This is a genomic window from Bacteroidota bacterium, from assembly GCA_019637975.1.
Taxonomy (GTDB): domain Bacteria; phylum Bacteroidota; class Ignavibacteria; order UBA10030; family UBA6906; genus CAADGV01.
In genome coordinates this window covers 1-46,979 of record JAHBUR010000034.1, presented here as the reverse complement: position 1 = coordinate 46,979, position 46,979 = coordinate 1, and the positions used below count along the sequence as shown (strand labels likewise).

The window sequence follows — 46,979 nt, the reverse complement described above, 5'->3', positions numbered from 1 at the left end:
TTGAAAAGAGTATTGATTCACTCGAGATGCATCTCAAGCCGTTGCGCTCGTTTATCCTTCCGGGAGGATCGCCGGTCGCGTCGCGGCTTCACTTTGCCAGAACCGTATGCCGCCGCGCTGAACGGACGGTTGTTCGCCTCTCCCGCAACGAGGATATCGGCGACGGTATTACGGTTTTTCTCAACCGCCTTTCGGATTTGCTGTTTGTGATGGCACGATATGCAAATCACATTGCCAATGTTCCTGAAACAAAGTGGAAACCGTAACTTGCTCACAACACTCACCTTTCTTCTCCCGCTTCTTCTTCTCTTCTCGTCCGGTTCCTTTTCGCAACAGAAAGAATTCTCCGAAGAGAATGCCGTCTCCATCCTAAGAACTCTCGTGCTGGAGATCGGCCCCCGTCCGATGGGTTCGCCCGCCGAACAGCGTGCCCTGAATTTCGCTGCCGAAAAGTTCAAGGAATACGGCTGCGACACAAGCTACGTTCTGCCCATGACGGTTGCCGCGGGAGTCAACACGAAAAGCGGCGTGGCTGTCGGCGTGAAGAAGGGGAAGTCCAACCGCATCATTGTTATCGGCGGGCATATTGATTCCTCCGGACCGGAAATACCGGGCGCAAACGACGACGGCTCCGGAACAGCCTGTGTAATTGAACTGGCGCGTGTGATCTGCAGTCGTGAAACTGAATCTACTGTGTACTTCTGCTGTTGGGGCGGGGAGGAACAGGGCCTGCGCGGTTCGACGTTCTTCGTCAACAACTTCGAACATCTCGACAGCGTTGTGCTGATGTTACAACTCGACATGGCCGACGGTTCGAGTTATCTTCTTGCTGATCCGGACGGCAGCAATGCAAGTGCCCCGTCGTGGCTGGTGAAATCAGCGTTCGATATTTTCTATCATGACTTGAAGAAATCGGATCTGGTGTATCAAACCGCCTCATCAACGCTGAATCTTGCCGCGGGCGGCGCGTTCGGTTCGGATCATATTCCGTTCATCGACAAGGGAATTCCTGCAATCGACTTCACGAGCGATGTGACGTTCCCTATTCACACACCGCAAGATAATTGGGAGAACTTCACACCATCGGGACTGAAGCGATCCGGTGATCTTGTTCTGAAGCTATTTGAGAAGTATGACGGCGGTGTTCCTTCTCGAACGACGGAACAATATCAATTGATTCAATTCGGATCTCAGGTGTTCTTCCTCTCCTATCCGGTCATTTGGGCGTTTATCGGAATTTCTCTCGCGGTTTCAGTTGCTGTATTTGTCCGTGCCCGCAAGAACCGGCTCGTTCCCGACACGGCAAGGAAAATCAAATGGTCACGATTCAAGCTCATTGGTGTCGCTTTCGTTCTTCAATTCTTTCTCTGGAGTTCAGAAACAGTTGTCGGACTTATTGGAGGATATCGATTCCCGTGGGTGAACAATGAATCAGGTTTTCTCATTCTTGGCGCGCTGTGCGGCCTTGTGGGGCTGTGGTTTGTTTTGCAGGCTGTAAGACGATACAGGTTAACTGAAGATGCGTCTGTATTCGTCCGTCCTGCATTGGTTTCCCTTTTTGTCATGACCCTGCTTTCCGCGTATCTTACGCCCGAACTCGGAATGTATCTTGCTGCTTCGCTGTTGTGCATGTCGCTGGCAACCCGTGTCAAGAAACCCGCGCTGAAACTTATCCTCTTCACTATGGCATTTCTCGTGTTGTACAAGCTTGTCTTCTTTGATGGATTGGGATTATTCCAGCGCGGCATTGCGCAGAATCAAATGTCCGCTTTCTGGCAGAAGGCCCTTTTGCATCTTGGGTACGTTGTCGTCTTCACAGGACTGTCGCTTCCGTTTGTGTACGGCTTTGCCGCCATTTACCGTGGGTCGGGAGTTGATGTGATGTGGTTAAGAAGATTTAGAAAAGGAAACGGGCTTCTTGTGACATCACTCGCCGCTGTCAGCGTTGCCACATATCTTCTCGCCCAACCGGTGTACGACAATCTGTGGTTCAACAACGTCCGGGTCAGTCATCACTATGAACTCGGTGCTGATACAAGTTCATTCACCATCAGAAGCTCGGAATACTTTGAGGGATTGACCGGCACACTCAATGGACGCGATACCACATTGACCGGAAGGCAGAATTATGCCGCCGTGCAGGAGGCTCGGGGGCTTTCGGTGAATTGGGTCGGTGTGTCGCAATCAGTTGAAGAACCGGCGAGAATCTCCGATTCCACCTGGCGAGTCGAGCGTGTGCTTGAAGTTCATACGCAATTCAAGCCGTTGCTGGTAAACCTGGTGTACGAAAGCGATCAACCATTTGAAGTACGATCACAATGGGCGCACGGTCCGCAAGCCCGGGATCGCAGATTGCGGGAAACAGAAATGCGGAAAGTGTTCCGGTGGTATTCATTTCCGGATACGTTGTTGAGAATTCCGGTGACCTTCACGTTGCGCGATACGCAACACGTAACCGAACGTGTTGAAGTCGTGTTTGATTCCGTCGCGTTTCCAATCAGGTTGCAGCGTGAGTTTACAAATGTCGAATACCGGACAACCATCGCCGCCATGGATTCATTTGCAATCGCGAAGCAATGAAGGGGAAGAAGAAGCACAATCGTACGGCAACGGCAACAAGCGCGTTTGGAACAGCGGGTCGCATCGGCCACGATGCCTCAAAATTCTACGCAAGCAAACTGTACGACGGGTTGCGGTCGGAAGAAAACGGTGCGCAAGACGAAAACCCGGTGCCGGCCGCGTTGCGTGATACCATTATTTGTGGAAGCAGCGAGAGGATGGATGATCTTCCCGATAATTGCATCCATGTGATGATCACATCTCCTCCATACAACGTGACGAAAGAATACGATAACGATCTTACGCTTGATGAGTATCGTCAGCTGCTGAAGAGAGTCTTTGCGGAAACCTACCGGGTATTGGTAGATGGAGGGAGAGCCTGCATCAATGTCGCGAATCTCGGGCGTAAACCGTACATCCCGCTGCACGCCTACATTATTCATGATATGCAGGAAATTGGATACAAGATGAGGGGAGAGATCATCTGGGACAAAGCATCGAGCGCAAGTCCATCCACGGCGTGGGGAAGCTGGCAATCCGCCAGCAATCCGACGTTGCGCGACATTCATGAATACATTCTCATCTTCTCCAAAGGGAACTACTCACGGACAAAGGGAGAGAAGCAGAATACAATCAAGAAAGGTGAGTTCCTTGAATTCACCAAAAGTGTCTGGCAATTCCCTGCAGAACGGGCGAAACGTGTCGGGCATCCAGCGCCGTTTCCCGTTGAGCTGCCGCGACGCCTGATCGAGTTGTACACGTTTGCAGGCGATGTTGTGCTAGACCCGTTCTGCGGCAGCGGCACAACATGTCTGGCGGCGAAGCAATGCGGCCGTTCATACGTGGGGTACGAAGTGAGCGAGAAGTATGTCACGCTTTCACAGCGTCGCCTTGATTTGGATAATCCGTTGAAACTGAAGTAACTTGATGGAACCTGTTCTCAAAGTGCAAAATCTCTCCAAACGCTACAACGGTCTTCTCGCCGTTGACGGCGTCAGCTTTGATGTCTTCCCGCAGGAAATCTTCGGTATTCTCGGCCCGAATGGCGCGGGCAAAACCAGCACGCTCGAAATGATTGAAACACTCAGGCCAATCGACGGCGGTGAAATCACGCTCAACGGCCTCGACGTCAAGGCCCGGCCGCAACACGTGAAACGCATCATCGGTGTACAACTGCAATCGTCTTCGTTTTTCGACAAGCTGAATCTGAAGGAAATCCTGGAGTTGTTTGGCGAGATGTACGGGCGCCGCGTTGACCCGGTGCGGCTGCTCGCAGAAGTGGAACTCGAGGATAAAGCGAAGGCTCAAGTTGTCCATCTCTCGGGCGGACAGAGGCAACGGTTCTCGATTGCAGCGGCACTCGTGAACGACCCGGTTGTGCTCTTTCTTGATGAACCAACAACAGGCCTCGACCCGCAATCACGACGACATCTCTGGGGTGTTATCAAACGCATCCGCTCGGAGGGAAAAACAATTGTCATCACGACACATTACATGGAAGAAGCGGAAGAACTCTGCGACCGTGTTGCTATCATGGATAAAGGAAAGATCATCGCATTCGACAAGCCGCAAGCCCTGATCAGCAAACTCGTCTCCGGCGGATTCAAGAAGGAACGGGTTGAGCGGCTCGCAAATCTTGAGGATGTATTCCTGAGTTTGACAGGGCATTTGTTGAGGGAGGAGTAGAACACTGATGCGTCTCAAATGGAAATTGTTCATCGCATCAATGAAGATGCTTCTGCGCCAGAAGGAGGCGATTCTCTGGTCGCTTGTGCTGCCATTGTTCATGATACTCCTCTTCAGTTTTGTTCGTTTCGACGGTATCGGGCGTGTGGAACTTGGCATTGTCAATGAAGCCGGCGTGCAAGCGTCAAGGTTGCTGACCGCCTTGAGCGAGGTCAAAACGCTGAAGATGTACGAGGGCGAGAGAGAGACGGAACTTCAATTACTGAAAAAGGGGGAACGGGCCATCGTGCTTGTCGTGCCGTCGGCGTATCAACCCAGTGCCGCGCTCGAGATAACAGCCTTCACGAGTGAAGCGAAGCCTCAGGAATCGCAATTGGGCTTACTGATTCTGCAGAGAGTGCTTGATGAAATCACGTTTGCCGAACGCGGTGAAGCCGGACGTGCCAGGCTTGCTGTACACGCTGTGGAAAGCCGCAATCTCACATATTTCGATTTCGTCGCCCCCGGCATTCTCTCGATGTCGATCATGCAACTCGGTATTTTCGGCGTTGCGTTCGGCTTCGTTTCGATGAAAAAACGGGGTATCCTCCGCCGCTTGTTTGTCACGCCCATCAACCCGAACGATTTCATCATTTCATCTGTTGCCATGCGTCTTGTACTTGTCATGATGCAAATTGTGATTATGACGCTTGTTCCCTACTTCTTTCTCGATCTGCATTTCATCGGCAGTTTCTGGAGGATGTTCGTTGTCGGCATGGTCGGCGCCATCGTCTTTCTTGCCCTTGGCTTCGCCATAGCGGGTACGAGCAAGAGCGAAGATCAGGTTGCTCCGCTTGCCAATATTATTGCGATGCCCATGATGCTGCTGTCGGGTATTTTCTTCAGCCGCGACTCGCTGCCCGGGTTTGTCCGTTCGGTTGTGGATCTTCTCCCGCTTTCATATCTGGCCGATGCGATGCGTTCCATCGCAATCGATGATGCAACTCTTGTCCAGATTCTGCCGCAACTTGGCGGGTTGGGTGCATGGTCTGTCATTTCTATTATTATCGCGGTGAAGATGTTTCGTTGGGAGTGAGCGTTGAACGAAAGAGGAGAGTGGCAACGAAACTTTTCTTGACTCTTCTCCACCTTCTTTGTATAATTATTCGGGTTAACATTCTCTCCGTTCATATGTCGTTTGTACTTGGTCGACGACACACAACACGCATCACCTGATTCTCAGGAGACACCTACTTCATGCTCACCGAATTTGGACGGGTATTTCTGTTTTTCCTCGTAGGGTTGGTATTTGTTGCAGGCGGTTTGATTTTTGCATGGTTGCTGCGCCCCAACAGACCCTATCCGAGCAAACTCACCACATACGAATGTGGCGAGTCGCCCATTGGTGACACCCGGGTCCGCTTCAACATTCGTTTCTATGTTATTGCCCTCATCTTCATCATCTTCGATGTGGAAGTCGTATTCCTGTTTCCCTGGGCCACCGTTTTCAAAGAGTTGGGCTGGTTTGCTTTTATTGAGATGGTCGTGTTTCTTACGATTCTGTTTGTCGGGTACGCGTATGTATGGCGCAACGGCGACCTTGATTGGGACAAGCCGGCGCCGAAGATTCCAAAGTATGAGAAGGGTGTCGGCGTGAGAGAAACGCATTTGACGGAAGAAGAAGTTGTTGCATGACCTTCATTGACTGAAGAGGGATTATGGGTCTTTTAGACCAAAAATTTGAGAACAGCAACGTCATCATCACCTCGATGGATAATCTCCTGAACTGGGCACGATTGTCGTCGATGTGGGGCATGCAATTCGGACTCGCGTGTTGTGCAATTGAAATGATGGCAACAGGCGCTTCGCATTACGATACCGACCGTTTCGGCATTTTCTTCCGAGGGACCCCGCGCCAATCCGATGTGATGATTGTTGCGGGAACTGTAACACTCAAAATGGCATCACGCATCAAAACGCTGTACGATCAGATGTCCGAGCCGCGCTACGTGCTTTCGATGGGCAGTTGTGCAAACTGCGGGGGCCCGTATTGGGAACACGGATATCACGTGCTTAAAGGAGTTGACCGGGTGATTCCTGTCGATGTGTACGTTCCGGGCTGCCCCCCTCGACCTGAAGCGCTGATCGAGGGGCTGATGAAGCTGCAAGAAAAAATCCGCAACGAAAGCCTCGCAAAACGAAAGTCAGCCTGATGCTCGTCCCTCCATCACCAACAAGAAACTACCGATTCGCATGATCTCTCAGGAAATCCACGACACCATCAAGACGCGGTTTGGTGACGCAGTCGTCGAAGCGAAGATTGACGGCGTGATTGATCCGTGGGTGAAGATTGCGCCGGCGAAAATCAAAGAAGTGTCGCTGTTTCTGCGTGACAATGCATCTCTCGCGTTCGACTCACTCATGTGTTTGAGCGGAATCGACTACACCGGCGGGAAAATGGGCGTCGTCTATCATCTCCATTCAATCAAGTGGAATCACAAAATTACACTCAAGGTTGATGTTACTGTCGAGAATCCGCACTGCATGTCGGTTGAATCTGTTTGGAAAACCGCCAACTGGCATGAACGCGAAGCGTTTGATATGTACGGGATTATGTTTGATGAACACCCCGACCTGCGCCGGATTCTGATGCCGTATGATTGGGAGGGACACCCCTTGCGCAAAGATTATCAAGTGCCTGAGTTTTATAATGGCATGAAGGTGCCGTATTGATGGAAACACTCGTCGAAAAAATTGATGCACGTCCGATGACGATTCCCGGTTTCGGGAGGGCATTGCGCTCCGAGGAAATGGTCGTCAATATGGGGCCGCAACATCCGTCAACACATGGTGTTTTGCGCTTGGAGTTGATTGTTGACGGTGAGATTGTTGTTGATGCAATTCCGCATTTCGGCTATCTGCACCGGTGCTTCGAGAAGCATGCCGAACACATGACGAATTACCAACAGGTGATTCCGTACTGTGACCGCATGGATTATGTGGCCGCCATGAATGCGGAGTTCGGCTATGTTGTTGCGTGCGAGAAATTGCTCAACATCAAAGTACCCGAGCGTGTTGAATACATCCGTGTTATCATGGCGGAGTTTCAACGGATTGCAAGCCACCTGATTGCCATCGGAACGTACGGCATGGATATCGGAGCGTTCACGCCGTTCCTGTTCTGTATGCGGGATCGTGAGGCAATTCTCGACATTTTCGAACAAACGTGCGGCGCACGTCTTCTCTACAACTACATGTGGATCGGCGGATTGTCGCACGATGTGCCGGCGGATTTTGCGGAGAAGGTGAAACGATTCTGCAAGATGTTTCGCGGTACCATCAAGGAGCTCAACAATCTTCTCTCGTACAACAAGATTTTTGTCGAGCGTACCGCAAACGTCGGCGTGTTGCCTGCCGATGTTGCCGTCAACTATGGCGCGAGCGGCCCCGTGTTGCGCGGTTCGGGTGTGAAGTTCGATTTGCGCAAGAACGACCCCTACTCGGTGTACGACAAGCTCGAATTCGAAATTCCCACCGGAAAGGGATTGAAAGGAACAGTAGGAGACTGCTGGGATCGGTACATGGTTCGTGTTGATGAGATGGAGCAGAGTGTCAACATCATCGAACAGGCTGTTGACAAGCTGCCTCCGGGCGACGTGCAATCCGCAATCCCCAAGCGGATTCGCCCGGATGCCGGCGAAGTGTACGTACGGACGGAAACTCCGAAAGGTGAAATCGGGTATTACGTTGTTGCCGACGGCACGTCAAGTCCGTTCAGGGTGAAAGTCCGCCCCCCCTGTTTCGTCAACCTCTCGGTATTGCCTGCGATGAGTCGCGGGGCCATGATTTCGGACGTGATTGCGATCCTCGGCAGTGTTGATATTGTGCTGGGCGAGGTGGACAGGTAATCATTACGGATGACGATGTATTGAAACGACTATGAAAGAATTCCTCATCGACATACTTCAAAACGAAATCCTGGTGTACGTTCTACTGGCTGCAGTACCCTTGGTGTGGATTATTCCGTTCGCGTTGTTTGCCGTGTGGTGGGAGCGGAAGATTTCAGCCCACATGCAGGATCGTCTCGGCCCAATGCGTACCGGGGGCTGGCATGGCTGGGCCCAGACGATTGCTGATATTCTGAAGCTTATACAGAAGGAAGATATCATCCCCGCGGCTGCGGACAGGAAGCTTTTTAATCTCGCCCCGTACGTTGTGTTTGTCGGTTCCTTTGCGGCCTATGCGGCAATTCCATTCAGCGCCGCGTATGTCGGCAGCGAGATCAATATCGGGTTGTTCTACATTCTTGCAGTCTCGTCGTTTGTCGTGATCGGATTGTTGATGGCCGGATGGGCATCCAACAACAAATGGTCGCTGTTTGGAGCCATGCGAGCTGCGGCGCAGATTGTCAGCTACGAAATTCCCGTTGCACTTTCGCTGCTTGCGGTTATCATGATTGTCGGCACGTTCGATTTGCAGGAAATCAACCGCGCACAATCCGGATATTTTTGGAACTGGTTCGTCTTTCAGAAATTTCCTCTCCTGTTCGTCGCTGCAACCATCTACTTTGTTGCATCGCTTGCGGAAGTCAACAGAACGCCGTTCGATATTCCCGAAGCGGAATCCGAGCTTGTCGCCGGCTACCACACGGAATACGGCGGAATGAAATTTGCGCTTCTGTTTCTCGCGGAATATGCCAACATGTTCGCGGTGTCGGCAATTGCCGCAACGGTCTTCTTCGGCGGCTGGAACTCACCCTTCGGCGATTTCATGTCCGGGCCGGTTTGGGGACTCTTCTGGTTCATCAGCAAGGGCATGGCGTTCATTTTCGTGCATATGTGGCTTCGCTGGACGTTGCCGCGCCTGCGTGTCGATCAGTTGATGTATGTGGGATGGAAGGTGTTGATTCCGTTTTCGTTTGTGATTGTGCTCGGAGTCGGGTTCTGGGTGATGCTCGCCCGTTGAGTTGAGACAAAAAGGAATGTTCATGGGTACATACTTCAAGAATATCTGGGAAGGGATCTGGACGGTTCTCGTCGGGATGAAGATCACCTGGTCGCATTTGTTCACGCCGGCGGTGACCATTCAGTACCCCGACGTGAAGCTGAAGCTTCCCGAACGCGCCCGCAACCGGCTGTATGTCAACATGGATGATTGCATCGGGTGCGACCAATGTGCAATGGCATGTCCGGTTGATTGCATCACGATCGAAACACTCAAGTCAACTCCCGATGTTGATCTTGGCCTGACCTCTGTCGGAACGAAGAAGCGGCTGTATGTTCCCCGTTTCGATATTGATATTGCCAAATGCTGTTATTGCGGCTTATGCGTTCCTCCGTGTCCGACCGAGTGTATTAAGATGACGGACGTATACGAATTCTCGGAATACGAACGCAACAATCTGATTTACCGGTACGCAACTATGACACCGGCGGAGATCGACGCGGCAAAAACGAAACTGGCCGCTTACGAAAAGGAACAAGCCGCAAAGAAAGCCGCTGCCCCGCCGAAACCCGCAACCCCGGCGCCCGCCCGGGTTCCGGTTGGTGCGAAGCCGGCCGGCGTGCCCGTTGCAAAACCTGCTTCATCACCGGCGCCGACACCCGTTGATCCGCCGGAGAATCCTGAAAATAAATCGTAGCGTTATGGAATTATTTGATATAGTGTTCTTCGTTTTTGCCTTCATCACAGTCGTTTCGGCGTTCATCGTCGTCTTCTCGAAAAGTGTTATCTACTCTGCTTTTTCGCTGCTGTTCACATTCTTCGGCGTTGCCGCACTCTACGTTTTGCTTCACGCCGATTTCATCGCGGTAACGCAAGTGCTGATTTATGTCGGCGGGATTCTTGTCTTGATGCTGTTTGGCGTGATGCTCACAAATAAAATCGTGAATGTTGAACTGAAAACCGGAACGCTGCATACCATTCCGGCGCTCCTTCTTGTTGCTGTAGTTGCAGGAACGCTCGGCGGTTTGTTCTATTCAACATGGAAGGGTGATGTTGCACCGCCGCTTCCGGCGTTCGAGACAACAACCAAAACCCTTGGCGAAATGCTCATGACGAGCTATCTCTTGCCGTTTGAAATAGCATCGGTTCTCCTGCTGGTTGCCCTGATGGGAGCGGCGATGTTTGCCCGAAGACGAACGAAAACGTAAGACAACGAACTATGGAAACCTCTGTTGCTGAAATTATCCGCTGGCTGCCGAAGGTCGGGCTGTCGCACTTTCTGATCGTCAGCGCGATTCTGTTTGCCCTCGGTATCTACGGTATTGCGACGCGCCGCAACGCGATCATGGTGCTGATGGGCGTTGAACTCGTACTGAACGCGGCAAACATCAACTTTGTCGCATTCTCTCGCTACGGCGGCGTGAATTTTGACGGACAGGTGGCCGCTATCTTCGTTATCATCCTCGCTGCTGCCGAAGCGGCGGTTGCCCTGGCAATCGTTCTCAATATTTACCAACGCTTCCAAACCGTGAACGTGGACGAAATCAGCACGATGAAGGAATAATGGAATGTGGATCCGGAAGATTGTTCAATTTGAATTGATTGTGTGATGTCTCAAGAACTGTTGATGTATCTCTCTGTAGCGATCCTTCTGTTGCCGCTCATCGGCTTCATGAAAGTGATCTTCTTCGGGAAGAGATTGCCCCGTCAGGGTGATTGGCTGGAAACATTCGCCATTTCGGTCGCCCTTCTGCTTTCCCTCGTTGTCCTCTACCAGAAGCTGATGCTGTATCATGTGGAAACGCTTTCGCTCAACTTCACGTGGATAGATTTTCACGATGTGCCGGGCATCGGGCCCCTCAAGATTGTCCTGGGTTTCTCGGTTGATAATCTTGCCGCCATTATGCTTGTGGTCGTCACGCTGATCAGCACGCTCGTGCATTTCTTCTCCATCGGATATATGCACGGCGACGTCCGTTACTCGCGCTACTTCGCATATCTCGGCATCTTCTCATTCTCAATGTTGATGATCGTTCTTGCGAACAATCTGTTTCTGCTCTATGTCGGCTGGGAGTTGGTCGGTTTGAGCTCGTACCTTCTCATCGGACACTGGTATGAAAAGAAAAGTGCGTCGGATGCAGGCATGAAGGCGTTTATCACCAACCGCATAGGCGATGTGGGTTTCTTTGTCGGTATCATGGTTCTTTTCGGAACATTCCACACGTTCGGCCTGACCGAAATTTTCGAGCATGTGAAAGCCGGCAATCTTCCCTTTGGCAGTGAATGGTGGTTGACAGCCGCTGGCGTACTGATTTTTTGCGGGGCGATCGGCAAATCTGCACAATTCCCGTTGCACGTCTGGCTGCCCGATGCGATGGAAGGCCCGACGCCTGTCAGTGCATTGATCCATGCCGCGACAATGGTCGCCGCAGGCGTGTATTTGGTTGCACGAACGTTTCCGCTGATGACGGCTGATGCGTTGATGGTCATTGCCTACATTGGAGCAACCACCGCGTTCATTTCGGCAACGATTGCAGTTGCACAGAATGATATCAAGAAGGTTCTTGCATATTCCACAATTAGCCAGCTGGGGTACATGGTGATGGGTCTCGGTGTCGGGGCGTACACCGCCGGTTTCTTCCATCTTGTCACACATGCCATGTTCAAAGCAGGTCTCTTCCTTGGCTCCGGGTCGGTGATTCACGCGATGCATCATGCTCTCCACCATCAGCATGACCATCACACCGACCCGCAGGATATTCGCAACATGGGCGGATTGAAGGCGAAGATGCCGGTGACGTTCTGGACATTTCTGATTTTCACGCTTGCGATTTCGGGCGTTCCCCTTACATCCGGATTTTTGAGCAAGGATTCGATTCTTGCGGGCACGCTTGCGTTCAGCAATTTGACGGGACACGTGCTTATTCCCATTGTGGGATTCTTCGTTGCCGGGCTGACTGCCTTCTATATGTTCCGAATTGTCATCCTTACATTCTTTGGCGAACACAAGAATCCTGAGCGCATCAGTCTCATTCACGAATCACCGAAGGTGATGACGGTGCCGCTGATGATACTTGCCGCGTTATCATTGTTCTTTTTCTACAGTATGAATCCGTTGGATGGAGCAGACGGGTGGATTTCCCAGGCAACACAAAGGCCGGAAACGGTTGTACCCGCTTCGGTTGCAGCAGCATCAACGGAGGTGTTTGCAGAAGCGCATCATCACGCGCATTATACGGCAATGTTCCTGTCGCTGGCAGTGGCGGGACTCGGAATCCTCATTGCTTTCGCCACGTATCAGTGGAAGAAAATCAGCGCCGACAAGGTTGCAGAGAACTTCAGCGGACTTCACAAGTTTCTGTTGAACAAATGGTATTTCGATGAACTGTATGGTGTTATTGCCATTGGTGCATCGCTTCGATTGACGGAAATCCTGAAATGGTTTGACAATACAATCGTCGACGGTATTGTGAACGGGTCCGGCTGGGTTACGAAGGTGGCCTCTGCAATCAGCGGATGGTTTGACAACTGGGTTATTGACGGCGCAGTGAACGCTGTTGCCTATGTTTCCGGATTCTTTGGAATAGCGTTGAAGAAAACCCAAACAGGTAAAGTGCAAACCTACGTCGCGCTTGCCGTGTTTGGCGTTATGGTGTTTTATTTTGCGATGCGGTTACTGTAATTCGATTCTGATTTTTCTCACAGAGGTATGGAAATATGGAATTCTCAATTCTCGGTGTAGGCGCCCTCACGTGGGTGACGTTTCTGCCGGTCGTCGGTATGATCATCGTTCTGATGATTCCCAAGGAACAGCGCAATGCCATCAAGTGGTCGTCGTTGGCGTTTGTGGGACTCCAGTTGATCGTTGCCTTCGCGCTGGTAATGAAATTCGACAAAGGGCTGGCAGGCATCAACACGCAGGAGGGTATGCAGTTTGTCGAAAAGGCGACATGGATTGATATCAAAAGCGTTGCGTGGTTCGGCAGAATTCACATTGAATATTTGCTCGGCGTTGACGGATTGAGTATTACGATGGTGTTGTTGACGGCCCTGATCAGTTTTGTTGCTGTCATTTCATCTTGGACGATAGACAAATCCATCAAGGGCTACTTTGCTCTGCTTCTCTTGCTCGACACCGGAATGATGGGCGTATTTGTGTCGCTCGATTTCTTCCTCTTCTATGTGTTCTGGGAAGTAATGCTGCTGCCGATGTATTTTCTGATTGGCGTTTGGGGAGGCCCGCGGCGTGAGTACGCTGCAATCAAGTTCTTCCTCTATACCCTTTTCGGATCGGTTCTGATGCTGCTGGTGATGATCGCCCTCTACTTCAGCGTTAACGTATACATCGATGCAAACGGTATAATCTATTCTGTCACTGAGGCGATGCAGAGGGGTACAGAGGGTCTCGAAAAGATCTATACCTTCAACATGCTGCAGATGATGAATCCCGGGAATTTTGTACCCGATTCATTGCTTGCCGGTCTCGATACATCATGGCGCTATCTGGCGTTCGTCGGGTTGTTTATCGGGTTTGCGATCAAGATACCGAGTTTTCCGTTCCACACGTGGTTGCCGGATGCGCACGTGGAGGCGCCCACGCCTATCAGCGTTATTCTGGCAGGCGTTCTCCTGAAGCTTGGCACATACGGAATTATGCGTATCAGCATTCCGATTTTCCCCGATGCGATGATTCATTATTCATGGTGGATTGCGTTGCTCGGCGTCATCAGTATGGTGTACGGGGCGTTGGTGGCAATGGCGCAGACGGATTTCAAGAAGTTAATTGCCTATTCGAGCATCAGCCACATGGGTGTTGTCACGCTCGGTATGGCGTCGATGAACACGCAAGGCATGACGGGTGCCGTATTCCAAATGTTCAACCACGGAACCATCACGGCAATGCTCTTCTTGATAGTGGGCGTGATTTATGACCGTGCCCACACACGCGGGTTGAATGAGTTCGGCGGACTCATGAACAAAATGCCGAAATATGCCGCAATTATGTCCATTGCATTCTTCGCGGCGCTTGGCTTGCCGGGACTGAGCGGATTTATCAGCGAGGCGTTTTCGCTGCTCGGTGCATTCCAGACATTCCGAACTCTCACGATCATCGGGGCGATTACGATTGTTTTCACAGCGGGATATATGTTGTGGACGTTGCAACGTGTGTTTCTTGGCACGTTGCCTGAGAAGTGGAAGGACCTGACCGACATGGATGGCCGTGAAATGGTGATGCTTGTGCCGCTTGCAGTGATTGTGATCTTCCTCGGCATTTATCCTTCGCCTGTTCTGGATTTGATGAATACTTCGCTGAATCATCTCGCAGAACTACTGCATACTGCTCAAGGTGCTGTAATGATGGGCGCACGGTAACGCCCTTGTACAATTCGCTAACTCTGATCTGAATATGACGGAACAAATTCTTCACGACTTACGCTTGTTTTACCCCGAGGCGGCGCTTGTGCTTGCTTTTCTCGCCGCAATCATCGCTGACCTGATTTTCCGGCGATCAGTCAAGGTCGTTCCCTTCGTTGCTCTGGCGGGGCTCGCGGTGACGGGCGTTCTTGTTCTTGGTCAATCGACGATGCATGCGTCAATCTTCAGTAATATGATTGCCGTCGATTCGTTCGCGTTCTTCTTCAAACTTCTCATTGTGTTTTCGGCGGTTCTGATTGTTGTGTTCTCCCTGAGTTCTGTCGAACTGAATTCAGCCGGAAGGCGGCTCGGGGAATACTACTCGCTGCTCCTTGCGCTGACATTGGGGATGATGTTGATGGCCGGGGCGAGCAATCTGCTGATGATGTATCTCGCGCTCGAGCTATCTTCCATCACCTCCTATATTCTCTCCGGCTATACTCGCGAGGCGCAGGATTCCAGTGAGGCATCGCTCAAATACGTCATCTACGGCTCGCTCTCGTCCGGATTGATGCTGTACGGCATTTCAATTATTTACGGAATGACAGGTTCTCTTGATCTCTACACCATCAACCAGGTGCTTGCAGGCGGAGAGGTGAACAGTTTTGCGTTGCTTATCGCAGGAGTTCTTGTGATTGCAGGCTTCGGCTACAAGATTTCGGCCGTGCCGTTCCACTTCTGGACGCCCGATGTGTACGAGGGCGCCCCGATTACCATCACGGCGTTTCTTTCCGTCGCCTCGAAGGCCGGCGGCTTCGCGATGATGATTCGCTTCTTCAAGGTCACGTTTTTCGATTCAAGCATTTTGACCTTGCCCGATGGAGCATGGGAAAGTGTTCAAGGATTTGACTGGGTCACGGTGATCGTTGCCCTGTCCGTGCTAACGATGACGTTCGGGAATCTTGTCGCAATCTGGCAGAACAATCTCAAGCGCATGCTGGCGTACTCCAGCATTGCACACGCAGGCTACATGATGATGGGTATCGTGGTGTTGAACAACGAGGGTTTGGCAGCAATCATGCTTTACTTTGTTGTGTATTTGTTCATGAACCTCGGTGCATTCTATATCGTCATGCTGGTTGCGAACAAGATCGGCAGCGAGGATATCGACGACTACAGGGGTATCGGACCGAAAGCGCCTCTGGCGATGGTGGCACTCTCCATCTTTCTCGTATCGCTAACGGGTTTGCCTCCGACTGCAGGATTCATCGGAAAACTCTATTTGTTTGCAGCATTGCTGAATAGCGGATGGGTTTGGTTGGCAGTAGTCGGGGCGCTGAATAGCGTTATTTCGTTGTACTACTACGTGCGGGTGTTCAGGAATATGTATCTTCGGTCGGATGAACGCCACTCAAACGTCTCCCTTGATTTCAGTTTTGCCCAGAAGCTCGTCATCATGCTTCTTCTTGTTCCGACGTTGTTGTTCGGTCTCTACTTCACCCCGCTTGTGCAACTTGCCCAGGCATCGGTGAAGATATTCGGAACACCCTGAATTGTTCTCACATCACCACCACCCGAAAAGCAAACAAGCCCCACATGGGGCTTTTGCTTTCAGGGGAGCCTTTGTCTCACCCGTTCATGAATCAGTCTGATTCCCTCGAGCACGAGTGCCGGCTCGCAGGCGTCGACGATAGGTGTATACTTGCTGATCAGTGTTGAGAGGCCACCTGTTACCACGACTTTCGCATCGGTTCCCAATTCCTTTTTGAAGCGTTGTATCATACCTTCTACTGCATCGATCATGCTGAACATGACCCCCGCCTGAATTGCCGAGCGCGTGTCGGTACAGATTGCTGACGCCGGCGGATGAAGTTCGATTAAAGGAAGTTGCGCGGTTCTCTTTGAAAGGGCGTCGGCCGTTGATTTTATGCCCAGGGAGATTGCCCCGCCAAGGAAGTCCCCATTCTCCGCCACCACGCCGTACGTTGTGGCAGTGCCGAAATCAACGATAATAAGCGGCCCGCCGAACTTCCTGTATCCGGCAATGGCGCTGCAAATCCTGTCTGAGCCGAGGGAGGAAGGATCTGCATAGCGGATAGCAATGCCAAGGTCCAAGGTACCACTGACGACTACCGGCTCAACATTGAGCCGGTCTTGTGCCAAAGTGCTGAAAAGAGAAGTAAGAAATGGAACGACAGAAGAGATCCCGAAACCCGTTATCATGTCCGGGGCGGCTTTGTGTTCCGACAGGAAGGCCCGAATCACATCCCATGTTTCGTCTGCATTGCGCTGAACAGTGCTGGAAACGCTGAGAGCCCCTGCCTGCTTTTCGCCATCGAAGAGGGCGCAGCTTATCGTGGAGTTTCCGATGTCGAGCGCAAGAAGCATCAGGGAGTGGTGGCTGCAAAATTTGCAGCCGGCTCATTCTTGAGAGCCGCAAGTTGCTCGGCTGTATCTCCCAGAATAGTCACATCACCTGCAAACAGTGTCTTTTCCGATCCGTTTGTCTGCAGTACAATCCCCCCATCTCTGCTCAGGCCTTTCACTACTCCATTGATGATGTTGCCCTGCTGGGATACGACGATGGGTTTGTTGAGCATTGTTGAGCGAGTAAGCCATGTGGGAATCGTTGACTCGAAGCTGTTGCGGAGAGATGTTGTGTAGGTCGATTCAAACGATGTGAGAATCTGTCTGAACAATTGAACTCTATCGATTTCCTGACCCGACTCCAGCTTGAGCGAAGTCGCCTTCTGCAACAAATCCGAAGGGAAATTGGTTTGATTCACATTAATGCCTAATCCCACCACAACATATTCCAGAACACCCTGTTGAATCGAGCCTTCGATGAGAATTCCGGCCACCTTTCTCTTGCCGATGAGCAAGTCGTTGGGCCACTTGCATTCTACTTTGAGAGAAGTTGTGCGCTCGATTGCCTGTGCAACAGCAATGGCAACATAGAGTGGCAAAAGGTTGACGGCCTCGGGAGAGATTTTCGGGCGAAGAACAACGGAGAATGTGAGATTCTCTTCAGGATTGGCCTGCCAACTTCTTCCGAGGCGCCCCTTCCCGGCCGTTTGTTCCTCGGCAATAACTACAACGCCTTCTGCAGCGCCGATATTTGCAACTGCTTTGGCACAGTTGTTCGTCGAATCAATGGACTGGAATGTAAAAATCTTGCTGCCGAACGTCTTCGTTTTCAAGCCCTTGCGAAGTACACGCTCTGAAAACATGTATCACCTTGGCGAAAATTCTTGTTCTTGACTGATTGAGCGAAGGAATTATGTGAACCAACCCGGGACGAGGCAGAGAAGCGACACGAGGCTCAGGTTCTTCAATCTGCACCATTCAGAATAGTACAAACAGAATGGAAAGTCAAGTTAATAATTTGAGCAGCAATTCTGTCACGAAATTGGCTACCGGCTGACACAATGCGTCTTTCGTTCTGTCAGCATGGCAACTGCAAAGCACATTGACCGGACATTTACAATTGACAGAGATTTCCGTAACTGGTTGTTACATAAACGATTACAGAGAATTCTTTGCGCCAATATGTTCTGGCACAACGTTGGGTAGTGTAGGAACAGATAAGTGTATCAACTTCAGGTTACATTCAAACGAAGGAGTTTTCTATGGGAAAAATCATTGGCATTGACCTCGGAACGACCAACTCTGTCGTTGCCGTTATGGAAGGCAGCGACCCGGTTGTTATTGCAAACTCGGAAGGAGGGCGAACCACCCCCTCGGTGGTTGCCTTTGCGAAGAATGGCGAGCGCCTCGTTGGCCAGGCTGCGAAACGTCAGGCAGTGACGAACTCGCAGAATACGGTATTCTCCATCAAGCGCTTCATGGGGCGTTTCCACAATGAAGTGAATGAAGAAATGACGCTTGTGCCCTACAAAGTGGTGAAGGGCGAGAACAACACCGCACGGGTTGAGGTGGGAGATCGCATATACTCACCGCCGGAAATCAGCGCGATGATTCTTCAGAAGATGAAGCAAACCGCTGAAGATTATCTCGGGCAGAAAGTGACCGAGGCTGTGATAACTGTTCCGGCGTACTTCAACGATGCACAGCGTCAGGCCACCAAAGAAGCAGGCGAAATTGCGGGTCTGAACGTTCGACGCATCATCAACGAGCCAACGGCCGCGGCACTCGCGTATGGGCTCGATAAGCGGAACAAGGATGTCAAAGTCGCAATCTACGATCTCGGTGGTGGAACGTTCGATATTTCAATCCTCGAGCTGGGCGAAGGCGTGTTCGAAGTGAAGTCCACGAACGGCGATACACACCTTGGCGGCGACAACTTCGACCAGCGCGTGGTCGACTTTATGGCAGATGAATTCAAAAAGCAGGAAGGCATCGATCTCCGCAAAGACCCGATGGCGCTGCAGCGCTTGCGCGAAGCAGCCGAGAAAGCCAAAATGGAGCTTTCGCAGTTGATGCAGACGGAAGTGAACCTGCCGTTCATTACGGCAACTGCTGACGGGCCAAAACACTTGAACATGAACATCACCCGCGCAAAGTTCGAACAATTGGTTGATGACTTGATTCAGCGTACCTTCGGACCGACAGAGCAGGCGTTGAAGGACGCGGGTCTTCGCCCCACGGACATCGACGAAGTGATTCTCGTCGGCGGCATGACACGTGTACCAAAAGTGCAGGCTCTCGTGAAGGAGATATTCGGACGTGAGCCGCACAGGGGCGTCAACCCCGACGAGGTAGTTGCAGTCGGCGCGGCAATTCAGGGTGGCGTTCTCGCGGGTGACGTAACTGATGTGTTGTTGCTCGATGTGACTCCGCTTTCTCTCGGAATTGAAACACTCGGCGGTGTTATGACGAAGCTGATCGATGCGAATACAACGATTCCGACAAAGCGAAGCGAGATCTTCTCGACAGCGTCGGACAATCAACCGTCGGTCGAAATCCACGTGTTGCAGGGTGAGCGTCCGATGGCTGTGGATAACCGCACGCTCGGCAAATTCCATCTTGATGGAATACCGCCTGCACCGCGCGGCGTACCGCAGATTGAGGTGACGTTCGATATCGACGCAAACGGAATTCTTCATGTTGCTGCAAAGGACAAGGGAACCAGCAAGGAACAGTCGATTCGCATCACTTCTTCCAGCGGGTTGAGCAAGGAAGAAGTCGAGAAGATGAAAGCGGATGCGCAATCGCATGCGGCCGAAGACCGGAAACGCAAGGAAGAAATTGATATCAAGAATCAGGCGGATAACCTTGTGTTCCAGACGGAGAAGCAGCTGAAGGAATTCGGCGACAAAGTCAGCACATCCGGCAAGGCAAAAGTCGAGAACGCCAACAATGCACTCAAAGAGGCAATCAAAGGCGGCAACATTGGTGCAATCAAGGCTGCGATTGAGGAACTCAACGCTGCATGGAACGAAGCCTCAGCCCAGATGTACCAGCAGGCTACCGGTGGACAAGCTGGTCCGCAACCGGGTCAGGGTGGGCCTTCCGCCGGTCCGGAGCAGCCAAAGACTGAGGAAAAGAAGGTCGAGGATGCACAGTACGAAGTAGTTGACGAGGAAAAGAAGAAGTAGCTGCATCCATCGATATGTTGTCGGCACGAAGGCGGGGAATTCCTCGCCTTTTGTGCAAGGAGGAAGCGCAATGCCGATTGCATCCGAAATACCTGCCGAAGTTGTAATCTGGCTGCTTATCCTTGCCGGGGCATTCATGCTCTTGCTGGCAATTATCAATCGTCGGTTCTCCAGCAAGGGTCCGGCGGCTACTGTACTGACGGCGATGCACGATTTGCAGCCGAGAGACAAACAGCAGGCTACGCAAGTGGTCTTTGAAGTGAAAGCGGGAAAGAAGCAGTTTGAACAAACCAACGAAGAAGGTGACAGTACATCGTTGAAGAAAGAACAACAGGGTGAAAATGAACTTCAATAAGTTTACGATAAAATCGCAAGAGGCGGTACAGAACGCACAGGAAATTGCTTCGAGCTACGGCAATCAATTGATTGAGCCTGAGCATGTGTTGGCGGCCCTTGTGCAGGATTCGGGTGGAACGGTGGTTCCGATCCTACAGAAGATCGGCGCAAACATCAGCTTTATCAAAATCAAAGTAAATGAAGCGCTTGAACGGCTGCCTAAAGTGAGCGGGGCAGGCGTGTCAAATCAATCCATCTCGCAAAATCTCGGTCGCCTGTTCGAACGGGCGGGCAAGCAAGCCGAAAACTTGAAAGATGAGTTCGTCAGCACGGAGCATCTCCTGCTCGGCATGGTTGAAACGAAAGACACGAACGCCGGCAAGTTGTTACTCGAACAGGGAGTTACCGTTGATGCGATTCTGAAGGTTCTGAAGGAGATTCGCGGCACTCAACGCGTGACCGATCAATCTCCCGAAGACAAATATCAGGCCCTTCAGCGCTACGGTCGCGACCTGAATGAACTTGTGCGCAAAGGGAAAATGGATCCGGTTATCGGGCGTGATGAGGAAATTCGTCGTGTGTTGCAGGTTCTCTCGCGAAGGACGAAGAACAACCCCGTTCTCATCGGCGAGCCGGGTGTCGGCAAAACGGCAATTGCGGAAGGAATAGCGTACAGAATCGTGCAGGGCGACGTTCCCGAAATGCTGAAGACAAAGCGCATTGTTGCGCTGGATATGGGGTCGCTGGTTGCGGGGACAAGTTTTCGCGGGCAGTTTGAGGAACGATTGAAAGCTCTCCTGAAAGAAGTCGAAGAATCCCAAGGGGAAATCATTCTCTTCATCGACGAGTTGCACACGCTCGTCGGTGCGGGCGCGGCGCAGGGGTCGGTAGATGCCGCCAACATGCTGAAACCCGCCCTTGCAAAGGGCGAACTGCGTGCAATCGGGGCAACGACTATAGATGAATATCGCAAATATGTCGAGAAAGATCCGGCCCTTGAGCGACGCTTCCAACCCGTGATGGTGAATGAGCCGAGCGTCGAGGATACGATTTCAATTCTCCGGGGATTGAAGGAACGTTACGAGTTGCATCACGGCGTTCGTATCACCGACGGGGCAATCGTTGCCGCGGCACAGTTGAGTCATCGGTATATCTCCGACCGGTTCCTTCCGGACAAAGCAATTGATCTCGTCGATGAAGCGGCATCGAAGCTGCGAATCGAGATCGACTCGATGCCTGAAGAACTTGATGCCGTCGAACGGCGGATCAAGCAACTGGAGATTGAACGCGAAGCAATCCGCCGCGAAAAAGATGAAGCTTCGCAAGACCGGCTTGCAGAAGTGGAGAGGGAGATCGCCGAACAGGGTCAACTCAGAACCGAACTGAAAGCCCATTGGCAGGTCGAAAAGGAGCTCATTCAATCCATCCGCAAAATGAAGGAGGAGATCGAGAGCGCCCGTCTTGAAGCAGAACAGAAAGAGCGGGAGGGCGATCTTGGTCGGGTGGCGGAGTTGCGGTATGGTGTTATTGCCGAGCGGGAAAAAATGATTCATGAGGCGTCTGCCAAACTGCAGGGTTTCCAGCGTGACCGGAAAATGTTGAAAGAAGAAGTGGACGCGGAAGATATTGCGGAAATTGTGGCACGTTGGACCGGGATTCCGGTAACGAGAATGCTCGAAAGCGACCGGCAGAAGTTGCTTCATCTTGAAGAACGACTGCAAGAGCGTGTTGTGGCACAGGAAGAGGCCGTCAAGGCTGTCAGCGACGCCATCCGCCGTTCACGGGCCGGATTGCAGGATGAAAAGCGGCCGATCGGTTCGTTCATCTTTCTGGGAAGTACGGGAGTCGGAAAAACCGAACTTGCGCGGGCGCTCGCGGAATTTCTCTTCAACGATGAAAGCGCCATGGTTCGCATCGACATGAGTGAGTATATGGAGAAGTTTTCCGTTTCCCGCCTCATCGGCGCGCCCCCGGGATATGTCGGGTACGATGAGGGCGGGCAGTTGACGGAGGCCGTTCGTCGCAAGCCCTATGCAGTGGTTTTGCTTGATGAGATCGAGAAAGCCCATCCCGAAGTGTTCAATGTTCTCCTGCAGGTGTTGGATGAGGGGAGACTGACGGACAGCAAAGGCCGTACAGTTGATTTCAAGAACACAATCATCATCATGACATCGAATCTCGGTTCGCATCTGATTAGTGAACGGGTTGGGGCCGGATTTGAGAAGCACAGCGAATGGGATGACGAATTCAGTAATCTGAGAGCGGAACTGCTTTCTCTGTTGCGGAAGAATATTCGTCCGGAGTTTCTTAACCGGATCGATGAGGTGATCGTCTTCAAACCACTTGCTCAGGCGGATATCCGGGCAATTGTAACATTGCAACTGAAGCATGTCGAGCGATTGTTGAGTGAGAAAGGTATCACACTTGACGTAACCGATGATGCGAAAGATTGGCTCGCAAAGCTGGGCTATGACCCGATGTACGGTGCACGTCCCCTCAAACGGGTTATCCAGAAGCACATTGTAAACGCAATGTCCGAAAAGATACTCAAGGAGGATTTTCATGATGGTGACATCGTCGAAGTCGGGCTCGATACTCAGGGACTTATCGAATTGGTGAAGAAGGTACGTGCCGAGGTAAACGGCTGAGAACGAACATCGGTTTGCGTGTATGTGATTCCCGTGAAATGCGACAATCGGGTTAGCGTCTGTCACAGCAGTATTTTCGTCGTTGCTTTCAGCCCCGGCGTGTAGTACATTGCTAACACCCCGAATTCGCTTTTCGTACTCTCCATCAAGGATCCTCATGATAGCCATTGTAGTCCACGGCGGCGCTTGGGATATTCCCGACGACATGGCCGATGCACACCGGCACGGCGTCCAGAAAGCCCTCATGGTAGGTAGTGCAGTGCTGAGCGATGGCGGCAGCGCCGTCGATGCGGTGGAAGCCGCTATTACAATTCTCGAAGATGATGAAACATTTGATGCCGGTACCGGCTCGTTCCTCAACTTGGCCGGCGAGGTTGAGCTTGACGCGAGCATAATGGACGGCAAAAGCCTCAAGGCAGGAGCCGTTGCATCCGTTCAGAACATCAAAAATCCAATCTCCCTGGCCAGAAAGATCATGGAAGAAAGCGACCATATTCTCCTGACGGGAAAGGGTGCCCTCCGGTTTGCGAAAGAACACGGCATGAAGTCATGCAGACAGGACGACTTGATTACCGAGCGGGAGATTCTCCGCTGGCGCGAATGGCAGAAGAAGAAAGATATAACCGTTCAAGAAGCATTCCGGAAGAAGAAGGTCCCGTTGGATACGGTCGGAGCGGTAGCACTCGACAAGGCTGGCAACATTGCATCCGGCACATCAACCGGTGGCACGCCCAACAAATTTCCCGGCCGCGTCGGCGACTCTCCCATTATTGGCGCAGGAACGTATGCCGAAAATTCCGTCGGCGGCGTTTCCTCAACCGGCTGGGGAGAGGCACTGATCAAAGTTGTTATGGCAAAGTCGGTGCTGGATTTCATGGAACGCAACGGAGGCAATCCATTGAAGGCTGCACTCGAAGGCGTGAACATGCTTGAGCGTAAGGTGCAGGGATATGGCGGGGTGATCGCCATGAATATGGAGGGGGAGATTGGGATGGCGTACAATACGCCCCGCATGGCACGGGGGTACATCACTTCCGAGATGAACCAACCGTGGGTGGCAGTCTAAGCCGAAACAGAAAACTCGTACGAATCTACGCCCCCCCCGATCTCCTTAACAACGAAATGAAAAAATCCTCCCTCATCGGCCACGTTTGCGAGCTACTCGATCTTATCCGTCCGCTCAAACACCCGGCAGATAGTATGGTCAAGGACTTTTTCCGTACGCGGCACTATCTCGGCTCGAAAGATCGTCGCTTCATTTCTGAAACCCTCTACGATATTCTGCGAAACTACCGGCTTGTCCGCTTCCATGCCGAAGACGGCATAAAGCGAGCCGGAATCATTGCCCCGCATGTCCCGTCACTTCTCATCTACATCTCCTACACTCTAAAAATCGGGAAAGAAGAACCTGCTGTAATTCTTCCCGACATTCAAGGTATGTGGCGGATTTCTTTTCCGAAAGTGGAATGTGAAGTCGTGTTGAAGGCGATTGGATCTTCTTCTTTTCCGATCGAAATTGAGAACGCCTCATTTCGCAAGCTCGGCCTTCTCTACTCGATTCCCGATTTCATAGTAGAAGAGTGGGTTGGGAGATTCGGCGAAGCGAAAGCGGTGCAGATATGCGAATCCATGAACAGGCCTGCACCAATCACCATTCGCGTGAACACGCTGAAAGCAACGGTTGAGGCGTGTCAGGAAAGACTGGCGCGGGAGGGCATCGCGTCCAAACGAACACAGCTTTCACCGTTCGGGTTGGTTCTTGAGAAGCGGATAAACTCACAAGCGCTTCAGTCATTCAAGGACGGATGGTTCGAAATGCAGGATGAAGGAAGTCAGCTGCTTTCAATGCTGCTTGAACCCAAACAGGGTAGTCTCGTTGTCGATGCGTGCACAGGCGGAGGAGGAAAGACATTGCATCTTGCAGCGTTGATGAATAATGAAGGGGAGATTCATTCCATCGATATTGATGAAAGAAGACTGTTTAATATTCGAGTCCGGCTGCAACGGGCAGGAATCACAATTGCAGAGCTTCACCATCAGAAGAAGGGCGACAGCAGTATCGTTGCACTGAAGAACTCCGCCGACAGCGTTTTGATTGACGCTCCATGTTCGGGAGTCGGCACGTTCCGGCGCAATCCGGCAGCAAAGTTGAATGTCAGCGAAGGGTATGTTCGTCGGGTGGCGGTTACGCAGCAGTCGATTCTCGCCGCGTATTCAGACTTGGTGAAACCCGGCGGACGACTGGTCTATACAACCTGCACGCTTCTGCGATTGGAGAATGAAGATGTTGTGGAGAAGTTCCTTTCGTTGCATCCGGAATTCGAGCTTGTATCTGCCACGGACATCTTGAGAAATCAGAATGTTCCTTTGGAATCAGACTCACCGTTTCTCACGTTGCTTCCCCATATCGCGGGAACTGATGGCTTCTTCGCTGCAGTGATGCGCAGAAAGACCTGATTGCTGAACATCCCGCTCTGCGTTGCTTCTCGCTCTCTATTTCTCTAATTTCATAAGGCAACAGATCATATCAACAGGAGACGTGAGGCATGAAATTCGGTATTTCCATCCTACTGCTTTCGATCATACTTCTTGCGAGTTGCGGTAAACCTGCTCCCGAAGAGTATGTCGGTAAGGCCACCGTGGCAATCAATGAAAAGAACTTTGCTCTCGCCATTGAAGAATTCGAGAAACTCATCAAGGATCTTCCGGATTCTCCGCAGGCTGAAGAGGCGATGTTCACCATAGCGAAAATCCAGAGTGACGAGTTAAAGGACTTTCCGAAAGCTATTGCCGCATATAAGCGGTACTTGGAAAAATACCCGAACGGCTCCCAGGCCCCGCTCGCTGTGTTCATGACCGGCTATATTTTTCATAATGAACTTCATGATCTCGACAATGCGAGATCGACATTCGAGTCGTACCTGTCAAAATATCCCGACCACGAAATGGTGCCGTCAGCCCGATTCGAGTTGGAGAATCTTGGAAGGCCGCCCGAGGAGATTCTTCCCAACCTTCAGGAAAAGACGCCTGTGACCGCAGCACAGGCTTCATCCAAACCACCCACAAAGAAGAACTGAGTGCCTGAAGATTACCGCCAATACTTGCAGCCTCAAGTCGTTTCGAAGCTGGCAAACATGGAGCTTCGTGCACGACTTGTGGTGGAAGGATTTATTACCGGCTTGCACAAAAGTCCGTATCACGGATTCAGCGTCGAGTTTGCCGAGCATCGACAGTATATGCCCGGTGATGAAATCAAGCATATTGACTGGAAGATCTACGGGAAGACTGACCGGTACTACATCAAGCAGTACGAGGAGGAGACGAATCTCAAATCGTACATCGTGCTTGATGCGAGCCGTTCAATGGATTATGCCTCTCCCGGAAACATCAAGAAGCTGGAGTACGCAGCCTACCTCGCCGCATCACTTTCGTATATGATGATCAAGCAGCAGGATGCGGTGGGGCTCGCGGTGTTTGACGAACAGGTATCTTCCTATCTTCCTCCTCATGCCACGAAGGGTTACCTCAGGCAGATTCTCATCGAGTTGCAGAAGGTGAAGGCCGGCAACCGAACCGGTGCCGGCAAATCGTTGCACAACGTTGCCGATCGCATCAGGCGCCGAGGGCTTGTTATCATCATCAGTGATTTATTCGACAATCCCGATGAAGTGATTGCGGCTCTGAAACATTTCCGGCACAAGAAGAATGAAGTGATCGTCATGCATGTACTCGACCCGTTGGAGCGGAGCTTCGCCTTCGGCAGCGATGCGATGTTCAAAGACATGGAAACGTCGGAACAACTGATGACGCAACCCTGGCAAATTCAGAAAGCGTACCAACGCGAAATGCATGCCTTCCTCGAAGGGTACAAGAAAGAATGCCGTGAGAATTATGTTGACTACGTGCTCATGGATACTGCAACGCCGTTTGATGTGGCTTTGACCGAATATTTGAGCAAGAGAGAACGGATGGGTTGAAAAGCGGCGATTAACGCGGTTGCGATGTTTTTCTCCAATTGAATTCCTCCCCCAATTCCTTTATCATAGTGGACAAACTGTCGCTCAATTTTGTTCATTATGCCCAAACGTACTGCTGCGCAACCGACTCTTGATTTCACGCCCAACGGACAAGAGCATATTGTCATCCGTGGCGCCCGGGTTCACAATCTCAAGAACATCGATGTCGATATTCCCCGCGACAAGCTCGTTGTCATAACCGGCCTTTCGGGTTCCGGCAAATCGAGTCTCGCATTCGATACTATTTATGCCGAGGGTCAGCGTCGCTACGTTGAAAGCCTTTCCGCTTACGCCCGCCAGTTTCTTGATGTGATGGAACGCCCCGATGTTGACTACATCGAGGGGCTGAGTCCGGCAATTTCCATCGAACAAAAAACCGTCAGCAATAATCCGCGCTCGACTGTCGGGACTGTTACGGAGATTTATGACTATCTTCGACTTCTCTTTGCACGCTGCGGTACACAATACTGCTACAACTGCGGACGCAGGGTAACAAAACAGACTACCGATCAGATCATCGACAGCATCATGAAGCTGCCGGAAGGGACGAAGGTCCAGATCCTTGCGCCGGTTGTCAAGGGAAGAAAAGGACACTACCGTGAGTTGTTTGAAGAGATTCTGAAGGATGGCTTTCTCCGGGTCCGGATAGACGGCGTCGTAAAGGAAATCTCGAAAGGCCTGCAAGCCGACCGGTACAAAGTCCACAACATTGAGATTGTTGTTGACAGAATTGTTGTCAAGAAAGAAGCCCGTTCGCGCATCGCCGACTCGGTGGAAGTTGCGCTGCGCTTCGGCGCAGGTGTGGCAATTGCCAACGTCGACCGGAATGGAGCGGCCGAGCAGCCGAAAGCTCTTACAAAGAGTCTCTCGAAAAAGAAATCTGTACAGCCGAAACAAGCCGGAGAGGATATTCTTTTCAGCAGGCATCTCTCATGTGCATTCTGCAACATCAGTTATGAAGACCCTGCCCCGAACTCATTCTCGTTCAACTCGCCGTACGGCTCATGCCCTACGTGTGACGGGTTGGGAGAGATCAAGGAACTTGACCTCGATCTGATCATTCCCGATACATCACTCACAATCAATCAGGAAGGACTCGCTCCGCTCGGCAAACCGCGGCAGACATGGGCATGGAGTCAGGTGCGTGCAATCGCCAAACGCTATAGGTTCGATTTCGATACCCCGGTGGGCAAAATCCCGAAAAAAGCAAAAGACGTCCTGTTGTACGGAGCGGGTGACGAGAAATTTGAGATCGAATACCGCTATCAGAGTGGCCGGACGGTTATGTACAAGCATCGCTTCGGCGGGTTGTTGGACGTGCTGAAACATTATTATGACGAAGCAAGCTCGAACAACATCCGCGAGTGGGTGGAAGCCTACATGAACACAAAGCCATGCTCGGACTGCCATGGCGGGCGACTCAAGAAGGAAAGTCTTGCCGTCAAGCTGGCGGATGCGGTAACAAAGAAGGAGTTTAGTATTCATGATGTCGTTTCGTTGTCGATTGAAGAGGGGGCGAAGTTTTTCAAGGACCTGAAGCTCACAGACAGGCAGATGTTGATCGCCACACAAATACTGAAGGAGATCCGTCAACGATTGGAATTTCTTCACAACGTCGGACTCGATTACCTGACGCTCGACCGCTCTGCCCGGTCTCTTTCCGGCGGGGAGGGACAACGTATCCGGCTCGCAACGCAAATCGGCTCACAGCTTGTCGGTGTGCTGTATATTCTCGACGAGCCGAGCATCGGCTTGCACCAAAGGGATAATATCAAGCTGATTGACTCTCTCAAGTCGTTGCGGGATTTGGGAAACACAGTTGTCGTGGTTGAGCACGACAAAGAAATGATTGAGAGTGCCGACTATGTGCTTGACCTCGGGCCGGGCGCCGGTGAACATGGGGGGTATGTGGTGACTTCAGGACATCCGTCGCAACTTGAGTTGAGGAATGATACAATCCACACGAACGGCGACAGTGTGTTTGATTCTGTCTCCTACACGGCGCAATATCTCTTCAGAAAAAGAAGGATCGAGACGCCGAAGGAGCGGAGGAAAGGCAATGGCAAGTTCATCACGCTCGAGGGGGCACGCGGGAACAACCTCCGGAGTGTTACCCTGAAGATCCCTCTTGGCACCTTCATGTGTGTTACAGGAGTAAGCGGATCGGGCAAATCTTCCCTTATCGGTGAAACGCTGTACCCGATTCTGTCGCGCAAATTCTATCAGGCGAAGCTCGTTCCTCTTCCCTACAAAAACATTGACGGGCTCCAACATGTTGACAAAGTTGTCGATATCGACCAATCACCAATCGGGAGAACGCCGCGGTCGAATCCCGCCACGTACACAGGAGCATTCGGGCTGATTCGCGATCTGTTCACGCAACTTCCTGAAGCGAAGATACGCGGGTACAAGCCAGGACGCTTCAGCTTCAATGTCGCCGGCGGCCGATGCGAAAACTGCGAAGGTGACGGGGTGAAGAAAATTGAAATGAACTTCCTGCCTGATGTGTACGTTCTGTGCGACGTTTGTAAGGGAAAGCGTTACAACCGTGAGACACTGCAGGTTTTGTACAAAGGCAAGTCCATTGCGGACGTTCTCGACATGACGGTGTCGGAAGCGGTAGGATTCTTCAGCGAGATTCCGGGTCTTCAGCGGAAACTCTCAACACTGAACGATGTCGGCCTCGGCTACATCAGGCTTGGACAACAGGCAACGACGTTGAGCGGGGGAGAGGCACAGCGCGTGAAACTCTCAACCGAGTTGTCAAAGATTGGAACCGGAAACACGCTGTACATTCTCGACGAGCCGACAACAGGCCTGCATTTTGAGGACATCCGCATGTTGTTGAATGTGCTGAATCGGCTTGTTGAAAAAGGCAACACCGTGGTCGTGATTGAACACAACCTTGATGTCATCAAAACTGCCGACTGGGTGATTGACCTCGGTCCGGGCGGGGGCAAATCGGGAGGGAATATTGTCGCTGAGGGAACGCCTGAAGCTGTGACAAAGGCCGGCAGTTCGGCGACAGGGAAATTTCTGCGATCAGAGTTGAGTTGAGTTGTTGGTAGTGTCTCAGTTTGAGACACTACCGAGTTGTTCAATCGCTTGCTCTTTCTTCCGAATCTCAATAGATTGTTCGCCAATAAAACTGTTCTCTGCTTTACAATAAAGGGGCATTCATGAAAGCTTTGTGGATCTGTGCAGTTGGAATTGTACTATTTGCCTTTCTCGCTGTTGCTCAACCTACCTCGGTAACACTCCTCGGCACCATCAAACCCAATCGCGGAACAACAGGCGGCGTTTCGTTTGCCGGATGTTGGGGCTACACTGCCCCCGACGGACGTGAGTATGCCATTCTCGGAACGGCGACGGGAACATCTGTCATTGATATCACCAATGCGTCATCTCCGGTTGAGATCGGGCATATCACCGGTGCAACATCACTGTGGAAAGAGGTGAAGTCATACAGCCACTACGCCTATGCCGTGGCCGATGTGAATGGCAGTCAGGGCTTGCAGATTATCAATCTGGCCAATCTCCCGAACAGCATCTCGCTGGATACAACAATACTAAGCCTCGGCGGTTTCAACATTCTCCAGTCTCATACAATTTCCATACACGACGGATACCTGTATCTGAACGGAACCGCCAGCGGCATGATCATTGCAAGTTTGGCCAATCCCCGTCGTCCACAGTATCTCGGCAGATGGACAACGCGTTACGTTCACGATTCGTACATTCGTAACGATACAATTTTTGCAGCAGCCATCAACAACGGGCGGCTCGATATTATCGATGGTCGGAACAAAACAACTCCTTCGCTGATTGCGAGCATTGCGTACACAGGCGGCGGTACTCACAACGTATGGACAACAAAGGACCGGAAGTATGCGATCACAACGGATGAAGTGGGTTCGACGGCGAAGAACCTGAAAGTGTGGGATCTTCAGAATTTACCGGCGGTATCGACAACGCCGGTTGCGACCTTTACCCCCAACCCGGCGGATATTGTGCACAATGTGTTTATCCGCGGCGATTACGCTTATGTGGCATGGTACACTGCAGGTTTGCGCGTGGTTGACATTGCCAACCCGACGAGTCCTGCCGATGCCGGCGGCTATGATACATCTACTCAACCGTCCGGTTCCTACAATGGCATGTGGGCATGCTATCCTTATTTTCCGTCAGGAAAGATCATCGGCTCCGATATGCAGAACGGTTTGTACATTTTCAGTTTCTCCGCACTTGCTCCGAGGCAGAACGCAACACTGCTAGAACCGCCGGACAACTCAACGGTGGTCGGTGTCGCGGATATCCATTTCAAGTGGACAAGATCCGCTGATCTTAGCAAGGACCCGCATTACTATCTTGTAAGAATAACCGGAACAGGTCTCGATACAACGCTTCGGGCAAACGACACAACCTTGATTTACGGGACGGAGGGTGGAATCGTGAGCGGACGTTCGTACGCATGGAATAATACAGCTTGAAGGACAGATTCAATACCACGCTCGGCGAACAGACATTTCAATTTTCGTACAGTAGCACGCCCGTTCCCATTGTCCTGGCATCTTTTACGGCTGCCGCCACAGGGAATGGTGTCGTTCGACTGAATTGGAGGACACTATCGGAGTATCAGAATTACGGCTTTGAAGTGCAGCGAGGCCATGCTGTTCCGGCTCACTTCTCAACACTTCCCAATAGTTTTGTTCCCGGACAGGGGACAACCAACATTCCGCACGATTACATTTTTTTCGACAGTACCGCAACACCGGGACTCTGGTATTACCGATTGAAACAGATCAATCTTGACAGTACACTCACTTTTGTGGACCCTGTCGCGGTAAGTGTTCCGACATCCGTCGGAGGCAACACTGCAGCGCTTTCGTACTCGTTGAATCAGAACTATCCGAACCCGTTCAATCCTTCAACGAAAATCGAGTTTACACTCAAGAGCGGAGGATTCACGACATTGACGGTGTACAATCTCCTGGGTCAAGAAGTGGCGACATTAGTAAAGGGAACGATGAGCGCGGGTCGGCATTCCATCGGACTGGATACCGTTACGGCTTGCCCGGTTGACATCGGGCATTTATTTTTATAAACTTGTGTCAGGAAGTTTCAACGAGACGAAGAAGATGATTGTTGCGAAGTAACGTCAGTCTGATTCAGCTCCACTGAGACGGAGTTCAGGGGAGTGCATGATGTTCGCCCGCGTAAACTTGTTTGCTTTCGGGCGTTACTATTTCTATCCAGGTTCTTGTGGAACAGGTAGTAACGGGCTTTTTCCGTTCAGTGAATTTGATGGCGGGAGCGGGAATATGAAACTTGTCGATAGTTTCGTGATGGGACAGAAGTTCCTGATTCTTGGGCTGGAAGAGAGATTCGAGACTGATATCGAACCCAATGACAAACTCGCGTTTCGTCCATCCGTCATCGACCCCCATCCCGACTGCAAGAAGCTGAAGCCAGTCAGGCCAATAGGGTTCAATGGTTGAGGAGAAGATTGTTGATATCGCATGTCAGCCAGTAGGTATGGTCGTCGTAGTGTTCAACAAGGCGGATGGGGGAATCTGTAACCGTCGTTTGGCACCCTTAACTCCATTGAAGTTGAAGTTCTTCAAGAAGGGGATATTTCGTTTGCAAGTAGCCGTAGGCGACGCGCAAAGATTAAACGTCAGGTCCTGATAATCGAATCCGTATTGCGGCGTAAGCCCGTCCCCGATTTCCACTGCAAGTGCAAAGAACGTGGCGCTTCCCAACGCCCACCAATCAGCGGTTGAACCTTCATATCCTCCCCACAACATAATGTTTCTGAACATATGGAAGTAGAAGTAGGAGGTGTAGAAATGCCCGATCTTATCTATACCGCGGGCATAACCGTTCAGCCAATTCTCCGTGACAAAATGAAATCCGCCTCCCGTGTTTCTCCACCAGCTATCGTAGCACCAATACAAGGAAAGGCCCAGCAGGCCGCCGACCGCGCCCGTTGCAACGATTTTCCGCCCGGTGAAATCAGGATTGTATGTGAAGCCATCGGTGACCAGCAATGTGTCCTGAGCGTGGCTCAGTGATGCACATGCCAGCAGCAGGACAAGGATTCCTTTTCTCATCTTCCCCTAAAAATCAATGTATGCCGAAATGAGATTGTTGGTGGCCTTCGTCATGTAGAACTGCCCCCGTTCCTCAAACCCTGTCCGCAATGTGTACGCAAGCCGTAGGCCGTAGTTCAGGCGTGGGAAAAGCCTGACACCAACTTGAAAGCTGCGGATGCTTCCCCAGCCGACTTCTTGCTTCACCTTCACATCGAACGCGCCGTACAGGGTTACTTCGTCGTGCAACGAGATAGTGCCAACGTGTGCCCCCGATTTGAAAAAGCCAGGGGTTTGTGTTGAATCGGCTGTGTGCCAAAACTGTAGTTGGATTTCCACCGTACACGTACCCGCCGGTGACGGGAAGATCGTATGATGCGCTCAGCGTGATGTAATCGTTAACATGCTGAATGGAATTCTTTCCGTATAACTCAACATCGTCGGCAAAGTGACAGCTGATGTGTCCCAACGCGATCCGCAAGGCAAGTTCCGACAAGCGAATGTCAAAGGGAAAATCCACCTTATAATCAACCGTGTACACTTCAAGGTGCCCGGGTCTCTTCACTAATCTGTTGAAGATGGTCACCGCGACGCTACCCTGGAGTGTGAAGTCCTTGGCGTTCACCTGCGCCAGCGGGATTGAACCACCCACGGCTCCGATCCAATCCCTGTTTTCCGTGACGCGTGAAAGCGAAAGCTGATGTGCAAGACCATCGGCGGTGAACGCAGGAAAGATTTTCTTGCCGGGAAAGACTTGCAGAAGAGAAAGGGAATCCCGATTCTCTTGTCCGAACAGGGTTGTGCCGGCGAGGAACGCAAGGAGTATGCTAACTGTGATTTTGCTGCGCAACGTTTCGTTCTATCAATGACTGATCCGGTGAATAATCGTGGTGTGAGTAAGCATGAGGCGGGTTCCCCCCTACTGCACCCTGACGTGAGGTCGGATTTTCTCGAGTTTCTTTTTCCCGATCCCTTTCACTTTGGAAAGCTCTTCGACTGAATTGAATCGCCCGTTTGTTTTCCTGTATTCGAGAATACGTTCGGCATACGCTTCCCCGATTCCGGGCAGGCTCATGAGCTGTGTTTTGCCGGCAGTATTGATGTTGACAGCAGCAACTCGCAGCGTTTTATGTGATGATCTTGTCGCCGGTTTTGTGGAATCAACCGAAGTCGTCACTAACTGCGCGTGTTTTTGAGCGGCCTCGGCGTACAGGCTATCCTGTCGGGAATAATCGAACTGCAACCTGGTGTCGGCATCTCGATTCTCCTTCGGCTGCAACCATCGAATACCGGTTCCGACAAGAAAAACCGTCGAAAGCGTGAGGATGGAAACCGCCTCTTTGCGAGTGAATCCAACTGTATCCTGAATCCTCTTGAGGACCCTCATTGTTCACCTCCGGAAGTTCGCAACGTGCTGGCAACGGACAGCTTACAGCCCCGGCACGCTTTTCAGCCAAGATTCTGTGGAATGAACTAAGTGAACGCCTTTTTTACCCGCTCAAAGAAACTCTTGTCCGAGTGAGCGGATTTGTCCCCCTCTTTTGGATTGATGTTTTCGAATTGTGACAGCTGCTTCAGTGCAGCCCGTTCTTCGCTATTGAGCTTTGTGGGAATCCAGACATTGACACGCACAAGCTGGTCGCCTCGTCCGTAGCTGTTCAGATGCGGGATGCCTTTGTCACGCATGCGCAACACTCGCCCCGATTGTGTTCCGGGCTCGATTTTGAGTTTAGCCCTGCCGCTCAAGGTCGGGACTTCGACATCGGCACCAAGCGTTGCTTCGGGAAAGCTGACCAGAAGATCGAGCACCACATCATCATTGTTGCGTGTAAATACTTCGTGCGGTTCGACTTCAATCATCACAATCACATCTCCTGCCTGTCCGCCGCGCATTCCTGCATTGCCTTCGCCGCGCAAAGAGATGTAATTACCCTCACTTACTCCGGCAGGAATTGTGACTTTTACAGTCGCTTCACCTTGTACGCGTCCATCGCCGCTGCATGTCAGGCACGGGTCTTTGATAATTTTTCCTTCGCCGCCGCAGTTGTTGCAGGTTGAGATGTTGACGAACTGACCGAACACGGAACGGGAAACCTGACGCAGTTCACCTGTTCCGCTGCAGACCGGGCAGGTTATCCGGGAGCTTGAAGATTTTGCCCCGCTGCCGTGACACGTTCCGCACACAATGTGCTTCTTGATTTTCAGTTTCTTTTCGACGCCCGTTGCAACCTCTTCGAGCGTGAGTTTAAGCCGGACCTTCAGATCGGAGCCGGGTTGGCCGACCGGCTTCTGACGTTGTCGCTGCTGTCCGCCGCTACGCCCTCCGAACATCTCATCGAATACCGAACCCCCAAACCCTGATTGTCCGAAAATGTCGCCGAACGTGCTGAAAATATCATCAACGTTGGTAAAAGGCCGGAAATCCGTTCCCCGCATTCCGTCGTGCCCGAACTGGTCGTAGCGCCGCCGCTTGTCGGGATCGCTGAGTGCCTCGTAGGCCTCGGCCGCCTCTTTGAATTTCTCTTCCGCCTGCTTGTTATTCGGGTTTCTGTCGGGGTGGAACTGGAGGGCGAGCTTGCGATAGGCCTTCTTTATCTCATCCTGCGATGCATTTCGCTGGACACCCAGAATGCTATAGAAATCTCGTTTTGCCATTACGCCTTCACTTCCTCATTGTTCGCAGCCGATTCTTCCACCTGTGAAGGTGCCGAGACTATTACCTTTGCGTGCCGCAGTACTCTTTCGTTGAGCTTGTAGCCCCGTTCCACTTCTTCAATTACTGTGTGGGGCGGAACCCCCTCTTTGGGCATCTGCAAAAGGGCATCATGATATTCAACATCGAATGGCTTTCCGACCGAATCGAACGGCACAAGCCCCTGCAATTCAAGAATTTTGGAGAATTTGTTATGGATGAGTTCGACGCCTTTGTAGAACGCGTCATAATCCCTGTTTTCTGCCCCCGCCTTCAGCGATCTCATAAAATCATTCAAAATCGGGAGAAGGGAAACGATGAGGCCTTCGTTTGCATTCTTGATGAGATTGATGGAGTCGGCTTCCGTGCGCCGCTTGTAGTTCTCGAACTCAGCTGCCTTGCGGAGCAACTGATCTTTGAACGAATCGACCTGTGCCTGCAATTCCTCTATTTTCAGCTTCAATTGGTCGAGTTCGGAGGGGTGGGGAGTACCCTCCGTTGGAACCCCGTTTCCGGGGTCTGTTTCTGGTGATGTATGTTCTATGTTCTCGTCGTGTGTGAGATCTTCAGCCATTATGATTTGTATGTGTTGGAAAACATTTCTGAGATTGCCCGTGCTACATAATCAACGAGCGGAATTGTGCGGGCATAATCCATTCGTTTTGGCCCGATGACGCCTATGGAGCCAGTGATGCCACCGAGGGAGTACGTGGATGTAATAACGCTGTACTCTTTTAACTTTTCGTCTTCATTCTCCCGCCCGATCTTCACACGTGTTCCTTCGGGAACGGAGCTTTTTTCAAGTACGTGAATGATAATTTCTTCGTTGCTTATCAGTTCGATCACCCCCCGAAAATTCTTGGGGTTCTCGAATTCCGGCTGTTCAACAATTGATTCTGTTCCGGCGATATGCAGCTTTTCGGTTTTGTTCGGAACAAAGAGTTTATCAACGGATTCAATAAACAGCCTGACAAGCCCGCTGTTTTCATCCTGAACGTCTTTTACGCGGTCGGCAAAGGTTTCCCGTATCTGGTCGAGAGTCAGCCCTGAGAGACGTTCGTTGAGAAACCGCGCCAGATCGTCCAGCTTCTCCCGCGGAATCTCGCTTGCGACTTCCATCATCATGGTCCGTACGAGCCCCATCTGCAGCGAAATAATCACCATGAGCCGTGTAGTGCTGAGTTGAACAAGTTCCAACTTCTCGAAGATTCCACGACGCAAATAAGGCGAAGTAACTACGCACAATTGCTGCGAGATTTTGCTCAACAGTCTCGACGATTGCCTGAACACCTCCTCTTCCTCTTCGGCAGAATTGAGGTTCTCCCGGATGGTTCTCATGTTTGATTCGGAAACCGATTCCTGCTTCATCAGCGAATCGAGGTAGAGGCGGTAGCCCATATCGGTTGGCACCCTGCCGGCCGATGTGTGCGGATGATTAATGTACCCTAAATACTCGAGGTCGGACATGACGTTCCGGATGGTTGCGGCGCTCAGGCCCAACTCGTCTTCATGCCTTTTCGATATGTACCGCGAGCCGATTGGTACTGCCGTTTCAATGAAATCGTGCACAACGTAGCGAAGAACAGTCCGCTCGCGCTCGCTCAAAATACTCGCCATCTTCTTTTCAACTCACAAAAACATGCCAAAATTCATTGAAAAATAACCAATCTAACATCGTTTGTCAAGGTGACGAAAATTGCACAATTTTGAGAACGGAGCTAGGTTTTACCTCAACACATGACGTCGTTTCTGCACATTCGACCTGAATTGGGCAAATGCACAACGCGTGAAGAACATCAACTATCCTTTCGGGAAGTGAATTCGGCTGAATTTCTCGGCATTTCTTCGTACCTTGTGTCAGAAGATTTGCCGCTTGAGTAGGAATTTCCTACAAAGTTGCCTTTGATCTTCTCGAAAGTACGTCCTCTGACAACCTACGGACTTGTTCAGCAATGAAACGGTCGTAGGCCTGCCTCACACCAGACCCGCTTCCGTTTCTTTTAGGAGAAAGGATGAGATTTTTTCCACGGAAGCTCTGGCTGCAACTGATACTCCCGCTTATGATTCTCGTCATGCTAACGGGCATCATCGCAGCCTTTGTCCACATGAAAACCCAGGAAGCACAACTGCTCGATGCCATGATTACCGGCGCCGATCAACTCTCGGGGAGCATTGTAAGCGCTACATGGCATGCAATGCTGGCCGACCAACGGGAGTCGGCATATGAAATCATGGAAACGATTGCCACCAAGCAGGGGATTAACCGGATCCGCATTTTCAACAAAGAGGGTCGGGTGATGTTCTCGACCGCAGCGAACGATACCGGGCAAGTGGACAAGGATGCGGAGGCGTGTTCCATGTGTCACTCATCGATGCAGCCGCTTGTGAAGGTGGATGTCCCGTCGCGTGCCCGTGTATTTCGGGCACCCGATGGAGGCAGAAAGCTCGGCATTGTGACGCCGATTTATAACGAGCCTTCGTGCAGCAATGCGGATTGTCATGCCCACCCTGTGGAGACGAATGTACTGGGAGTTGTTGACGTCTCGCTCAATCTCAGCACTGTTGATGAAGAAGTGGGCGAGGTTCGGACACGCGTATTGATGATTTCAATAGGCCTTGCTCTTCTTCTCTCCATTGTCATTATCGTATTCACGCACCGTTACGTTGATGTGCCCATCCGCAAGCTTATTGACGGTACGCGTGCCGTGAGCGAAATGGAACTTGATATACCTGTCGAGATCAACTCGAGCGAAGAATTGGGTGAGCTTGCCAGCTCGTTCGATACGATGCGCCTTCGGCTGAAGGAGGCAATGAACGAGCTCAATGAATTCACGCAGAGCCTGGAAACCAAGGTCGAAGAGCGGACGGAACAACTCAATGTCGCCCATAAGAAACTCATGCAAAGCGACCGGCTGGCCTCGCTTGGCCAGCTTTCAGCAAGTGTTGCGCATGAAATCAACAATCCGCTGTCGGGAGTTCTCAATCTCTCTATGCTCATGCAACGGATTATCAAGGAGGACGGTATCCCGCCTCACCGGCTTGAGGAATTCAGGAAGTACCTGGCACAAGTGATCCAGGAAACGGGACGAGTAGGGAGGATTGTTCAGGACTTGTTGGCGTTTTCACGGCGGTCGAAACCCCAGCAACGTTCGAATGTGAATCTGAATTCCATCATCACGACAACGGTCAACCTTATTTCCCACAAACTCAAATTGATGGGCGTTGAGATTGAGTTGACGCTTGACGGGAAACTTCCAACCCTTCAGTGTGATTCTTCACAGATGCAGCAAGTGCTGATCAATCTCATTATGAATGCTGCCGAAGCGTCGCAGGGAAAGGAAAAGGGCAAAGTCACCGTTTCGACCCGGATGCACGAGCCGTCGGGCGAGATTATTCTGGAAGTGCACGACAACGGGGACGGTATTTCTCCCGAGAATCTAAAGAAGATCTTTACGCCGTTCTTCACAACGAAGGGCGAAGGGAAAGGCGTGGGCCTCGGGCTTGCCGTTGTGTACGGTATTGTACAGGCACACGACGGCGATATTGAAGTACAGAGTTCAGTTGGCGAAGGGACGACTTTCACCGTGATACTGCCGGTGGAACCCGGAGAGAACGCCGAGCAGACCACTCGTGCCGCCCCGGTATGAAAGCGATTTCCATAGTCGCGCTGGGCGAGGTTGATGAAGAATCACTCTCCGCCATCGAAGCGGGCTTGTGGCAAGCGTTCGGGTTCGATGTGCGACGAGCGGACGCCAGGCCGGAGCCTGCAGGTGCATACGATGCGCAACGCGGGCAGTACAGTTCTGTTCTCATTTTGCGGGACTTGCTCGGTTACGTGTCGCAGGGGGACGTACGATTGGTCGGGGTTACAGAAAAGGATCTGTTCATTCCCATGTTGAGTTTTGTGTTCGGGCAGGCACAACTGAACGGAGTGGCAGCGGTAATTTCGCTTGCACGACTTCGTCAGGAGTTCTACGGATTGCCGCCAAGTCGACCTGTGTTGATTTCGCGTTCCGTCAAGGAAGCCATACACGAAGTCGGACACACGTTCGGGCTGACACATTGTGCGGATTCAACCTGCCCGATGTCCCTCTCCAACAACGTCCGGCAGGTGGATGTGAAAGGGGAGGATTTATGCAGGAATTGTTCAATCATATTCGAAGAAAACACTAACCATATTCGCTCACGGATTAAACCGGGTGCAGAGGTGAGGAAATGAAAACTCATTGGCATATAATGGTTGTAGATGATGAAGAAGTGATGCGTGAATCCCTTGCAGCGTGGTTGCGCGAAGACGGCTACTGCGTTGATACCGCGGTATCGGGCAGTGAGGCGATAGCGTCGGCACGCAAACAAGAGTACGCTATTTACTTCATTGACTTGAAAATGCCCGGCGGTATTGACGGTATAGAGACGATGATGGAGATACGCAAGATTCACTATGAAGCATCCATCATCATCGTTACCGCGTACGCCACGGTTGACACGGCAATCACAGCAATGAAGGAGGGGGCTCAGGAATACATCGTGAAGCCCTGCAACCCTGAGGAGATTTCGTTGCTCGTCGGACGCATTATCAAAGTGAAAAACTTGCAGCGCGAGAACACGATTCTCCGAAAGAAACTCACACGACAATACAGTTTTCATGACATCATCAGCAAAAGCCCGAAGATGATGGCTATTTTTGAACTGGTGAAAGATGTTGCGAGCCTCCGCAGCACCGTTCTGATACAGGGCGAAAGCGGAACAGGAAAGGAGTTGATCGCGCGGGCGATTCACTTTTCGGGTGATCGCGCCCGGGAACCGTTTATCGGTGTTTCTTGCGCCGCGCTTGCCGAAACGCTGCTTGAATCCGAACTGTTCGGACATGAGAAAGGCTCATTTACCGGAGCAACGTCGCAGCGAAGGGGAAAGTTCGAAATGGCGGATGGAGGAACGATTTTTCTTGACGAAATCGGCGACATCTCCACAAAGCTGCAGATGGATTTGCTGCGTGTTCTGCAGGAGCGGAAGTTCTACCGTGTAGGCGGCATGGAGGAGATCGAAGTGGACGTTCGCGTCATTGCAGCAACGAACAACGATCTCGATCAGGCTGTTCGTGATGGACGATTTCGTGATGACTTGTTCTACAGGCTCAATGTCATCAACATTCATATTCCGCCGCTGCGTGAACGGCGTGAAGATATTCCGTTGCTTGCGCATCATTTTGTTGAACGGATTTCCCACGAACTGGGAAAGGACATACGCGACATTGGTGAAGGCGGCTTGAAAATTCTGATGAACCAGGATTGGCCCGGCAATGTGCGTGAGTTGGAGAACGCCATTGAGCGGGCGATAGTTACCTGCAAGGCACGGATGCTAACAGAAGAAGATTTTGCATTTCTCAACAACAACGGTAATCACAATCCCGAAAAGAAGAACTGGTCTGTTCCGATGAACATGACTCTGGAAGAGGCTGAGAGCCGGATTATTGGAGCCACATTGCATCGGACGCATGGCAACATCAAGGAAGCGGCTTTGATCCTCGGTATTGACCGCTCAACATTGTATGATAAGATCAAGAGGTACAAACTGCCGAGGGAATAACGCCAGACGAAGGACACAGGCCAAAGGTCATGCTGCGCGCCGGCAGCTAATGCAAGCAAACGGGATAGTCAGTTTCAATCCGCCGTTCTGTAACGCCAACTGATTGAGATTGTGCTGAAGGCGTTCATAAACGGACGGCGCATCGTGTTTCACTATGTCTTGCCACGGCTGAACAAACGCAAGCCTCATAAAATAGTGGTTGAAGAGAGAAGTTCCGTCAAGGAATTGCATTGTGAAGAGATCTTCTTTGACGTCTTCAATCACGAATCCGGCATGAGATAAGCGCTGCAAAGTTGTCGTCAGAGGCTTTCTTTTCATGAAGATATGCTGAGTGAGGCGTTCCAGCAGATCGTCTCTTCCCGCCTTTCGCAATAGTGTTCTGTAAACATTGTAGAACTCCTCCATTGTTTCCGGAAGGTTGACTGTAAGAACGAATTGCCCCCCTGCTTTACTAATCCGAAAACACTCCGCCAGCGCCCGAACTTCATCCTCGACGTTGTTAATGCCGTTGTTTGAAACAATGAGATCGAAGAATCTGTCGGTGAAAGGCAATTGTTCAGCCTTCCCCTCGACAAACTCGACATTTGTGATGCCCATTGCCGATGCCTTCGTGCGGGCGCGTTCGATTCCGGCAGGCCAGGGATCAATACCAACAATCTTGCAGGAATCTCCCAGGCGCTGTGCAAGCTCGAGCATTGGGAATCCTGTCCCGCAACCGACATCAAGGACCGTCATTGCCTGTCTGTATCTGATACGGTTGAGCAGCAAGATGCCGAATGGTGCCGACCAGAGTGGCAGTTCATCATATATGCTGGCCAGCTTGCTGCTTTCAGGATCGAATGGGATGACGGGTTTGCACATTACGTTGCACGGAGAATTCGTCCGGGAAATCGCATCAGTGTGACTTGTGTTACGAAAAATACTCAGGTTCTTCATTGTAAGCAAACACCCGTCAACATCAGTGCGCGGTGAAGGTCCTAGTCACCTGTCACCGGGCAGGGAACTCCAATTGCCGAGTTGAATTATCGAGCCGAACAAATTATCTTTTGATGGTCACGATTCCCTCGACTTTCCTGCTGAAGTAATCACCTGGTGTATGATTCTATGAAAAGAAATACGCGCTTCGTTAGACTTTGGAGACTCCTGATCTTTGCCGCGATCCCGTTGGTGTCGTCCGCGGCTCAGGGCCAACACTCAATCCGGTTTGCCGCAGTTGGAGATTTTCCGTCGGATTCCAGTGTGCAAGCAGTTGCCGACATGATTTCAAGCTGGAATCCGGATTTCATTATCACGGTAGGCGATAACAACTATGTGGATAACGACACGAGCATTGTTATTTGGGACAACGAAGTGGGGCGGTTTTACGGTCAGTATATCCGTTATCCGCAGGGAAGTCCCAGTATGTACGCGCCGGGCTCGCCGGAAAACAGATTTTTCCCCACGTTAGGAAATCACGATTGGCGTGCTGGTATTGAAGGTTGGTACAACTACTTCGAGTTACCCGGCAATGAGCGATACTACAGTTTTGTGAAGGGACCTGTACATTTTTTTGCCGTTGACAGCGACAGCGCCGAACCGGACGGGATTACGAGTACTTCGATGCAGGCGCTCTGGCTCCAACAAGAACTGACAACATCCGCCGCGCAATGGAAAGTCGTGTTCTTCCATCATCCCCCGTACACATCATCGGTCCGACCCGCAGATGTCAGGCTTCGCTGGCCGTTCAAAGAGTGGGGTGCACATGTGGTACTCGCCGGGCATGAGCATCATTACGAACGTATCGTTTACCCCGACTTCCCGTATTTCGTGAATGGAAGCGGCGGGCGACAGTTGAAGGAGTTTATCAGCAACCCGATTGTAGGCAGCATGGTTCGCTACAATGCCAATCACGGAGCCATGCTGATCACAGCAGACCAGGATAGCATGGTGTTTGAATTCCACTCCGTTGAGGGTGGAGGTACTCTCGTCGATCGTTATCGAATCAGAGCAAACGAGATTGCTTTACTTCCTGTCGGATCAGTGTGGAAGTATCTTGATGACAACTCCGATCAGGGTACGGCGTGGCGAATGCCGGAATTCAACGATACATCGTGGGCGTCCGGGCCGGCGCGGCTCGGTTTCGGTGACGACGGAGAAATTACCGAAATTAACGCAGGCCCACCGGGCAACCGTCACATCACTACATACTTCCGCCATGCCTTCGACATTTCCGATCCATCCGTGGTTCTCGATTTGGTGGTTGATGTGTTGAGAGATGATGGCGCCGTTGTATATCTGAACGGCACGGAAGTATTCCGCACGAATATGCCGGCCGGAACAATAGCGCATTCCACACTTGCCGTTGGCCTTGTCAGCGGTGACGATGAAAACATATTTTACACAGCTTCCATTAACCCTTCAGTGTTGGTTGCAGGAAGAAACGTACTGGCGGTGGAAGTACATCAGTACGATATTGCCAGCAACGATCTTGGCTTCGACCTCCGGCTTGTGGCTTTGCTGAATCACAATCCCGTTCCCGTCCAACTCGGCAGTTTCTCTGCCGGCGTCATTGAGCCGGGAGTTGTTCGCCTGGAATGGACAACGCTCTCGGAGACGAATAACTACGGTTTTGAGATTCAGAAGTCACCGGATACCCCAACGAACTTCTTCACGATTCCAAACAGCTTCACCCCGGGTCACGGGACGACGCTCGAGCCGCGATTCTACCGATTCACCGATCAATCAACTCAGCGAGGGACGTGGTTCTATCGCCTGAAACAAATTGATCTTGACGGCCGAACACACTACTTCGAAAGCGTCAGGGTTGATCTCGTCACGACAGTGGAGGAAAGAAGCCCGTTGTCATTCATGCTGGATCAGAATTATCCGAATCCACTTAATCCGCAGACAAGAATTGTGTTCGAGATCCCGGACCGAGGGCATGTAACGCTCCGCGTGTTCAATACGCTGGGCCAGGAAGTTAGGACACTGGTTGAGGAGAATCTCCCGTCAGGCAGACATGAAGTGTTATGGGACGGTCGCGACAAAAACGGGCTGACAGTCCCCAGCGGCGTGTACTTCTACAGGCTCAACACGGGAGAGAACGTTACAGTGAAGAAAATGAGTGTCGTACGGTAGTTAACGGTGAACACTTCGGTACATGATAACAGAAGGGAATCAAAGCATCCGACGATGACAAACCCACTTGAAAGTCACGCGGTTCTTCGACTCCCTTCTTTTGTGTGACAAACGAGAATTATCCCTGCAGGAACATTTCGCCCCACACCCCATCCCAATCAACATCGGGGGCCTGTTTCCATATGTCGGGCATCAGTTCACCGCCATCGGCGAGTGTCATACCGAGTCCGCCGGTGGCAAGCGAGCGTTGCAGACGTTCGAGTTCGCGCAGTATCCAGGGACGGATTTCTTCACGTCTCAGCAGGTGACTTGTTGCTTGCTCGGTTTCTTCACCCTTTAGTCTCAGGAACCATCCCTTATCGGGGCTGCCGCGTTCAATTACTTCACCGTCAATCGGCGAGAGAATGCGCAACGTGGCATCCTGCTTCTTCATGAGCCAGCCGGTGCCGTTCGTCTGCAACTGCTCGCCCGGTTTTGGCAGTTCTACAACGTCCGGATTTCCTATCATGCGCGAGGCGAAATCATCCAGGCCGACCTTGTAGAAGCCATTCCCTTCATTTTCTACCCACGTATGCCCGCGGTGGTAACGCCTGTGAGGTGGCATGTTGAATCCAAACACCGTCGGCTCGACGTTCGTTTCCGACAAGTCGGGGTTGTGTCGCGCAAGAAAAGTCGGGTGCACATCGCATGAGCCGCATTCGAACATGTTGTCGCAGGTTCTGTGTTTGACTTCTCCCGTGAGCTCATGGCGGCAGACTCGCGCCAGTTTCGGCAGATCCTTGAAATCAGCTTCCCACATAATCTTCTCTTCCCTGCGATGTTTGAAATGCGTATAGGCACGCATCGCAGCAATTGTCACTGCCGAGAGAATGACAACCGCCACGCTAAAGAACGCGAAAAGAAAAATGATATGTGCGGCACTCCATTGAAATTCATAAACCCACGGAAACATGAGGCTTCTCCTTTTACGATTGAATGATTTCCCGTTCTTCCGGGAACAGCGTCGTATATCTGAACGTGAATGAATACAGCAGCACGCCGTACGCTATCACGGCGCCGAATGTCGCGACTTCCTGCCAACTCGGAACGTACGACAGGAATTCGTCGAACGGCAGTGTCGGCAATGCAAGCGTCTGAATCGTCATGACAAATCGGTTGAGCATGACGCCGCAACAGGTCAGGAATGCCGCGAGGACGAGCAATCCGGACTTCTCTCTCATCTTCCTGCTTAACAGAAGTAGCGCGGGGATGAGTCCGAGCAGAATGACTTCCGAAAACAAAATCCACGTGCCGAAGGATTTCCTTGCATAGTATTCAAAGGCGGGAAATCCCGCTGCAGGGGATGTGCTGTTGATCCACACAAGTGTGTCGACTGTTTTCAGCAGCACATACACGATCAGCATGATGCCGGAGATTTTGCCGAGAAGCTTGAACACTTCGGGTTTCACCAACTGTTTGCGTGAAATCTTCTGCACGAGCCACGTTGTCACCATCACGAAAGCGGGACCCGCCGCCACTGCGGAAATGATGAAGAGAAAGAAGGTTGAGGGGAAGATGCCGAGTTCTTCCCTGAACGCGAACGGCCTGCCGCGCAACACACCGTATAATCCTCCCAACGATCCTTGATGGAAGAACGAGAGAAACGTCCCGACTCCGGCGAGCACGGGCATGACTTTGTGCAACTCAAACTCAAATACAAGAAAGCGGGGTATTTGCCGCAGTTTTCTGTTTTTCAGGACGACAGGCAGATACTCGATTGCGAGCACTGTAAGATATGCCGTCAGGCAGAACGTGACTTCGGTGAGCATTGAGTGCGTGTTCGGATGCCAGAACGTAAACCACGCCCGCAACGGCTGACCGACATCCACGGCGAGTACGGCAACGGCGCCGCTATAACAGATGAATCCCAACACGACAGCGCTGTTAATGACCGCTTTGAGTTCATGCCGTCGCAGGATGTACAGCAGAAAGCCGGTGAAGAACGCCCCTGCGCCGAGGGCAATGACAGTAAGGTCGAGATAAATCCACAGCCCGAAGGCAAATCGGTTGTCCATATTCGTGTGATGCAAGCCTTCCCACAGACAGAGGTAGATGGCATACAATCCCACACACAACAGCAATGTCCACGGAGCAATCCACGTCACAAACCTCTTGAATGATGTGCGACGCAATCCTCTCGGAATGAGTTGCTTATCCATGAACTTCCTCCTTCTGCAAGCGTGAGAGAGTCCTCCCGGCCATTGCACGCACCCAATGCCTTTCAGAGTGATAGTACACTTTCGGCTCCGAGCCGAGCCGCGCAAGAAACCGGAATGTATTGCTTGCACGAGCCAGCCTTGCCACTTCACTCGACTCGTCTGCAAGATCGCCGAACACAATGGCTTGCGTCGGGCAGCTTTCAACACACGCGG

The 46,979-nt window shown here is 51.6% G+C and carries 43 protein-coding genes; 31 read left to right on the top strand and 12 right to left on the bottom strand.

Annotation, left to right across the window (positions count from 1 at the left end; genetic code table 11):
• From KF749_15705 to KF749_15630, 16 genes are all read left to right on the top strand, one after another.
• Positions 1 to 266 (top strand): ATP:cob(I)alamin adenosyltransferase (locus tag KF749_15705; GenBank protein ID MBX2992598.1); only part of this gene is annotated, 266 nt, incomplete at its 5' end.
• A 1-nt stretch (position 267) separates the two neighbouring features.
• Positions 268 to 2,580 (top strand): M28 family peptidase, encoded by a 2,313-nt coding sequence (locus KF749_15700; GenBank protein ID MBX2992597.1) that lies wholly within the window; start codon positions 268 to 270, stop codon positions 2,578 to 2,580.
• The gene (locus KF749_15695; protein ID MBX2992596.1) at positions 2,577 to 3,482 is read left to right on the top strand and encodes a site-specific DNA-methyltransferase; all 906 of its coding nucleotides are present in this window, start codon (positions 2,577 to 2,579) and stop codon (positions 3,480 to 3,482) included. Before KF749_15700 ends, KF749_15695 begins: the two co-directional genes overlap by 4 nt.
• A gap of 4 nt (positions 3,483 to 3,486) precedes the next feature.
• Positions 3,487 to 4,245: an ABC transporter ATP-binding protein gene (locus KF749_15690; GenBank protein ID MBX2992595.1), complete on the top strand. Its 759-nt coding sequence runs from the start codon at positions 3,487 to 3,489 to the stop codon at positions 4,243 to 4,245.
• Positions 4,246 to 4,252: 7 nt separating this feature from the next.
• Positions 4,253 to 5,320: an ABC transporter permease gene (locus tag KF749_15685; GenBank protein ID MBX2992594.1), complete on the top strand. Its 1,068-nt coding sequence runs from the start codon at positions 4,253 to 4,255 to the stop codon at positions 5,318 to 5,320.
• 161 nt (positions 5,321 to 5,481) lie between these two features.
• Positions 5,482 to 5,919, top strand: coding sequence for an NADH-quinone oxidoreductase subunit A (locus KF749_15680; protein ID MBX2992593.1), 438 nt, complete (start codon positions 5,482 to 5,484; stop codon positions 5,917 to 5,919).
• Between the two features lie 23 nt (positions 5,920 to 5,942).
• Positions 5,943 to 6,437: an NADH-quinone oxidoreductase subunit NuoB gene (gene nuoB, locus KF749_15675; GenBank protein MBX2992592.1), complete on the top strand. Its 495-nt coding sequence runs from the start codon at positions 5,943 to 5,945 to the stop codon at positions 6,435 to 6,437.
• Positions 6,438 to 6,477: 40 nt separating this feature from the next.
• On the top strand, positions 6,478 to 6,957 hold the full coding sequence (locus KF749_15670) for an NADH-quinone oxidoreductase subunit C (GenBank protein ID MBX2992591.1): 480 nt from the start codon (positions 6,478 to 6,480) through the stop codon (positions 6,955 to 6,957).
• Between the two features lie 77 nt (positions 6,958 to 7,034).
• Positions 7,035 to 8,132: an NADH-quinone oxidoreductase subunit D gene (locus tag KF749_15665; protein MBX2992590.1), complete on the top strand. Its 1,098-nt coding sequence runs from the start codon at positions 7,035 to 7,037 to the stop codon at positions 8,130 to 8,132.
• Between the two features lie 31 nt (positions 8,133 to 8,163).
• Positions 8,164 to 9,189, top strand: coding sequence for an NADH-quinone oxidoreductase subunit NuoH (nuoH, locus tag KF749_15660; GenBank protein ID MBX2992589.1), 1,026 nt, complete (start codon positions 8,164 to 8,166; stop codon positions 9,187 to 9,189).
• Between the two features lie 22 nt (positions 9,190 to 9,211).
• Positions 9,212 to 9,865: an NADH-quinone oxidoreductase subunit I gene (locus KF749_15655; protein MBX2992588.1), complete on the top strand. Its 654-nt coding sequence runs from the start codon at positions 9,212 to 9,214 to the stop codon at positions 9,863 to 9,865.
• A gap of 4 nt (positions 9,866 to 9,869) precedes the next feature.
• The gene (locus tag KF749_15650) at positions 9,870 to 10,376 is read left to right on the top strand and encodes an NADH-quinone oxidoreductase subunit J (GenBank protein ID MBX2992587.1); all 507 of its coding nucleotides are present in this window, start codon (positions 9,870 to 9,872) and stop codon (positions 10,374 to 10,376) included.
• Positions 10,377 to 10,387: 11 nt separating this feature from the next.
• Positions 10,388 to 10,732, top strand: a complete 345-nt coding sequence (gene nuoK, locus KF749_15645) for an NADH-quinone oxidoreductase subunit NuoK (GenBank protein ID MBX2992586.1) — start codon at positions 10,388 to 10,390, stop codon at positions 10,730 to 10,732.
• A 45-nt stretch (positions 10,733 to 10,777) separates the two neighbouring features.
• Entirely contained in the window at positions 10,778 to 12,850 is a 2,073-nt protein-coding gene (gene nuoL, locus KF749_15640) for an NADH-quinone oxidoreductase subunit L (GenBank protein MBX2992585.1), read from the top strand.
• A gap of 35 nt (positions 12,851 to 12,885) precedes the next feature.
• A complete protein-coding gene (locus tag KF749_15635; GenBank protein ID MBX2992584.1) occupies positions 12,886 to 14,541 on the top strand; it encodes an NADH-quinone oxidoreductase subunit M in 1,656 nt (551 codons plus the stop codon).
• Positions 14,542 to 14,575: 34 nt separating this feature from the next.
• A complete protein-coding gene (locus KF749_15630; protein MBX2992583.1) occupies positions 14,576 to 16,075 on the top strand; it encodes an NADH-quinone oxidoreductase subunit N in 1,500 nt (499 codons plus the stop codon).
• A 59-nt stretch (positions 16,076 to 16,134) separates the two neighbouring features.
• Here the strand turns inward: KF749_15630 and KF749_15625 are convergent, their stop codons facing one another.
• On the bottom strand, positions 16,135 to 16,911 hold the full coding sequence (locus KF749_15625; GenBank protein MBX2992582.1) for a type III pantothenate kinase: 777 nt from the start codon (positions 16,909 to 16,911) through the stop codon (positions 16,135 to 16,137).
• Positions 16,911 to 17,753 (bottom strand): biotin--[acetyl-CoA-carboxylase] ligase, encoded by an 843-nt coding sequence (locus KF749_15620; protein MBX2992581.1) that lies wholly within the window; start codon positions 17,751 to 17,753, stop codon positions 16,911 to 16,913. Before KF749_15620 ends, KF749_15625 begins: the two co-directional genes overlap by 1 nt.
• Positions 17,754 to 18,152: 399 nt before the next feature.
• Here KF749_15620 and dnaK point away from each other — a divergent pair, with 399 nt between their 5' ends.
• The 11 genes from dnaK (at position 18,153) to KF749_15565 (ending at position 32,579) form a co-directional block, all read left to right on the top strand.
• On the top strand, positions 18,153 to 20,081 hold the full coding sequence (dnaK, locus tag KF749_15615) for a molecular chaperone DnaK (GenBank protein ID MBX2992580.1): 1,929 nt from the start codon (positions 18,153 to 18,155) through the stop codon (positions 20,079 to 20,081).
• A 70-nt stretch (positions 20,082 to 20,151) separates the two neighbouring features.
• Positions 20,152 to 20,436 carry a hypothetical protein gene (locus tag KF749_15610; protein ID MBX2992579.1) on the top strand — a complete coding sequence of 95 codons (285 nt, stop codon included), beginning with the start codon at positions 20,152 to 20,154 and terminating at the stop codon, positions 20,434 to 20,436.
• Positions 20,423 to 23,065 carry an ATP-dependent chaperone ClpB gene (gene clpB, locus KF749_15605; GenBank protein ID MBX2992578.1) on the top strand — a complete coding sequence of 881 codons (2,643 nt, stop codon included), beginning with the start codon at positions 20,423 to 20,425 and terminating at the stop codon, positions 23,063 to 23,065. The genes KF749_15610 and clpB overlap by 14 nt, the downstream gene beginning before the upstream one ends.
• Before the next feature lie 157 nt (positions 23,066 to 23,222).
• Entirely contained in the window at positions 23,223 to 24,131 is a 909-nt protein-coding gene (locus KF749_15600) for an isoaspartyl peptidase/L-asparaginase (GenBank protein MBX2992577.1), read from the top strand.
• Positions 24,132 to 24,187: 56 nt separating this feature from the next.
• A complete protein-coding gene (locus KF749_15595) occupies positions 24,188 to 25,522 on the top strand; it encodes a methyltransferase domain-containing protein (GenBank protein ID MBX2992576.1) in 1,335 nt (444 codons plus the stop codon).
• An 89-nt stretch (positions 25,523 to 25,611) separates the two neighbouring features.
• A complete protein-coding gene (locus KF749_15590; protein ID MBX2992575.1) occupies positions 25,612 to 26,142 on the top strand; it encodes a tetratricopeptide repeat protein in 531 nt (176 codons plus the stop codon).
• A gap of 57 nt (positions 26,143 to 26,199) precedes the next feature.
• Positions 26,200 to 27,042: a DUF58 domain-containing protein gene (locus KF749_15585; GenBank protein ID MBX2992574.1), complete on the top strand. Its 843-nt coding sequence runs from the start codon at positions 26,200 to 26,202 to the stop codon at positions 27,040 to 27,042.
• 99 nt (positions 27,043 to 27,141) lie between these two features.
• Positions 27,142 to 30,138, top strand: a complete 2,997-nt coding sequence (gene uvrA, locus KF749_15580; GenBank protein ID MBX2992573.1) for an excinuclease ABC subunit UvrA — start codon at positions 27,142 to 27,144, stop codon at positions 30,136 to 30,138.
• A 122-nt stretch (positions 30,139 to 30,260) separates the two neighbouring features.
• Positions 30,261 to 31,571 carry a choice-of-anchor B family protein gene (locus tag KF749_15575; GenBank protein MBX2992572.1) on the top strand — a complete coding sequence of 437 codons (1,311 nt, stop codon included), beginning with the start codon at positions 30,261 to 30,263 and terminating at the stop codon, positions 31,569 to 31,571.
• Positions 31,568 to 32,185, top strand: a complete 618-nt coding sequence (locus KF749_15570; protein MBX2992571.1) for a T9SS type A sorting domain-containing protein — start codon at positions 31,568 to 31,570, stop codon at positions 32,183 to 32,185. Before KF749_15575 ends, KF749_15570 begins: the two co-directional genes overlap by 4 nt.
• Before the next feature lie 217 nt (positions 32,186 to 32,402).
• Positions 32,403 to 32,579, top strand: coding sequence for a hypothetical protein (locus KF749_15565; GenBank protein MBX2992570.1), 177 nt, complete (start codon positions 32,403 to 32,405; stop codon positions 32,577 to 32,579).
• 24 nt (positions 32,580 to 32,603) lie between these two features.
• Here KF749_15565 and KF749_15560 read toward each other — a convergent pair whose 3' ends face one another.
• The 6 genes from KF749_15560 to hrcA form a co-directional block, all read right to left on the bottom strand.
• On the bottom strand, positions 32,604 to 33,194 hold the full coding sequence (locus KF749_15560) for a DUF2279 domain-containing protein (GenBank protein MBX2992569.1): 591 nt from the start codon (positions 33,192 to 33,194) through the stop codon (positions 32,604 to 32,606).
• A 73-nt stretch (positions 33,195 to 33,267) separates the two neighbouring features.
• Positions 33,268 to 34,023, bottom strand: a complete 756-nt coding sequence (locus tag KF749_15555; GenBank protein ID MBX2992568.1) for a hypothetical protein — start codon at positions 34,021 to 34,023, stop codon at positions 33,268 to 33,270.
• 69 nt (positions 34,024 to 34,092) lie between these two features.
• On the bottom strand, positions 34,093 to 34,560 hold the full coding sequence (locus tag KF749_15550; protein ID MBX2992567.1) for a helix-hairpin-helix domain-containing protein: 468 nt from the start codon (positions 34,558 to 34,560) through the stop codon (positions 34,093 to 34,095).
• Between the two features lie 86 nt (positions 34,561 to 34,646).
• Positions 34,647 to 35,828, bottom strand: coding sequence for a molecular chaperone DnaJ (gene dnaJ, locus KF749_15545; protein MBX2992566.1), 1,182 nt, complete (start codon positions 35,826 to 35,828; stop codon positions 34,647 to 34,649).
• Positions 35,828 to 36,439 carry a nucleotide exchange factor GrpE gene (locus KF749_15540; protein MBX2992565.1) on the bottom strand — a complete coding sequence of 204 codons (612 nt, stop codon included), beginning with the start codon at positions 36,437 to 36,439 and terminating at the stop codon, positions 35,828 to 35,830. The genes dnaJ and KF749_15540 overlap by 1 nt, the downstream gene beginning before the upstream one ends.
• The gene (gene hrcA, locus KF749_15535) at positions 36,439 to 37,482 is read right to left on the bottom strand and encodes a heat-inducible transcription repressor HrcA (GenBank protein MBX2992564.1); all 1,044 of its coding nucleotides are present in this window, start codon (positions 37,480 to 37,482) and stop codon (positions 36,439 to 36,441) included. Before hrcA ends, KF749_15540 begins: the two co-directional genes overlap by 1 nt.
• 395 nt (positions 37,483 to 37,877) lie before the next feature.
• Between hrcA and KF749_15530 the strand changes: the two genes are divergently transcribed.
• Genes KF749_15530 through KF749_15520 form a run of 3 tightly spaced genes read left to right on the top strand, consistent with a single transcriptional unit; the run spans position 37,878 to position 41,451 of the window.
• Positions 37,878 to 39,512, top strand: coding sequence for a HAMP domain-containing protein (locus KF749_15530; protein ID MBX2992563.1), 1,635 nt, complete (start codon positions 37,878 to 37,880; stop codon positions 39,510 to 39,512).
• Positions 39,509 to 40,084, top strand: coding sequence for an archaemetzincin family Zn-dependent metalloprotease (locus KF749_15525; GenBank protein MBX2992562.1), 576 nt, complete (start codon positions 39,509 to 39,511; stop codon positions 40,082 to 40,084). The genes KF749_15530 and KF749_15525 overlap by 4 nt, the downstream gene beginning before the upstream one ends.
• A complete protein-coding gene (locus tag KF749_15520) occupies positions 40,081 to 41,451 on the top strand; it encodes a sigma-54-dependent Fis family transcriptional regulator (GenBank protein ID MBX2992561.1) in 1,371 nt (456 codons plus the stop codon). Before KF749_15525 ends, KF749_15520 begins: the two co-directional genes overlap by 4 nt.
• Positions 41,452 to 41,478: 27 nt before the next feature.
• On the opposite strand, the gene KF749_15515 is transcribed toward KF749_15520, so the two are convergent.
• Entirely contained in the window at positions 41,479 to 42,312 is an 834-nt protein-coding gene (locus KF749_15515; GenBank protein ID MBX2992560.1) for a methyltransferase domain-containing protein, read from the bottom strand.
• Between the two features lie 243 nt (positions 42,313 to 42,555).
• Between KF749_15515 and KF749_15510 the strand changes: the two genes are divergently transcribed.
• Complete coding sequence (locus tag KF749_15510; protein MBX2992559.1) at positions 42,556 to 44,568, top strand: metallophosphoesterase; 2,013 nt, start codon at positions 42,556 to 42,558, stop codon at positions 44,566 to 44,568.
• 118 nt (positions 44,569 to 44,686) lie between these two features.
• On the opposite strand, the gene KF749_15505 is transcribed toward KF749_15510, so the two are convergent.
• The 3 genes from KF749_15505 to KF749_15495 all read right to left on the bottom strand — a co-directional run.
• Entirely contained in the window at positions 44,687 to 45,520 is an 834-nt protein-coding gene (locus KF749_15505) for a glycine cleavage system protein H (protein ID MBX2992558.1), read from the bottom strand.
• 13 nt (positions 45,521 to 45,533) lie between these two features.
• On the bottom strand, positions 45,534 to 46,766 hold the full coding sequence (nrfD, locus tag KF749_15500) for a polysulfide reductase NrfD (protein ID MBX2992557.1): 1,233 nt from the start codon (positions 46,764 to 46,766) through the stop codon (positions 45,534 to 45,536).
• The coding region (locus tag KF749_15495) for a 4Fe-4S dicluster domain-containing protein (GenBank protein MBX2992556.1) at positions 46,759 to 46,979 on the bottom strand (221 nt) is incomplete at its 5' end. The genes KF749_15495 and nrfD, both read right to left, overlap by 8 nt.

Excerpts from the sequence above, each read along its gene's own strand:
- nuoK (MBX2992586.1), top strand. The coding sequence starts at position 10,388 with ATGGAAACCTCTGTTGCTGAAATTATCCGCTGGCTGCCGAAGGTCGGG.
- hrcA (MBX2992564.1), bottom strand. The coding sequence starts at position 37,482 with ATGGCGAGTATTTTGAGCGAGCGCGAGCGGACTGTTCTTCGCTACGTT.
- nuoL (MBX2992585.1), top strand. The coding sequence starts at position 10,778 with ATGTCTCAAGAACTGTTGATGTATCTCTCTGTAGCGATCCTTCTGTTG.
- KF749_15515 (MBX2992560.1), bottom strand. The coding sequence starts at position 42,312 with ATGTGCAAACCCGTCATCCCATTCGATCCTGAAAGCAGCAAGCTGGCC.
- KF749_15655 (MBX2992588.1), top strand. The coding sequence starts at position 9,212 with ATGGGTACATACTTCAAGAATATCTGGGAAGGGATCTGGACGGTTCTC.
- KF749_15540 (MBX2992565.1), bottom strand. The coding sequence starts at position 36,439 with ATGGCTGAAGATCTCACACACGACGAGAACATAGAACATACATCACCA.
- KF749_15610 (MBX2992579.1), top strand. The coding sequence starts at position 20,152 with ATGCCGATTGCATCCGAAATACCTGCCGAAGTTGTAATCTGGCTGCTT.
- KF749_15530 (MBX2992563.1), top strand. The coding sequence starts at position 37,878 with ATGAGATTTTTTCCACGGAAGCTCTGGCTGCAACTGATACTCCCGCTT.
- nuoB (MBX2992592.1), top strand. The coding sequence starts at position 5,943 with ATGGGTCTTTTAGACCAAAAATTTGAGAACAGCAACGTCATCATCACC.
- KF749_15650 (MBX2992587.1), top strand. The coding sequence starts at position 9,870 with ATGGAATTATTTGATATAGTGTTCTTCGTTTTTGCCTTCATCACAGTC.
- dnaJ (MBX2992566.1), bottom strand. The coding sequence starts at position 35,828 with ATGGCAAAACGAGATTTCTATAGCATTCTGGGTGTCCAGCGAAATGCA.
- KF749_15595 (MBX2992576.1), top strand. The coding sequence starts at position 24,188 with ATGAAAAAATCCTCCCTCATCGGCCACGTTTGCGAGCTACTCGATCTT.
- KF749_15560 (MBX2992569.1), bottom strand. The coding sequence starts at position 33,194 with ATGAGAAAAGGAATCCTTGTCCTGCTGCTGGCATGTGCATCACTGAGC.
- KF749_15525 (MBX2992562.1), top strand. The coding sequence starts at position 39,509 with ATGAAAGCGATTTCCATAGTCGCGCTGGGCGAGGTTGATGAAGAATCA.
- nrfD (MBX2992557.1), bottom strand. The coding sequence starts at position 46,766 with ATGGATAAGCAACTCATTCCGAGAGGATTGCGTCGCACATCATTCAAG.
- KF749_15635 (MBX2992584.1), top strand. The coding sequence starts at position 12,886 with ATGGAATTCTCAATTCTCGGTGTAGGCGCCCTCACGTGGGTGACGTTT.
- KF749_15575 (MBX2992572.1), top strand. The coding sequence starts at position 30,261 with ATGAAAGCTTTGTGGATCTGTGCAGTTGGAATTGTACTATTTGCCTTT.
- KF749_15600 (MBX2992577.1), top strand. The coding sequence starts at position 23,223 with ATGATAGCCATTGTAGTCCACGGCGGCGCTTGGGATATTCCCGACGAC.
- dnaK (MBX2992580.1), top strand. The coding sequence starts at position 18,153 with ATGGGAAAAATCATTGGCATTGACCTCGGAACGACCAACTCTGTCGTT.
- KF749_15685 (MBX2992594.1), top strand. The coding sequence starts at position 4,253 with ATGCGTCTCAAATGGAAATTGTTCATCGCATCAATGAAGATGCTTCTG.
- KF749_15585 (MBX2992574.1), top strand. The coding sequence starts at position 26,200 with ATGGAGCTTCGTGCACGACTTGTGGTGGAAGGATTTATTACCGGCTTG.
- KF749_15505 (MBX2992558.1), bottom strand. The coding sequence starts at position 45,520 with ATGTTTCCGTGGGTTTATGAATTTCAATGGAGTGCCGCACATATCATT.
- KF749_15680 (MBX2992593.1), top strand. The coding sequence starts at position 5,482 with ATGCTCACCGAATTTGGACGGGTATTTCTGTTTTTCCTCGTAGGGTTG.
- KF749_15670 (MBX2992591.1), top strand. The coding sequence starts at position 6,478 with ATGATCTCTCAGGAAATCCACGACACCATCAAGACGCGGTTTGGTGAC.
- KF749_15620 (MBX2992581.1), bottom strand. The coding sequence starts at position 17,753 with ATGTTTTCAGAGCGTGTACTTCGCAAGGGCTTGAAAACGAAGACGTTC.
- nuoH (MBX2992589.1), top strand. The coding sequence starts at position 8,164 with ATGAAAGAATTCCTCATCGACATACTTCAAAACGAAATCCTGGTGTAC.
- KF749_15625 (MBX2992582.1), bottom strand. The coding sequence starts at position 16,911 with ATGCTTCTTGCGCTCGACATCGGAAACTCCACGATAAGCTGCGCCCTC.
- KF749_15590 (MBX2992575.1), top strand. The coding sequence starts at position 25,612 with ATGAAATTCGGTATTTCCATCCTACTGCTTTCGATCATACTTCTTGCG.
- KF749_15550 (MBX2992567.1), bottom strand. The coding sequence starts at position 34,560 with ATGAGGGTCCTCAAGAGGATTCAGGATACAGTTGGATTCACTCGCAAA.
- KF749_15510 (MBX2992559.1), top strand. The coding sequence starts at position 42,556 with ATGAAAAGAAATACGCGCTTCGTTAGACTTTGGAGACTCCTGATCTTT.
- KF749_15695 (MBX2992596.1), top strand. The coding sequence starts at position 2,577 with ATGAAGGGGAAGAAGAAGCACAATCGTACGGCAACGGCAACAAGCGCG.
- KF749_15520 (MBX2992561.1), top strand. The coding sequence starts at position 40,081 with ATGAAAACTCATTGGCATATAATGGTTGTAGATGATGAAGAAGTGATG.
- KF749_15665 (MBX2992590.1), top strand. The coding sequence starts at position 7,035 with ATGGTCGTCAATATGGGGCCGCAACATCCGTCAACACATGGTGTTTTG.
- clpB (MBX2992578.1), top strand. The coding sequence starts at position 20,423 with ATGAACTTCAATAAGTTTACGATAAAATCGCAAGAGGCGGTACAGAAC.
- uvrA (MBX2992573.1), top strand. The coding sequence starts at position 27,142 with ATGCCCAAACGTACTGCTGCGCAACCGACTCTTGATTTCACGCCCAAC.
- KF749_15630 (MBX2992583.1), top strand. The coding sequence starts at position 14,576 with ATGACGGAACAAATTCTTCACGACTTACGCTTGTTTTACCCCGAGGCG.
- KF749_15565 (MBX2992570.1), top strand. The coding sequence starts at position 32,403 with ATGAAACTTGTCGATAGTTTCGTGATGGGACAGAAGTTCCTGATTCTT.
- KF749_15690 (MBX2992595.1), top strand. The coding sequence starts at position 3,487 with ATGGAACCTGTTCTCAAAGTGCAAAATCTCTCCAAACGCTACAACGGT.